General features: G+C 63.2%; 54 protein-coding genes (2 of these 54 only partly in view). 26 read left to right on the forward strand and 28 right to left on the reverse strand.

The genetic code is table 11. The annotated features are described in order from the left end of the window. Positions 1–1,367: the 5' portion of a dihydroxy-acid dehydratase gene (gene ilvD / locus ACLEJU_RS05990; protein ID WP_054885517.1), read on the reverse strand. The gene continues 475 nt to the left of window position 1, outside the view; only the first 1,367 of its 1,842 coding nucleotides appear in the window; the start codon lies at positions 1,365–1,367; its stop codon lies off the left edge, out of view. Between the two features lie 479 nt (positions 1,368–1,846). On the opposite strand from ilvD, the gene ACLEJU_RS05995 reads away from it, so the two are divergent. Further along, complete coding sequence (locus ACLEJU_RS05995) at positions 1,847–2,521, forward strand: magnesium transporter (protein ID WP_435422333.1); 675 nt, start codon at positions 1,847–1,849, stop codon at positions 2,519–2,521. 38 nt (positions 2,522–2,559) lie between these two features. On the opposite strand, the gene ACLEJU_RS06000 is transcribed toward ACLEJU_RS05995, so the two are convergent. Continuing rightward, the gene (locus ACLEJU_RS06000) at positions 2,560–3,756 is read right to left on the reverse strand and encodes a class I SAM-dependent rRNA methyltransferase (RefSeq protein ID WP_435422334.1); all 1,197 of its coding nucleotides are present in this window, start codon (positions 3,754–3,756) and stop codon (positions 2,560–2,562) included. A 241-nt stretch (positions 3,757–3,997) separates the two neighbouring features. Here ACLEJU_RS06000 and ACLEJU_RS06005 point away from each other — a divergent pair, with 241 nt between their 5' ends. Both ACLEJU_RS06005 and mutM read left to right on the forward strand, forming a co-directional pair. Continuing rightward, the gene (locus ACLEJU_RS06005) at positions 3,998–4,816 is read left to right on the forward strand and encodes an HDOD domain-containing protein (protein WP_435422393.1); all 819 of its coding nucleotides are present in this window, start codon (positions 3,998–4,000) and stop codon (positions 4,814–4,816) included. A 3-nt stretch (positions 4,817–4,819) separates the two neighbouring features. After that, positions 4,820–5,632, forward strand: a complete 813-nt coding sequence (mutM, locus tag ACLEJU_RS06010; RefSeq protein ID WP_435422335.1) for a bifunctional DNA-formamidopyrimidine glycosylase/DNA-(apurinic or apyrimidinic site) lyase — start codon at positions 4,820–4,822, stop codon at positions 5,630–5,632. Between the two features lie 10 nt (positions 5,633–5,642). On the opposite strand, the gene ACLEJU_RS06015 is transcribed toward mutM, so the two are convergent. The 5 genes from ACLEJU_RS06015 to ACLEJU_RS06035 all read right to left on the reverse strand — a co-directional run bounded on the left by ACLEJU_RS06015 (position 5,643) and on the right by ACLEJU_RS06035 (position 10,123). Continuing rightward, positions 5,643–5,894, reverse strand: a complete 252-nt coding sequence (locus tag ACLEJU_RS06015; RefSeq protein WP_008095804.1) for a YfhL family 4Fe-4S dicluster ferredoxin — start codon at positions 5,892–5,894, stop codon at positions 5,643–5,645. A gap of 106 nt (positions 5,895–6,000) precedes the next feature. Continuing rightward, positions 6,001–6,480 (reverse strand): pantetheine-phosphate adenylyltransferase, encoded by a 480-nt coding sequence (coaD, locus tag ACLEJU_RS06020; protein ID WP_435422336.1) that lies wholly within the window; start codon positions 6,478–6,480, stop codon positions 6,001–6,003. Positions 6,481–6,591: 111 nt separating this feature from the next. Continuing rightward, positions 6,592–8,190 carry a GMC family oxidoreductase N-terminal domain-containing protein gene (locus ACLEJU_RS06025; protein WP_435422337.1) on the reverse strand — a complete coding sequence of 533 codons (1,599 nt, stop codon included), beginning with the start codon at positions 8,188–8,190 and terminating at the stop codon, positions 6,592–6,594. 17 nt (positions 8,191–8,207) lie between these two features. Continuing rightward, positions 8,208–8,693: a twin-arginine translocation pathway signal protein gene (locus ACLEJU_RS06030; RefSeq protein WP_435422338.1), complete on the reverse strand. Its 486-nt coding sequence runs from the start codon at positions 8,691–8,693 to the stop codon at positions 8,208–8,210. Next, on the reverse strand, positions 8,693–10,123 hold the full coding sequence (locus ACLEJU_RS06035; protein WP_435422339.1) for a coniferyl aldehyde dehydrogenase: 1,431 nt from the start codon (positions 10,121–10,123) through the stop codon (positions 8,693–8,695). Before ACLEJU_RS06035 ends, ACLEJU_RS06030 begins: the two co-directional genes overlap by 1 nt. Before the next feature lie 151 nt (positions 10,124–10,274). On the opposite strand from ACLEJU_RS06035, the gene ACLEJU_RS06040 reads away from it, so the two are divergent. Together ACLEJU_RS06040 and ACLEJU_RS06045 are read left to right on the forward strand one after the other, a co-directional pair. Next, positions 10,275–10,940, forward strand: coding sequence for a TetR/AcrR family transcriptional regulator (locus tag ACLEJU_RS06040; RefSeq protein ID WP_435422340.1), 666 nt, complete (start codon positions 10,275–10,277; stop codon positions 10,938–10,940). 34 nt (positions 10,941–10,974) lie between these two features. Next, complete coding sequence (locus ACLEJU_RS06045) at positions 10,975–11,829, forward strand: sulfurtransferase (protein WP_435422341.1); 855 nt, start codon at positions 10,975–10,977, stop codon at positions 11,827–11,829. Here ACLEJU_RS06045 and ACLEJU_RS06050 read toward each other — a convergent pair whose 3' ends face one another. The 6 genes from ACLEJU_RS06050 to ACLEJU_RS06075 all read right to left on the reverse strand — a co-directional run bounded on the left by ACLEJU_RS06050 (position 11,830) and on the right by ACLEJU_RS06075 (position 19,054). Then, on the reverse strand, positions 11,830–12,822 hold the full coding sequence (locus ACLEJU_RS06050; protein ID WP_435422342.1) for a hydrolase: 993 nt from the start codon (positions 12,820–12,822) through the stop codon (positions 11,830–11,832). Positions 12,823–12,882: 60 nt separating this feature from the next. Then, positions 12,883–14,238: a M16 family metallopeptidase gene (locus ACLEJU_RS06055; protein WP_435422343.1), complete on the reverse strand. Its 1,356-nt coding sequence runs from the start codon at positions 14,236–14,238 to the stop codon at positions 12,883–12,885. After that, positions 14,231–15,532, reverse strand: coding sequence for a M16 family metallopeptidase (locus tag ACLEJU_RS06060; RefSeq protein WP_435422344.1), 1,302 nt, complete (start codon positions 15,530–15,532; stop codon positions 14,231–14,233). Before ACLEJU_RS06060 ends, ACLEJU_RS06055 begins: the two co-directional genes overlap by 8 nt. 87 nt (positions 15,533–15,619) lie before the next feature. Beyond that, positions 15,620–16,222, reverse strand: coding sequence for a 16S rRNA (guanine(966)-N(2))-methyltransferase RsmD (gene rsmD / locus ACLEJU_RS06065; protein WP_435422345.1), 603 nt, complete (start codon positions 16,220–16,222; stop codon positions 15,620–15,622). Continuing rightward, positions 16,222–17,706, reverse strand: a complete 1,485-nt coding sequence (locus ACLEJU_RS06070) for a M16 family metallopeptidase (RefSeq protein ID WP_435422346.1) — start codon at positions 17,704–17,706, stop codon at positions 16,222–16,224. The genes rsmD and ACLEJU_RS06070 overlap by 1 nt, the downstream gene beginning before the upstream one ends. Then, positions 17,699–19,054 (reverse strand): M16 family metallopeptidase, encoded by a 1,356-nt coding sequence (locus ACLEJU_RS06075; RefSeq protein WP_435422347.1) that lies wholly within the window; start codon positions 19,052–19,054, stop codon positions 17,699–17,701. The genes ACLEJU_RS06070 and ACLEJU_RS06075 overlap by 8 nt, the downstream gene beginning before the upstream one ends. A gap of 232 nt (positions 19,055–19,286) precedes the next feature. Between ACLEJU_RS06075 and ftsY the strand changes: the two genes are divergently transcribed. The 4 genes from ftsY (at position 19,287) to rpoH (ending at position 23,469) form a co-directional block, all read left to right on the forward strand. Next, the gene (gene ftsY / locus ACLEJU_RS06080; RefSeq protein WP_435422348.1) at positions 19,287–20,804 is read left to right on the forward strand and encodes a signal recognition particle-docking protein FtsY; all 1,518 of its coding nucleotides are present in this window, start codon (positions 19,287–19,289) and stop codon (positions 20,802–20,804) included. Between the two features lie 2 nt (positions 20,805–20,806). Beyond that, the gene (gene ftsE, locus ACLEJU_RS06085) at positions 20,807–21,478 is read left to right on the forward strand and encodes a cell division ATP-binding protein FtsE (RefSeq protein WP_012274659.1); all 672 of its coding nucleotides are present in this window, start codon (positions 20,807–20,809) and stop codon (positions 21,476–21,478) included. After that, positions 21,475–22,503, forward strand: a complete 1,029-nt coding sequence (ftsX, locus tag ACLEJU_RS06090; RefSeq protein WP_079230063.1) for a permease-like cell division protein FtsX — start codon at positions 21,475–21,477, stop codon at positions 22,501–22,503. Before ftsE ends, ftsX begins: the two co-directional genes overlap by 4 nt. A gap of 111 nt (positions 22,504–22,614) precedes the next feature. Further along, complete coding sequence (gene rpoH / locus ACLEJU_RS06095; RefSeq protein WP_079230062.1) at positions 22,615–23,469, forward strand: RNA polymerase sigma factor RpoH; 855 nt, start codon at positions 22,615–22,617, stop codon at positions 23,467–23,469. Between the two features lie 62 nt (positions 23,470–23,531). On the opposite strand, the gene mtgA is transcribed toward rpoH, so the two are convergent. Next, positions 23,532–24,242 carry a monofunctional biosynthetic peptidoglycan transglycosylase gene (gene mtgA, locus ACLEJU_RS06100; protein WP_435422394.1) on the reverse strand — a complete coding sequence of 237 codons (711 nt, stop codon included), beginning with the start codon at positions 24,240–24,242 and terminating at the stop codon, positions 23,532–23,534. 64 nt (positions 24,243–24,306) lie between these two features. Here mtgA and ACLEJU_RS06105 point away from each other — a divergent pair, with 64 nt between their 5' ends. The 4 genes from ACLEJU_RS06105 (at position 24,307) to trmB (ending at position 26,580) form a co-directional block, all read left to right on the forward strand. Beyond that, the gene (locus tag ACLEJU_RS06105) at positions 24,307–24,678 is read left to right on the forward strand and encodes a DUF423 domain-containing protein (protein ID WP_060498067.1); all 372 of its coding nucleotides are present in this window, start codon (positions 24,307–24,309) and stop codon (positions 24,676–24,678) included. 102 nt (positions 24,679–24,780) lie between these two features. After that, positions 24,781–24,981, forward strand: a complete 201-nt coding sequence (gene thiS / locus ACLEJU_RS06110; protein WP_033696634.1) for a sulfur carrier protein ThiS — start codon at positions 24,781–24,783, stop codon at positions 24,979–24,981. Positions 24,982–25,035: 54 nt separating this feature from the next. Then, entirely contained in the window at positions 25,036–25,848 is an 813-nt protein-coding gene (locus ACLEJU_RS06115; protein ID WP_027920973.1) for a thiazole synthase, read from the forward strand. Between the two features lie 9 nt (positions 25,849–25,857). Beyond that, a complete protein-coding gene (gene trmB / locus ACLEJU_RS06120; protein WP_435422349.1) occupies positions 25,858–26,580 on the forward strand; it encodes a tRNA (guanosine(46)-N7)-methyltransferase TrmB in 723 nt (240 codons plus the stop codon). Positions 26,581–27,204: 624 nt separating this feature from the next. Here the strand turns inward: trmB and ACLEJU_RS06125 are convergent. The 9 genes from ACLEJU_RS06125 to ACLEJU_RS06165 all read right to left on the reverse strand — a co-directional run bounded on the left by ACLEJU_RS06125 (position 27,205) and on the right by ACLEJU_RS06165 (position 33,763). Continuing rightward, positions 27,205–27,531, reverse strand: a complete 327-nt coding sequence (locus tag ACLEJU_RS06125) for a DUF3392 family protein (protein WP_435422350.1) — start codon at positions 27,529–27,531, stop codon at positions 27,205–27,207. A gap of 9 nt (positions 27,532–27,540) precedes the next feature. After that, on the reverse strand, positions 27,541–28,716 hold the full coding sequence (gene hemW, locus ACLEJU_RS06130) for a radical SAM family heme chaperone HemW (RefSeq protein ID WP_435422351.1): 1,176 nt from the start codon (positions 28,714–28,716) through the stop codon (positions 27,541–27,543). Next, positions 28,713–29,309: an RdgB/HAM1 family non-canonical purine NTP pyrophosphatase gene (gene rdgB / locus ACLEJU_RS06135; RefSeq protein WP_294333795.1), complete on the reverse strand. Its 597-nt coding sequence runs from the start codon at positions 29,307–29,309 to the stop codon at positions 28,713–28,715. The genes hemW and rdgB overlap by 4 nt, the downstream gene beginning before the upstream one ends. Further along, a complete protein-coding gene (locus ACLEJU_RS06140) occupies positions 29,306–29,740 on the reverse strand; it encodes a DUF4426 domain-containing protein (RefSeq protein WP_435422352.1) in 435 nt (144 codons plus the stop codon). Before ACLEJU_RS06140 ends, rdgB begins: the two co-directional genes overlap by 4 nt. Positions 29,741–29,762: 22 nt before the next feature. Continuing rightward, entirely contained in the window at positions 29,763–30,383 is a 621-nt protein-coding gene (gene metW / locus ACLEJU_RS06145; RefSeq protein WP_435422353.1) for a methionine biosynthesis protein MetW, read from the reverse strand. A gap of 7 nt (positions 30,384–30,390) precedes the next feature. Then, the gene (gene metX / locus ACLEJU_RS06150; protein WP_435422354.1) at positions 30,391–31,530 is read right to left on the reverse strand and encodes a homoserine O-succinyltransferase MetX; all 1,140 of its coding nucleotides are present in this window, start codon (positions 31,528–31,530) and stop codon (positions 30,391–30,393) included. Positions 31,531–31,618: 88 nt separating this feature from the next. Then, on the reverse strand, positions 31,619–32,209 hold the full coding sequence (locus ACLEJU_RS06155; RefSeq protein WP_027920981.1) for a YggT family protein: 591 nt from the start codon (positions 32,207–32,209) through the stop codon (positions 31,619–31,621). A gap of 10 nt (positions 32,210–32,219) precedes the next feature. Next, complete coding sequence (proC, locus tag ACLEJU_RS06160) at positions 32,220–33,038, reverse strand: pyrroline-5-carboxylate reductase (protein WP_435422355.1); 819 nt, start codon at positions 33,036–33,038, stop codon at positions 32,220–32,222. A 38-nt stretch (positions 33,039–33,076) separates the two neighbouring features. Then, positions 33,077–33,763 carry a YggS family pyridoxal phosphate-dependent enzyme gene (locus ACLEJU_RS06165; protein ID WP_435422356.1) on the reverse strand — a complete coding sequence of 229 codons (687 nt, stop codon included), beginning with the start codon at positions 33,761–33,763 and terminating at the stop codon, positions 33,077–33,079. 66 nt (positions 33,764–33,829) lie between these two features. Between ACLEJU_RS06165 and ACLEJU_RS06170 the strand changes: the two genes are divergently transcribed. Further along, positions 33,830–34,828, forward strand: coding sequence for a type IV pilus twitching motility protein PilT (locus ACLEJU_RS06170; RefSeq protein WP_435422357.1), 999 nt, complete (start codon positions 33,830–33,832; stop codon positions 34,826–34,828). A gap of 69 nt (positions 34,829–34,897) precedes the next feature. On the opposite strand, the gene ACLEJU_RS06175 is transcribed toward ACLEJU_RS06170, so the two are convergent. Next, positions 34,898–35,527 (reverse strand): C40 family peptidase, encoded by a 630-nt coding sequence (locus ACLEJU_RS06175; RefSeq protein ID WP_435422358.1) that lies wholly within the window; start codon positions 35,525–35,527, stop codon positions 34,898–34,900. 168 nt (positions 35,528–35,695) lie between these two features. Here ACLEJU_RS06175 and ACLEJU_RS06180 point away from each other — a divergent pair, with 168 nt between their 5' ends. After that, complete coding sequence (locus ACLEJU_RS06180; RefSeq protein ID WP_435422359.1) at positions 35,696–36,115, forward strand: NINE protein; 420 nt, start codon at positions 35,696–35,698, stop codon at positions 36,113–36,115. A 56-nt stretch (positions 36,116–36,171) separates the two neighbouring features. On the opposite strand, the gene ACLEJU_RS06185 is transcribed toward ACLEJU_RS06180, so the two are convergent. The 3 genes from ACLEJU_RS06185 to ACLEJU_RS06195 form a co-directional block, all read right to left on the reverse strand. Beyond that, positions 36,172–36,873 (reverse strand): SPOR domain-containing protein, encoded by a 702-nt coding sequence (locus ACLEJU_RS06185; protein WP_313711764.1) that lies wholly within the window; start codon positions 36,871–36,873, stop codon positions 36,172–36,174. Position 36,874: 1 nt separating this feature from the next. After that, positions 36,875–38,611, reverse strand: a complete 1,737-nt coding sequence (gene argS, locus ACLEJU_RS06190) for an arginine--tRNA ligase (protein WP_435422360.1) — start codon at positions 38,609–38,611, stop codon at positions 36,875–36,877. A gap of 108 nt (positions 38,612–38,719) precedes the next feature. Next, positions 38,720–40,939: a primosomal protein N' gene (locus ACLEJU_RS06195; protein ID WP_435422361.1), complete on the reverse strand. Its 2,220-nt coding sequence runs from the start codon at positions 40,937–40,939 to the stop codon at positions 38,720–38,722. A 167-nt stretch (positions 40,940–41,106) separates the two neighbouring features. On the opposite strand from ACLEJU_RS06195, the gene rpmE reads away from it, so the two are divergent. The 3 genes from rpmE to ACLEJU_RS06210 all read left to right on the forward strand — a co-directional run bounded on the left by rpmE (position 41,107) and on the right by ACLEJU_RS06210 (position 43,594). Continuing rightward, positions 41,107–41,322: a 50S ribosomal protein L31 gene (gene rpmE / locus ACLEJU_RS06200; RefSeq protein ID WP_027920990.1), complete on the forward strand. Its 216-nt coding sequence runs from the start codon at positions 41,107–41,109 to the stop codon at positions 41,320–41,322. A 2-nt stretch (positions 41,323–41,324) separates the two neighbouring features. Then, the gene (locus tag ACLEJU_RS06205) at positions 41,325–42,146 is read left to right on the forward strand and encodes a thermonuclease family protein (protein ID WP_435422362.1); all 822 of its coding nucleotides are present in this window, start codon (positions 41,325–41,327) and stop codon (positions 42,144–42,146) included. Between the two features lie 179 nt (positions 42,147–42,325). Continuing rightward, complete coding sequence (locus tag ACLEJU_RS06210; protein ID WP_085677944.1) at positions 42,326–43,594, forward strand: malic enzyme-like NAD(P)-binding protein; 1,269 nt, start codon at positions 42,326–42,328, stop codon at positions 43,592–43,594. Positions 43,595–43,765: 171 nt separating this feature from the next. On the opposite strand, the gene ACLEJU_RS06215 is transcribed toward ACLEJU_RS06210, so the two are convergent. After that, complete coding sequence (locus ACLEJU_RS06215; RefSeq protein WP_435422363.1) at positions 43,766–46,219, reverse strand: penicillin-binding protein 1A; 2,454 nt, start codon at positions 46,217–46,219, stop codon at positions 43,766–43,768. A gap of 176 nt (positions 46,220–46,395) precedes the next feature. Here ACLEJU_RS06215 and pilM point away from each other — a divergent pair, with 176 nt between their 5' ends. The 8 genes from pilM to gltB form a co-directional block, all read left to right on the forward strand. Next, positions 46,396–47,247: a type IV pilus biogenesis protein PilM gene (pilM, locus tag ACLEJU_RS06220; protein WP_435422395.1), complete on the forward strand. Its 852-nt coding sequence runs from the start codon at positions 46,396–46,398 to the stop codon at positions 47,245–47,247. Beyond that, a complete protein-coding gene (locus tag ACLEJU_RS06225) occupies positions 47,247–47,783 on the forward strand; it encodes a PilN domain-containing protein (protein WP_435422364.1) in 537 nt (178 codons plus the stop codon). Before pilM ends, ACLEJU_RS06225 begins: the two co-directional genes overlap by 1 nt. Then, positions 47,780–48,796 (forward strand): pilus assembly protein PilP, encoded by a 1,017-nt coding sequence (locus tag ACLEJU_RS06230; protein ID WP_435422365.1) that lies wholly within the window; start codon positions 47,780–47,782, stop codon positions 48,794–48,796. The genes ACLEJU_RS06225 and ACLEJU_RS06230 overlap by 4 nt, the downstream gene beginning before the upstream one ends. Next, on the forward strand, positions 48,720–49,988 hold the full coding sequence (locus ACLEJU_RS06235) for a type IV pilus secretin PilQ (RefSeq protein WP_435422366.1): 1,269 nt from the start codon (positions 48,720–48,722) through the stop codon (positions 49,986–49,988). The genes ACLEJU_RS06230 and ACLEJU_RS06235 overlap by 77 nt, the downstream gene beginning before the upstream one ends. Positions 49,989–49,992: 4 nt before the next feature. Then, on the forward strand, positions 49,993–50,511 hold the full coding sequence (gene aroK / locus ACLEJU_RS06240; protein ID WP_060509908.1) for a shikimate kinase AroK: 519 nt from the start codon (positions 49,993–49,995) through the stop codon (positions 50,509–50,511). Positions 50,512–50,605: 94 nt separating this feature from the next. Further along, complete coding sequence (aroB, locus tag ACLEJU_RS06245; protein WP_435422367.1) at positions 50,606–51,703, forward strand: 3-dehydroquinate synthase; 1,098 nt, start codon at positions 50,606–50,608, stop codon at positions 51,701–51,703. Positions 51,704–51,718: 15 nt separating this feature from the next. Next, positions 51,719–53,338: an AAA family ATPase gene (locus ACLEJU_RS06250; protein WP_435422368.1), complete on the forward strand. Its 1,620-nt coding sequence runs from the start codon at positions 51,719–51,721 to the stop codon at positions 53,336–53,338. A 375-nt stretch (positions 53,339–53,713) separates the two neighbouring features. Beyond that, positions 53,714–55,954, forward strand: the 5' portion of a protein-coding gene (gene gltB / locus ACLEJU_RS06255; protein WP_435422369.1) for a glutamate synthase large subunit. 2,205 nt of this gene lie beyond the right edge of the window; 2,241 of the gene's 4,446 nt are visible here — the first part of the coding sequence; its start codon is at positions 53,714–53,716; the stop codon falls past the right edge of the window.

Genomic DNA, 55,954 nt, shown 5'->3' on the forward strand with positions numbered 1-55,954 from the left:
TGGCTTTCGAAGATTTTTGCGGTGCCTTCGAACACGTGGATCGACTCGTCGACGCCAGCGGTTTTCACCACGCAGCCGTCCAGGGCGATGTTGCCGTACAGCACAGCCAGGCCGCCTTCTTGCGAATAAGCGTGTTCAAAGCTGCGGATGCAGCCGTTTTCACGGTCGTCGTCGAGGGTTTCCCAACGGGTCGACTGGCTGAACGCGGTCTGGGTCGGGATGCCGGCCGGGCCTGCCTTGAAGAAGGTGTGCACGGCTTCGTCATCGGTCTGGGTGATGTCCCACTTGGCGATGGCTTCTTCCATGCTGCGGCTGTGCACGGTCGGCAGGTCGGTGTGCAGCAGGCCGCCACGGGCCAGCGAGCCGAGGATGCTGAAAATGCCGCCAGCGCGGTGAACGTCTTCCATGTGGTACTTCTGGATGTTCGGCGCCACCTTGCACAGCTGCGGCACCTTGCGCGACAGGCGATCGATGTCGCGCAGGTCGAACTCGACTTCACCTTCCTGGGCTGCAGCGAGCAGGTGCAGGATGGTGTTGGTCGAACCGCCCATGGCGATGTCGAGCATCATGGCGTTCTCGAACGCCTTGAAGTTGGCGATGCTGCGCGGCAGCACCGACTCGTCGTTTTCCTGGTAGTAGCGCTTGCACAGCTCGACGATGGTGCGGCCAGCGGTGAGGAACAGCTGCTCGCGGTCGGCGTGGGTGGCCAGGGTCGAACCGTTGCCCGGCAGGGCCAGGCCCAGGGCTTCGGTCAGGCAGTTCATCGAGTTGGCGGTGAACATGCCGGAACAAGAACCGCAGGTCGGGCAGGCGCTGCGCTCGTACTCGGCGACTTTCTCGTCACTGGCGGTGGAGTCGGCGGCGATGACCATGGCGTCGACCAGGTCCAGGCCGTGGCTGGCCAGCTTGGTCTTGCCGGCTTCCATCGGGCCGCCGGAGACGAAGATCACCGGGATGTTCAGGCGCAGGGCGGCCATCAGCATGCCGGGGGTGATCTTGTCGCAGTTGGAGATGCACACGATGGCGTCGGCGCAGTGGGCGTTGACCATGTACTCGACGGCGTCGGCGATGATCTCGCGGCTCGGCAGCGAGTACAGCATGCCGTCGTGGCCCATGGCGATGCCGTCATCGACGGCGATGGTGTTGAATTCCTTGGCCACGCCACCGGCGCGTTCGATCTCGCGGGCGACCAGCTGGCCCAGGTCCTTCAGGTGCACGTGGCCCGGGACGAACTGGGTGAACGAGTTGGCGATGGCGATGATCGGTTTCTTGAAGTCTTCGTCCTTCATCCCGGTGGCACGCCACAGGGCGCGGGCGCCGGCCATGTTGCGGCCTTGGGTGGAAGTCTTGGAACGGTAATCAGGCATGAAACACTCCTGGCGGCTTAATCAGGTCACAAAAAGGGGAGTGAGCTTCTCTTGTCCTTTGTGCCGCAGGCCGGTTGCCACTGGCACGGATGGGGCCGAAGACCGCGCGGGATCGCCGCGTGCTTGGCCAGAGCTCATAAACCCGCCGGGGATGACTGGCGATGAATAGACCGATTCTACACCGCTGGCGCGGCGAGGGAATGAAGATGTGCCTGGACGGTGGTTTCTGAGAGATTCCAGGTATTTTGTAGGACGCGTCTGAAATGCTGCCAGCGGGGCAGACCTTCTCAACCGTACTGGCTATCATCCGCCGCGCCGCATGTGCGGCTTCACGAGAAATTACCTCAATGGACCTTCCCAGTTTCAGTTCACCGCGAACTTGTAAATTGGCACTGAGCGCGCTGCCGCCAGGGCTTGCCATGGCTTGAACTCCTGGGTTCGAGGCTCGCAGGTGCCTGCGTCGGCGCCTGGAGACTCACATGTATTCTGTCTGCACAAACTGCATCCGCTGTGATCAACCACTCAAGCACGACCAGACCCGCGAAGCCCTGGACAAGCTTCGCCTGGAAGCGACCGAAGACTTCCACAAAGGCGCATCGATCACCAATCACGTCGGTAACCTGCGCAATGCTACTGTCGGCCTGCTGTACCGCAAGCGAGTGCTGTGGCTGGTGCTGCTGGTGTTCGGCAATCTGTTTTCCGGCGCCGGCATCGCCGCCTTCGAAGAAACCATCGCCGCGCATATCGTGCTGGTGTTCTTTCTGCCTCTGTTGGTGGACAGCGGGGGCAACGCCGGGGCGCAGTCGGCCACTTTGATGGTGCGGGCGTTGGCGACGGGAGAGGTAGTCATGCGCGACTGGATGCGCATGCTGGGTCGCGAATGTGGGGTGGCACTGGCGCTCGGCGGTACCATGGCCCTGGCAGTCGCATCGCTGGGAGCATTGCGCGGTGGGACGGACGTCGCCGTGATCGTGGCCAGCAGCATGCTGGTGATCGTGTTGATCGGTAGCCTGATCGGCATGAGCTTGCCGTTCCTGTTCACGCGCCTGAAGCTCGACCCGGCAACCGCCAGTGGTCCGCTGGTGACCTCCATCGCCGATGCGGCGGGGGTGCTGGTGTATTTCGGCATCGCCTCGCAGGTGCTGGAGATCTGATGCCAGCCCGGGGCGCAATGCGCCCCGGGCCGTGCGGGTCAGCTGTTCGGCAGCAAGCGGCAGGTGATGCTCTTGATGTAGCGGGTTTCGGCGATGGCTGGGTGCACCGGGTGGTCCGGGCCCTGGCCGCCGCGTTCGAGCAGCTGCAGGTTGCGATCAAGGTGGCGGGCGCTGGTCAGCAGGATGTTGTGCAGGTCGTCCTCGGGCAGATGCATCGAGCACGAGGCGCTGACCAGGATGCCGTCCTTGCTCAGCATGCGCATGGCCTGTTCGTTGAGGCGGCGGTAGGCCGCTTCACCGTTTTTCAGGTCTTTCTTGCGCTTGATGAAGGCGGGTGGGTCGGCAATGATCACATCGAAGCGCTCTTCGGCAGCCTTCAGCTCGCGCAGGGCCTCGAACACGTCGCCTTCGATGCAGGTCAGCTTCTCGCTGATGCCGTTCAGTGCAGCGTTACGCTCGACACCATCCAGCGCAAAGCCCGAGGCATCCACGCAGAACACTTCGCTGGCACCGAACGCACCGGCCTGCACACCCCAGCCACCGATGTAGCTGAACAGGTCGAGCACGCGCTTGCCTTTGACATAGGGGGCCAGGCGCGCGCGGTTCATGCGGTGGTCGTAGAACCAGCCGGTCTTCTGGCCGTCGCGTACCGGGGCTTCGAACTTGACGCCGTTCTCTTCCAGCGGAACCCAGTCCGGCACTTCGCCGTAGACGGTTTCGACGTAGCGCTGAAGGCCTTCGGCGTCGCGGGCGGCGGAGTCGTTCTTGAACAGGATGCCGCTGGGCTTGAGCACCTGGATCAGGGCCGCGATCACGTCATCCTTGTGCGCTTCCATGGTGGCCGAGGCCAGCTGCACCACGACGATATCGTAGAAGCGATCAACCACCAGGCCCGGCAGCAGGTCTGAATCACCGTACACCAGGCGGTAGCACGGCTGGTCGAACAGGCGCTCGCGCAGGGACAGGGCGACGTTGAGACGGTGCACCAACAACGACTTGTCCAGCGGCAGCTTGATGTCGCGCGACAGCAGGCGGGCGCATATCAGGTTGTTCGGGCTCAGCGCGACGATGCCCAGTGGCTTGCCGTTGGCAGCTTCGAGCACAGCCTGCTGGCCGGCCTGGAAGCCTTGCAGCGGGGTCGCGGAAACGTCGACTTCGTTGCTGTAGACCCACAGGTGGCCGGCGCGCAGGCGGCGGTCGGCATTGGCTTTGAGGCGAAGGCTGGGCAGGGACATGACGTCGCTCCGGGAAAAAAGAGCGGGATTATAGCCTGTTGGCCCTTTGCCTGCTGAAGTGCAGGGCCGCCAAGAGCGCGGAACAGACACCAATTGTCTGAATATTTACCGCGTGGCCCACCTTTGGCGATTGGTGTGGTGCCGGACTACGGGGTTAGAATCCTTCGTCCTTCACGAGTGTGCACGCATGTCCCAAGAACTCAGCGCCGAACAGATCCAGCAAGCCTTGCAAGGCATCACCATTCCGCCGCAGCCGCAGATCATGGTTGACCTGCAGTTCGAGCAGTACATGCCTGATCCGGATCTGGAAACCATCGCCAAGCTGATTTCCCAGGACCCTGGCCTCGCGGGAGCCTTACTCAAGCTGGTCAACTCGCCGCACTTCGGCCTGTCGAACAAGATCGGCTCGATCCAGCGTGCGGTGAACCTGCTGGGCAGCCGTTCGATCATCAATCTGATCAACGCGCAGTCGATCAAGGGCGAGATGAGCGACGAGACCATCGTCACCCTCAACCGCTTCTGGGATACCGCCCAGGACGTGGCCATGACCTGCCTGACCCTGGCCAAGCGTACCGGCATCCAGACGGCCGACGAGGCTTATACTCTCGGCCTGTTCCACGATTGCGGCGTACCGCTGATGCTCAAGCGCTTCCCCGAGTACATGCAGGTGCTCGAAGACGCCTACGCCAAGGCTGATGAGGAAACGCGCGTGGTCGATACCGAGAACCGCGCCTTCAACACCAACCATTCCGTGGTCGGCTACTTCACGGCCAAGTCCTGGCGCCTGCCGGAGCACATCAGCGCGGCCATCGCCAACCACCACAACGCCCTGGCGATCTTCCGCGAAGATTCGTCGCGCAATGCCCAGAGCCAGTTGAAGAACCTGCTGGCCGTGCTGAAGATGGCCGAGCACATCTGCGCCTCGTACCGTGTGCTTGGCAACCAGAACGTCGACCATGAGTGGAATGCGGTCGGCCCGTTGGTGCTGGACTATATCGGCTTGTCGGAGTACGACTTCGAGACCCTGAAACAGAACATTCGCGAGTTGGGCGGGCACTGATCCATGCCGGAATTACCTGAAGTCGAAACCACCCGGCGCGGGATTGCGCCGCATCTGGAAGGCCAGCGCGTCAGCCGCGTGGTGGTGCGGGACCGGCGGCTACGCTGGCCGATCCCTGAGGACCTCGACGTGCGGCTGTCCGGGCAGCGCATCGTCAGCGTCGAGCGACGGGCCAAATACCTGCTGATCAACGCCGAGGTCGGAACCTTGATCAGCCACCTGGGCATGTCGGGCAACCTGCGCCTGGTGGAACTGGGCTTGCCAGCGGCCAAGCATGAACATGTCGATATCGAGCTGGAATCGGGGCTGATGCTGCGTTACACCGACCCGCGACGGTTCGGCGCCATGCTCTGGAGCCTGGACCCGCTCAACCACGAACTGTTGCTGCGCCTGGGGCCGGAGCCGCTGACCGACCTGTTCGACGGTGAACGGCTGTTCCAGCTGTCGCGCGGGCGGTCGATGGCGGTCAAGCCCTTCATCATGGACAACGCGGTGGTGGTCGGCGTGGGCAACATCTACGCGACCGAGGCGCTGTTCGCTGCCGGCATCGACCCGCGGCGTGAGGCGGGCGGGATTTCCCGGGCGCGCTACCTGAAACTGGCAATCGAGATCAAACGGGTGCTGGCGGCGGCCATCGAGCAGGGTGGCACGACCTTGCGCGATTTCATCGGCGGCGACGGGCAGCCGGGGTACTTCCAGCAGGAATTGTTCGTCTACGGGCGGGGCGGGATGCCGTGCAAGCTGTGCGGCACGGCCTTGCGCGAGGTGAAGCTGGGGCAGCGGGCGAGCGTGTTCTGCCCGCGCTGCCAGCGCTAGCCGTCTGCGATCAGGCCTTGCCGGTGATCCGGCGGTACTTGGCCATCAGCTCGTCTTCGGTTTCCGGGTGCGCTTCATCCAGCGGGATGCAGTCGACCGGGCAGACCTGCTGGCACTGAGGCTCGTCGTAGTGACCCACGCACTGGGTGCACAGGTTTGGGTCGATCACGTAGATCTCTTCGCCTTGGGAGATGGCCTCGTTCGGGCACTCGGGTTCGCAGACGTCGCAGTTGATGCAATCGTCGGTGATGATCAGGGACATGGGGACTCCGGCCGGGGCGCTTCGCCCGGGCATGTTCAACGCTTTGGGCACAATTGTGCCGCATTCGCGCCCGCAGTGCACGCGGGCGCGATGATCAGGCGCTCAATTACTTCTTGAAGCGTTCGGTCAGCGCCTCGGCCACCACAGGGTGGACGAACTTGCTGATATCTCCGCCCAACGCGGCTATTTCTCGCACCAGCGTCGAGGAAATGAACGAATAGCGCTCTGAAGGCGTGAGGAACAGGCTTTCGACGTCGGGCGCCAGTTGCCGGTTCATGTTCGCCAGCTGGAATTCGTATTCGAAGTCCGATACCGCGCGCAAGCCGCGCAGGAACACGTTCGCGTTCTGTTCCTTGGCGAAGTGTGCCAGCAGCGACGAGAAGCCGATGACTTCGACATTGGGCAGGTGCTTGGTGACCTCACGGGCGAGCGCGACCCGTTGTTCCAGCGGGAACAGGGGGTTTTTCTTCGGGCTGGCCGCCACCGCGATGATCACGTGGTCGAACAGGCGCGAAGCGCGCTCGACCAGGTCGCCATGGCCTTTGGTAATGGGGTCGAAAGTACCCGGGTACAACACTCGGTTCATCGCGTCATCCTGGCTGGAGTGCGTTGGGGAGTCGGATGGTAGCGCAGCGATTGCGCCCGGCCAAGTCATGCGGCCGGCTGATGGCACTATAGACAGGGCGTGTATTTGTTGTCATGCACTCTGTGCCAGGCGGGTAGCCAAGGCCTCGGTCAGCCGGGCGCTGATGGCGTACACCGACAACTGTGGGTTGGCGCCGATGCTGGTCGGGAACAGTGAACCGTCGTGGATCGACAGGTTTTCCAGCTGGTGATGGCGGCCCAGGCTGTCGCATACCGCCTGGCGCGGGTCTTCGCCCATTGCGCAGCCCCCCATGACATGGGCGCTGCCCAGCCGGGTGCGGAACGGTTCCAGGCGCAAAGCATCGATCATCCGCTGAGCTTCGCCCAGGCTGGCAGCGGCGCCGGCGTCGCTGTGGACCGGCGTGACCTGCTGGGCGCCTGCAGCGAACTGGATTTGCGCCATGCTGTGATAGGCGCGGCGCAGGCCGTCGCGCAGGTAATCGGTGAGCGGGTAATCCAGTACCGGTGAGCCGTCACCGCGCAATTCCACTGCCCCGCCTGTACTTTCGGGGTGAAAACCGTCGCGTAGCAGGGCCAGCATCACGTGAGTGTGCGGTAACTCCGCCATGCGCCGGGCATTGTCGCTGCCGTATCCACCGAGCAATGTGCTGGCCAAGGCCGGGTGCAAGGGTGGCACTTCCAGTTTGTAGCCCACTGGCCCATCGACGCCGTCCTGCCACTGAAAATGGTCGCTGTAGATTGATTGCGGAGCGCCGTAGTAAGGGTCGATGCGAGTGTCGAAACGCGCAGCGCTGAAGTTGACCAGGTGCAGGAAGGTTCGTTTGCCCAGGCGGCCGTGTGGGTCGGGAGCCTTGGAGCGCAGCAGCAGGGCCGGGCTGTTGATACCGCCCCCGGCCACGATGTAGTGGCGGGCTCGCACGCTGATCTGCCGGCCAGTGGGGTGTACGCCTTGAGCATCCAGCGCCTGGCACTGCAGCCGGGCGACACGTCCGCCATTGTGTTCCAAGCGTTCGGCGCGGGCGAGGTAGAGCAGTTCGCCGCCATTTTCGAGAGTCGCCGGGATGCGCGTGACCAGCATCGATTGCTTGGCATTCACCGGGCAGCCCATGCCGCAATAGCCGAGGTTCCAGCAGCCACGCACGTTGCGCGGGATCACCGCCCAGCGATAGCCAAGCTGTTCACAGCCGCGTCGCAGTACCTCGTTGTTGGCGTTCGCCGGCATCGCCCAGGGCGTGATACCCAGGTCGTGCTCGATACGCTCGAACCAGGGCTGCATGTCTTTCTCCCTCAGGCCCGTGACGCCATGCGCTGCGGCCCAGTGCGCCAATGTCTGCGGTGGCGTGCGAAAGCTCGAGGTCCAGTTGATCAGCGTGGTCCCGCCGACTGCGCGGCCTTGCAGGATGGTAATGGCGCCATCCTTGCTCATCCGCCCCAGGCCTTCCTGGTAGAGGCTGGCGTAGGCCTCGTTTTCCAGCAGGTGGAAGTCGCTGCTGGTCTTCAATGGGCCTTCTTCAATCAGCAGCACCTTGTAACCGGCTGCGCTGAGCATCTGCGCACTGGTGGCACCGCCGGCTCCGCTGCCGATCACGGCGATATCGACCTCCAGCGTCAGGTCCTGCTCCAGGCGTGAGCCGTCATGGGTGATCCAGCCGCGTTCGAGGCCTTGGCGAAACGGGTCGGTTACTGGCATTGAGGATGCTCTTGTTGTCAGATCTTGGGTGGACCGGGGTAGCCGCATGCGGCCCAGGCTTCCGGGCGCTCGTACCAGGCCATTTGCAGCAGCTGCAGCAGGGAGGCATGGCCCATGCGCAGCAGGTTCAGCGAGCTGTCCTGCCAGCGCTGTAGAAAGGCCGCTACCTGCGCGCTGCTGGCCTGCTCCCAGGCCCCCCAGACCCCGGTCAAAGGGCCGCGGGTCAGCGGCAGGTTGAGCACATCGAACAGTTGCCGGGTGAGCTTGAGCATTTCCGGCGACAGCGCTGCCAGTTTGTGATCAAGGCTGGGCAGCACCAGCTCGTCGTTGGCCGAGGTGCCGGCGAGTACCACCGGAATCAGCGCAAGCAGGGCTGGCAGGTCATCATCACGCAGCACCAGGTAGCCGGCTGCGGGCGTTTGCGCGCTGCAGCCGACCAGGCTGGTGGTGCTCAGGAAAAGGCTGGCGCCCAGGCTCAAGCGCAGCAGGTCACGGCGCTGCATCAGCGGATGAACAGCTTGTAGACCAGGCGCTGCAAGGCCTTGCCATAGGGCGGGTAGATCAGCCGAGCGGCATTCAGGCGCTGCTTGGCCAGCACTGCCTTGGCCTTGCTGAAGGTCAGGAATCCTTCATGGCCATGATAATGGCCCATGCCGGAGGGGCCGATGCCGCCGAAAGGCAAGTCGTCCTGGGCCACGTGCAGCAGGGTGTCGTTCAAGCATACGCCGCCGGAATGGCTGTGCTGCAGCACGTGCTGCTGCTCGCTGCGGTCGTAGCCGAAGTAGTACAGCGCCAGGGGGCGAGGGCGTTGATTGATGTAGGCCAGGGCTTCGTCGAGGTGGTCGTAAGGCAGCAGCGGCAGCAAAGGACCGAAGATCTCGTCCTGCATCACCTGCATGCTGTCGTTGACCCTGGTCAGCAGGTGCGGCGGCAGGCGCCGGCCTTGGCGCGTCTCGTCGGGATACAGGTCAAGCACCTGGGCACCCTTGCCGCGGGCATCATCCAGCAGATGCTGCAGGCGCTGCAGCTGCCGTGGGTTGATGATGGCGCTGTAGTCGGGGTTGTCGGCGATGCGCGGGTACATGCGTTGCACGACCTTGCGGTAGGCATCGGCGAAGTCGTTCAGGCGCTCACGCGGCACCAGCACGTAGTCGGGAGCGACGCAGGTCTGGCCGGCGTTGAGGGTCTTACCAAAAGCGATGCGTTCGGCGGCCGTGTCCAGGGGCACGCTGGCCGAGACGATGGCGGGCGATTTGCCGCCCAGCTCCAGGGTCACCGGGGTCAGATTTTGCGCGGCTGCCAACATGACCTGGCGGCCGATGCTGGTGGCGCCGGTGAACAACAGGTGGTCGAAGGGGAGGCGGGCGAACGCCTGGCCGATTTCGACTTCGCCCAGCACCACGCTGACCAGGTCTTCCGGAAACACCCGATGCAGCAAGGTTTTCAGTGCCAGCGCGCTGGCCGGGGTGGACTCGCTGAGCTTGAGCATGACCCGGTTGCCGGCCGCCAGGGCACCGGTAAGCGGACCAATGGCGAGAAACAGCGGGTAGTTCCACGGCACGATGATGCCTACCACACCCAGTGGCTGGTACAGCACGCGAGCGCTGGCTGGCTGGAAGGCCAGACCCACGACGCGCCGGGCCGGACGCATCCAGCGCTGCAGGTGGCGTTCGGCGTGGCGAATGCCCTGCACCGATGGCAGTAGTTCGGCCAGCAGGGTCTCGTCGGCGCTGCGCCCGCCGAAGTCAGCATCGATAGCCGCGACCAACTGCTGCTGGTCTGCAAGCAGCGCCTCGCGCAGGCTTTTCAGCCACTGCCGCCGCTGTGCCGCAGGCGGCAAGGGGTTGCCGGCAAAGGCCTGGCGCTGAGCGGCGAACGTCGCTTCAAGGTCGGTGTCGGAATGCACAGGAGGCAAAGCGATGGGCGAGGTCACGGCGGTCTCTCGTCTGGGCTTGAAGTTCCTAGAGCCTATACTCTAATTCGTACCGTGGTGCGACTATTTTCGCTGGCGCAAACGGTGCATCAGCGGTGTGATTCACCGTAAGATGACCCATTATCGAAAGCCCGCAGAATGGGAGCTGAGCATGGCCCCGCGCATTAAGACCCGAGAGCGCATCGTGCAGAACAGCCTGGAGCTGTTCAACCAGCAGGGCGAACGCAGCGTCAGTACCAATCACATTGCCGCGCACATGGAAATCTCGCCTGGCAACCTGTACTACCACTTCCCCAACAAGCAGGCGATCATCGCCCTGCTGTTCAGCCAGTACGAAGAGCTGGTGGACAGCTTCCTGCGCCCGCCGCAGGGCCGCGTGGCCACGGTCGAGGACAAGCGCTTCTACCTCAAGGCGCTGCTCGCGGCGATGTGGAACTACCGCTTCCTGCACCGTGATCTGGAGCATCTGCTGGAAAGCGACCCCGAACTGGCTGCCCGCTACCGGCGCTTTTCCGAGCGCTGCCTGCGCCAGGGCCAGGCGATCTACCGCGGCTTCGTCGATGCCGGGATCCTGACCATGGAGCCTGCGCAGATCGAGTCGCTGACCATCAATGCTTGGATCGTGCTGACCTCGTGGGTTCGTTTTCTCAGCACCACGCGCGAACATTCCGCGCATTTGGGTGAAGAAGCTTTCAAGCGCGGCGTCTATCAGGTGCTGGTGCTGGAGCTGGGTTTCGTCACCAGTAACGCCCGCAGCGCCGTGGACGCTCTGTGCCAGGAATTCCATGTTCCGTTCAATCAGGCCCTGGACCAATGACCAGGGCCTTCGAGCCATCGATCAGGAGATTGTCATGCCCCTTGCGCAATTGATCACCCCGCAACAGCTGGCCGAGCGTCTGGACTCGCCCAAGCTGGTGATCCTTGATTGTCGTTTTGCCCTGGAGGATGTGGATTACGGCCAACGCAGCTATGCCGAGGGGCATATCGCCGGGGCGCATTTTGCCGACCTGGAGCGTGACCTGAGCGGGCCGGTCAGCAAGGGCCGCACCGGCCGCCACCCATTGCCGGACCCGCACCGGCTGGTCGAGCGCCTGCGCGAGTGGGGCCTGGACGATGACAGCGAGGTGGTGCTGTACGACGACGGCCCTGGCGCCTTTGCCGCCCGCGCCTGGTGGTTGCTGGTCTGGCTGGGCAAGCGCAGTGGCGTGGCGATCCTCGACGGTGGCCTCAAGGCCTGGCATGCGGCGCACCTGCCGCTGAGCCTGGATGCGCCGGCCAAATGCGAGGGGACGTTCAATGGCGAGGCGGACGCCAAGCTGTTGATCGATGCCGAGCACCTGGCCAAGCGCTTGGGTAACCCTGACCTGACCCTGATCGATGCCCGTGCGTTGCCGCGCTTCCGGGGTGAAGTCGAGCCGATCGACCCTGTGGCAGGGCATATTCCTGGCGCCCAGTGCGCGGCCTTCAACGAGAACCTCGGTGCCGATGGGCGTTTCCTGGCACCGGAACAGCTAAAGCAACGTTTCGCCGAAAAGCTGTCAGGGCGCTCGCCAGAGCAACTGGTAGCCTACTGCGGGTCAGGCGTGACGGCTTGCCATAACCTGTTTGCCCTGGCGCTGGCGGGGTATCCGTTGGGCAGGCTGTATGCCGGGTCGTGGAGTGAGTGGATCAATGATCCCAAGCACGGTGTGGCGACTGGCGAATAATCACTGACCGTCGACCAGCCACTGCGGAATCCGCCGCTCCAGGTAATAGCCCGGATTCCGCAGGCTGCCGTCGACAAACCCCACATGCCCACCTCGCTCATGCAGCTCGAACTGTGTCTGCGGTGCCAGTTCGCTGGCGGTGGGCAGGCTGTGGCCGAACACGAACGGATCGTCGGTGGCATGAATGATCAGTGTCGGCGTGCGGTTTTCCCCCAGATAAAACCGGCTCGATGAGCGGCGATAGTAATCGTGGGCATCGCTGAAGCCGTTGAGCGGCGCGGTGACCTTGCCGTCAAAGTCCCAGAAGGTCTTCAACCTGCCCAAGGGCCCAAGCCGGTCGAGCGCGGCCAGCCCCTCGTGATGCCCGCGGTCCCGGAAGTGTCGTTCTTTCAACTGCACATAAGCCATCATTTCGCGCATGAAATGCGCCTGATAGACCTTGGAAAAGCCCTGGCCGATCCGGTCGGCGCACTGGTCCAGCCGGAATGGCACCGAGACGGCTACCGCTGCTTCCAGTCGGCTGTCAGAACCACTTTCGCCCAGGTATTTGAGTAGCACATTGCCGCCCAGTGAGTAGCCGACGGCATATAGCGGTGCCAAGGGCCTCTGGGCACGCAGGTGGGTGATCACTTCGGCGAGGTCTTCGCTGGCGCCGGAATGGTAGCTGCGCGGTAACAGGTTGGGCTCACCCGAACAGCCGCGCCAGTTGACCGCCACACTTGCCCAGCCGCAGGCCTGCAGTGATTGCTGCAAGCCTTTGACGTAGGGAGAACGGGACGATCCGGTCAACCCGTGCAGCACCAGTACCAGTGGCACATCCGGGCTATGGGGCCCATGCCAGTCGAGGTCGAGAAAATCGCCATCGGCCAGCCACAGGCGTTCGCGGTTTCGTTCCAGCTCCGGCAACTTGCGCCACAGTGGCCCCCACAGGGTTTGCAGGTGGGGGTTGGACAGGCCGATGGCCGGGCGGAATGTGGCGGTGAGACTGGGCATGCTGGGCGACTCGTGATGTGCCTGCGTAGAGTGCCATGAAACGCCGCCACTGTACCTGCGCTATTGGTCGGGGGCTGGCAGAGGTTGTTGCTCGACGCTTGGGCCGACACTGACCTGTACGATGTAGCTTAGGTCGAAATGGTGCTGCACGGCGGCCCGGACATTTGCTGGAGTCAATCGGTTGATGCGCTCGACGTAGGTGTTGAGATGATCGTCAGGTTGACCTTGATGGCTCAGGTCCGCGAGCAATGCGGCCAGATGCTTGTTCTGCGCAACAGCGCGCAGCAGTTGCCCTTCCAGGCGTTTGCGTGCCAATTGCAGTTCGGCTTGGGTAGGTCCTTGCTCGATAAAATCGCGCAGCAGGGTCACCACCAGTTCCTGAGTACCCTGCACATGCGCCGGTGCGACTTCCCATTCGACGGTGAAGAGCCCGCCTTCCCGTAATGACGTTACGTGGGAGTGCACGGCGTAAGTCAGGCCGCGGCGTTGACGCAGTTCTGCCATCAAGCGCGATTCAAACCCGCCTCCCAATACCTCGCTGGCCAGTACCAGGGCCGGGAGTTCCGGATCATTGGCGGGCACGATAAAGGGGAGTGCCAACAGGACAGCATTGCTTGCGCCAGGCTGATCGACGCGTATGTTCCCGCCGGTGGCGGCCGTGACAGGTGGCAGATCCGTTGCCCGCCAACCCTGCGGCAGGGCCTGGCTGATATGGCGCGAGAGCACTTGAGCTTCAGCGAGGGAAAGATCGCCGACCACGACCATCTCAAGATTGCTGGCGGAATAGGCGCGTTGGTGGAAGGCACGCAAGTCGTCTGTGGTAACCGCCGTTATACCTTCCTCGCTGCTACCCAGTGGGCAGCCATAAGGATGGCCCCTGAACAAATGGCGCAAGGCGTCGTTACGGGCCCTCGATACCGGGTGCCGCTCGCGTGAGGCACTGCTCTGAAGCAACTGCTGTTTGACCTTGTCCAAAGCGGAGGGAAGGAATGCCGGCTGTGCCACGAGATTAGTGAACAGCGCCAGGGACGGCTCCAGCACGGCCGGGCTACTCAGGCTACGCAGGCTCAGCGTCGCATGCTCCAGACGTATCAGCTTTGCGGTGATTGCACCCAGGCGTTCTAGATGTTCGGCCTGTTGGGTGGCCGTGTACTGCTGGCTGCCTTCATCGAGCATGTACAGGGTCAGGGCTGCCAGGCCGGGGTGCGCAGTGTCCTGGACCGTACCGGCCCTGAACCTCAGTACCACATCGACGATAGGCAATCCGCGGGCTTCGACGAATTTCACGTTTGTGCCTGCTTCTGTCGTCCAGGCCTGCACCCGAGTGAGGATGGACTCGAACTGATCCAGATCGATTCCCTGGGCAGAGACCAGGCCGCCGTAGATGCTGTCTTGGGTTGCAGTCGAGTCATGCATGAGCGCTCTCCTTGTTGTGCATGAACGTAATGGCAGTGCGGGAATCGGTCAGAAACTCAAGGGCTGCCAGCCCGACTTGTTCGGCTGTCACGGCTTCGATGGCCTTTCGCTCATTGTCCAGTGCTACGGGGTCCAGGCCACAGGCGGCCTGTAAACCGATGGCCTGGGCTTGCTTGCCGATGTCGTCCCTTTCGAAGACCTGCCTGGCCAACAGGCGAGCCTTGGCACGTTGAAGGTCTTCTCTGGAAGGCGCCGACTGGCGAAACGCTTCGATTTCCCGCATCAGCCTTTCGGCTGCGATTTCCGGTGTTATCTGTCGGCTGCAATATGCGTAGAGAATCAGCAGGCTGTCACCGCGCTGCCAGGGGTCGTAGGATGAGCGCATGCCCCTCAAAATCGGATCATCCAGAACCAGTCGTCGCTGCAGGATACTGCTGTGTCCGTCAGCAAGCAGATCGGGCAGTAGCCGCAATGCGTAGGCTTGCTCGGCGGACTGCGCGGTACATTGGCTGGGGAGGTTGAAACTGAGAATGGTGCCGGTGTAGAGGCCCGGCAGACGCAGTGTCTGATGGCGTCGAGCTTGCGCTGGCGGCGCGGAAGGGGTCTGGCGTGCGGGCAGGCGATTGGCGGAAATTGTCGCAAAGTGCCGAGTAACCAAGGCTTGCAGTTGTACCAGGGTGATGTCGCCGGCGACTGCCAGCGTGGCATTGTTTGGGTGGTACCAGCTCTGGTACCAGGTTCGGGCAGCAGCCGGGGTCAGGCGCTCAAGGTCAGCCTTGTGCCCAATGATTGGCGTGCCATAGCCCTCGGTGCCGTAGGCCAGTGAATGGTGATGTTCCAGTGCCAGTGACAAGGGGGCGTTGTCGATGTCCTCACGGCGTTCGGCCATGACCACGTCCAGCTCGCGAGCGAAAGGTGCATCACTGATGATGGCGCTGGTCATGACGTCGGCCATGGCCTCCAGAGCGATCTCGAGCCTACTGCCTGGCAGTGTCAGAGGAAAGACCGTGGCGTCGGTGAGGGTGTAGGCATTCGGTTCGCCGCCGAGGCGAGTGATGATGGCTGAATACTGGCCATTTGTCAGTTTGCTACTGCCTTCGAACAGCAGATGTTCAAGTGCATGGGAGAGACCAGTATGGCCAGCTGGCTCGTAGCTCGAACCGACGTGATACCAGAGCTGCGCACTGACCAGCGGTGCACGATGGTCTTCGCGCAGGTAGACACGCAGGCCGTTGGCAAGGGTGAACGATTGTACAGTGCTGGCCTGGGTGGGCGGAGAAGGGCGCTCGATCATGGTTGAAGTGCTCCTGCGAAAACGAGGGAGCAGCTTCAACCATGCCGACGGCGGGGTTGCGGTAACTAAATACGATCCAAGACGGGATCAGCCCCGTTGCCACAGCGCGTAATGCACCTGGCCGGTCTTTTTCTCGCGGTGCAGGCGCCAGTTGCCGGGCATCGGCAATGTCGACGGGACCGCCTCGCTTTCGGTGTAGACCCACGCCTGCTCGCGCAGCCACTGGTTCTGTTCCAGCAGGTTGCAGGTATTGGCCAGCAGGTCCTGGTGGAACGGCGGATCGAGGAACACCACGTCGAACTGCTGCTTGGCCGGGTTCTGCAGGTAACGCAGGGCGTCGGTCTGCAGGATCTGCCCGCGTGGGCAGCGCAGGATCTCGAGATTGTTCTTCAGGTTGCTGATGGCTGCCGGGTTGCTGTCCAGCGCCACGGCATTCTCGGCGCCGCGGGACAGCGCCTCGAGCACCAGCGCGCCACTGCCGGTGAAGGCATCCAGCACCTGGGCGCCCTCGATGTAGGGCGCCAGCCAGTTGAACACGGTTTCGCGCACGCGGTCAGGCGTGGGGCGCAGGCCTTCGCCTTCCGGTACCGCCAGGCGGCGGCTGCGCCACTCGCCGGCGATGATGCGCAGATGACCTTGGCCCTTGCTTTGGCCCTGCTGCGTGCGGGCGGGAGGGGTGGATCTAGGCATTAGTGCTCCGGTACGCCGAGCGGTTGCTCGGACGGTTTGTCAGTAGGGGCAGGCAGTGGCTTCTGTGGCACTGTCGGGCCGACGGTGACGATCACCAGTTTATCGGCTGCCAGGTGCTTGTTCATCGCCGCTTTGACTTGCTCGACGGTCAGCGCCTGGGATTGCTGCATGAAGTCTTCCAGCCAGGTCAGCGGCAGGTTGTAGAAGCCGATCGCGCCCAGTTGGCCAACGATGCTGGCGTTGCTGGCATTGGACAGCGGGAAGCTGCCGGCCAGTTCGCGTTTGGCATCGTCCAGTTCCTGCTGGGTCGGGCCGCTCTTGAGGTAATCGGCGAGGATGTCCTGAACCAGCTTGAGCGTACCTTCGCTGAGTTCGGCACGGGTCTGCAGGTTAATCATGAACGGGCCGCGCACCTGCATCGGGCTGAATACCGAGTACACACCATAGGTCAGGCCGCGTTTTTCGCGCACTTCGCTCATCAGGCGGGTGCCGAACGCGCCGCCGCCGAGGATCTGATTGCCCAGCGACAGGGCCGGCCAATCCGGGTCCTGACGGTCGATACCGAGCTCGGCGAGCATCAGGTGAGTCTGCTTGCTCGGGAAGTCGATATGGGTGGCGCCGGCCTCGGGTTCAACCGGTTGGGCCGGTTTGGCCAGTGCCGGGCCTTTGGGCAGGGCGGCGGACACCTGGGCGGCGACGGCCTCGGCTTCCTCGCGGCTGAGGTCGCCGACCAGGGCGATCACTGCGTTGCCAGCGGCATAGGCCTTGGCGTGGAAGCCGCGCAATTGCTCGAGGGTGATGCCTGGCACGCTCTCGGCACTGCCATCGCTTGGCTGGGCGTAAGGGTGGTCGCCATACAGCTTGCCGAACAGGGCCTTGCCGGCGATCTTGCCGGGGTTCTGCTTCTCATATTCAAAGCCGGCCAGCAGCTGGTTCTTGATGCGTTTCAGTGCATCTTCCGGAAAGGTTGGCTTGCCGGTCACTTCGGCGAATAGCTTGAGGGCCGGCTCGCGCTTGTCCTTGGCGCTCAGGCTGCGCAGCGAGGCTACGGCCATGTCGCGGTAGGAACCATTGCCAAAGTCGGCACCCAGGCCCTCGAAGCCTTCGGCGATGGCGGTCACATCCTTGCCGGCCACGCCCTCGTTGAGCATGGCATTGGTCAGGGTGGCCAGGCCCGGAGTGTTGCCGTCCTGGCTACTGCCAGCGGCAAAGGTCACGCGCAGGTCGAACATCGGCAGCTCGCGAGCCTCGACGAACAGCACCCGGGCGCCCTCGGCGGTGGTCCAGTTCTGGATGTTCAGCTGGCGCCGGCTGGGCGCCTTGCCATCCAGCTCGGCCAGCGATTGCAGGGTGTTGGCCGGGCGCGCGGCGCTGCTTTCGGCTTCGGAGTGGGCCGGGCGGGCGAGCACGGCGGCCACGGCCACCACCAGCGCGATGATGCCCGTGCCGATCAGGGTGTAGCGTGGTGCGCTGCGATCACTCATGAGCGGACTCCTCGGGCAGTACATGGGCAACGCTCAGGCGTTCGCGGGTGAAATAGGTGCGTGCTGCGTTTTGCACGTCTTCCGGGGTGACACGCTTGAGTTCGTCCAGCTCGCTGTCGATCAGCTTCCAGGACAGGCCGACGGTTTCCAGCTGGCCGATGGTGGTGGCCTGGCTGCTGATGGAGTCGCGCTCGTAGACCAGGCCAGCGATGACCTGGGCACGCACGCGCTCCAGCTCTTCGGCGCTCGGCGGGGTAGTCTTGAGCTCGTCGAGCAATTGCCAGACGCCTTTTTCGACGTCGGCCAGGGTCTTCTGCTTCTGCACGTTCGGCGTGGCCGAGATCAGGAACAGGCTGTCGCCACGAGTGAAGGCGTTGTAGCTGGACGAGGCACCGGCCACCAGCTCCTGGCCACGCTCCAGGCGTGCCGGCATGCGCGCGCTGTAGCCGCCATCGAGCAGGGCCGAGATCAGCCGCAGGGCATGCACGGTGCGTGGGTCCTTGGCGGTGGCCAGGCTCGGGACGTTGAAGCCATAGATCAGGCTCGGCAACTGGGTGCGCACGTGCAGGGTCAGCAGGCGCTGGCCCGGTTCTGCCAGTTCCAGCGGCAGTTTGGCTGGGGGGATGGCGCGCTTGGGAATGCTGCCGAAGTATTTCTGTGCCAGGCCTTTGACTTCATCGACGCTGACATCGCCGACCACCACCAGGGTGGCGTTGTTCGGTGCGTACCAGGATTCGTACCAATGGCGCAGCTCCTCGACCTTCATGCGTTCGAGGTCGGCCATCCAGCCGATGGTCGGGGTGTGGTAGCCGCTGGCCGGGAAGGCCATGGCGCGGAACAGCTCGAAGGCCTTGGAGCTTGGCTGATCGTCGGTACGCAGGCGGCGCTCCTCTTTGATCACCTCGATTTCTCGGGCGAACTCGTCGGCAGGCAGGCGCAGGCTGGCCAGGCGATCGGCCTCCAGCTCCAGGGCCACCGGCAGGCGGTCGCGGGCCAGCACCTGGTAGTAGGCTGTGTAGTCGTCGCTGGTGAAGGCGTTTTCTTCCGCACCGAGGTCACGCAGGATGCGCGAGGCCTCGCCCGGGCCGATCTTGGCGCTGCCCTTGAACATCATGTGCTCCAGGGCATGGGACAAGCCAGTCTGGCCCGGGGTCTCGTAGCTGGAACCGACCTTGTACCAGATCTGCGAGACGACCACCGGGGCGCGGTGGTCTTCGCGCACGACCACCTTGAGGCCGTTGTCGAGGATGAATTCGTGGGTCGGTTGCACGTCGGCGGCAAAGGCCGCAAGCGGCAGGCAGAGCGTGCTGAGCAACAGGCCAGCGGCGCGGCGGGCTAGAGCATTCATACGGTGATTAACCTGTTCGGCGGCCCGCTGGTTTAGCGTCGGCGGGCCAGGAGGTGCTAGGATACTGATCCGGTTGCCTGGCGACCATGCCTGTCGCCGTTCTGGCCCGCAGGCCCATTAAGACAAAACATTGCGCATGAACCAGTCGGATTCAAAATAGTCTGTTCTGCGTTTAGAGAATTCCCGATGCGCCAGCTGCTGGCCCATCGCTACCCTGAGATAGCCGTCTTCCATGTTTGGTTCCAACGACGACAAAAAAGCGCCGGCCGAGGCTGGCGAGAAAAAAGGCCTGTTCAGCTGGTTTCGCAAGAAGCCGCAGCAACCTGTCGCCGAACAGCCTCAAACGGCCGAGCCACAAGCGCCCGAGGTGCAGCCGGCGGAGCCGGTAGCGCCGCAGCCTGCAGCCGAGCAGCCGCTTGTCGAGGCGCAGCAGCCCGCACCGGTCGAGCCTGTGCCTGCGGTGGTCGAAGCGCCTGTGCCAGAGCCAGTCGCTTCCCAGCCACTGCAGGCGCCCGAGCCAGAGCCGATTGCTTCTGCGCCCCTGGTCGCACCGGCGCCTGAACCTGTCGCCTCCGTGCCTCTGCAAGCGGCACCAATCGAGGTTGCCCCTGTAGTCGAGCATGCCGCCCCTGTCAGCAACCTGGTGCTTCCGGTTGCTGAAGAGCCCGTCGCGCTGGTGCCAGACCTGGAGCCGAAGGCGCCGCCGGTGATACCGGAGCGTCCGGCACCGGAGCCGGTGGTCGTGGCCCCTGTCGCGGTCCCTGCACCCGCCGAACCGGAACCAGTCCCCGTGGTGGCTGCCCCGGTTGCCACCGAGCAGTCCAAGCCCGGTTTCTTCGCCCGCCTCAAGCAGGGCCTGTCGAAGACCAGCGCCAGCATCGGCGAAGGCATGGCCAGCCTGTTCCTGGGCAAGAAGGTCATCGATGACGACCTGCTCGACGAGATCGAAACCCGCCTGTTGACCGCCGACGTCGGCGTCGAGGCGACCTCGGCCATCGTCCAGAACCTGACCCAGAAGGTTGCCCGCAAGCAGCTGGCTGACGCCGACGCGCTGTACAAGTCGCTGCAGGAAGAGCTGGCCGCATTGCTGCGCCCGGTCGAGCAGCCGCTGAAGGTCCAGGCGCAGAACAAGCCCTATGTGATCCTTGTGGTCGGCGTGAACGGTGCCGGCAAGACCACCACCATCGGCAAGCTGGCCAAGAAGCTGCAACTGGAAGGCAAGAAGGTCATGCTGGCTGCCGGTGACACCTTCCGTGCCGCTGCCGTGGAGCAGCTGCAGGTCTGGGGCGAGCGTAACCAGATCCCGGTGATCGCCCAGCATACCGGCGCCGATTCCGCCTCGGTGATCTTCGACGCTGTGCAGGCCGCCAAGGCCCGTGGTGTCGATGTGCTGATCGCCGACACCGCCGGCCGCCTGCACACCAAAGACAACCTGATGGAAGAGCTGAAGAAGGTCCGCCGGGTCATCGGCAAGCTCGACACCGAGGCACCGCACGAAGTGCTGCTGGTGCTCGACGCCGGTACGGGGCAGAACGCCATCAGCCAGGCCAAGTACTTCAACCAGAGCGTCGAGCTGACTGGCCTGGCCCTGACCAAGCTGGACGGCACTGCCAAAGGTGGGGTGATCTTTGCCCTGGCCAAGCAGTTCAGCATCCCGATCCGCTTCATCGGCGTCGGTGAAGGTATCGACGACCTGCGTACTTTCGAAGCCGAGCCGTTCGTCAAGGCTCTGTTCGCCGAGCGAGACTGACCATGATCCGATTCGAACAGGTTGCCAAGCGCTACCCTAACGGCCATGTCGGCTTGCATGAGCTGAGTTTCCGGGCGCGCCGGGGCGAATTCCTGTTCGTCACCGGGCACTCGGGCGCGGGCAAGAGCACCTTGCTGCGCCTGCTGCTGGCCATGGAACGCCCGACCAGCGGCAAGCTCATGCTGGCCGGGCAGGACCTGGGCCAGATCAGCAATGCGCAGATCCCGTTCCTGCGCCGGCAGATCGGCGTGGTGTTCCAGAACCACCAGCTGCTGTTCGACCGCACGGTGTTCAACAACATCGCTCTGCCGCTGCAGATTCTCGGCTTGTCCAAGGCCGAGATCGCCAAGCGCGTGGACTCGGCGCTGGAGCGCGTTTCGCTGTCCGACAAGGGCGAGCTGTTCCCGGCCGACCTGTCCACCGGCCAGCAGCAGCGGGTCGGTATCGCCCGCGCCATCGTCCACCAACCGGCCTTGCTGCTGGCGGATGAGCCTACCGGTAACCTCGACCCGCGCCTGGCTGCGGAGATCATGGGCGTGTTCGAGGACATCAACCGCCTGGGCACCACGGTTCTGATCGCCAGTCACGACCTGGCACTGATTGCGCGCATGCGCCACCGCATGCTGACCCTGCAGCGCGGTCGTCTGATCGGCGATGGGGAGGCCGGGCAATGAGCACTACACGTACACCAAAGGTTTCCGAGCGCGTTGCGCCCAAGGCTGCCGACCCGCAACCGGCCAAGAAGAAGGGCGGCGATCACGACGACGACGGCCCGGACTTCCGCACCCTGCTGCACGCCTGGCTGGAAAGCCACCGCGCCAGCCTGGCCGACAGCCTGCGGCGCCTGGGCAAGCAGCCGATCGGTAGCTTCTTCACCTGCCTGGTGATGGCCGTGGCCCTGAGCATGCCCATGGGCCTGTCGTTGCTGTTAAAGAACATCGAGGTGCTGGGAGGCTCCTGGCAGCGCGCTGCGCAGATTTCGCTGTACCTCAAGCTCGATGCGGGAAGCCAGCAGGGTGAAGCCCTGCGCGACGACATCAGGCGCATGCCGGGTGTCGCCGACGCCCAGTACGTAAGCCCCGGGCAGGCCCTGGAAGAGTTCCAGCAGCAGTCCGGGCTGGGCGAAGCCCTGCGCGAGCTGCCTGACAACCCGTTGCCTGGTGTGGTGGTGGTGACCCCGACCGAGGTCGACAAGCCGGCCTTGGAAGCTCTGCGTCAGCGCCTGTCGGAGCTGCCAAGGGTGGAGAACGCGCAGCTGGACCTGGTATGGGTGGAGCGCCTGGCGGCAATCCTCAAGCTGGGCGACCGCTTTGTCTTCGGATTGGCAGTGATGCTGATTTCCGCGCTGCTGTTAGTAATCGGTAACACAATTCGTCTACATATCGAAAACCGCCGTATCGAGATCGAAGTGATCAAGCTGGTAGGCGGCACCGACAGCTACGTACGCCGGCCTTTCCTGTACATGGGCGCCTTGTACGGCCTGGGTGCGGGCGTGCTGGCCTGGGCCATCCTGGCCTTCGGCCTGAACTGGCTGAACGAGGCCGTGGTAGGGCTGTCCGGGCTGTATGGCAGTGACTTCGCCCTGGGCGGGGTGCCAGCGTCCGATGGTCTGTCGCTCTTGATCGGAGCGGTGCTGTTGGGGTATATCGGTGCATGGATCGCAGTCGCCCGCCACTTGAACGAGCTGGCACCGCGATAGTTTTTACGTGCCAGCATTGACATTTTCTTCACGATGGAACTTGTACGGTCGTTCCGGGTCAATGTTGGCAGCGCTCACAAGGCGCGAGTTTTGTAAGTCGGAGGTTCTTGAATGACCACATCGTTGCAACCTGCCTATGCCCTGGTACCCGGTGCGAACCTGGAAGCCTACGTGCACACGGTCAACAGCATCCCGCTGCTGTCTGTCGAGCAGGAGCGTGATCTGGCCGAGCGTCTCTACTACGAGCAGGATCTCGAGGCCGCTCGGCAAATGGTGATGGCCCACCTGCGTTTCGTTGTACATATTGCGCGTAGCTATGCAGGCTACGGGCTGGCCCAGGCCGACCTGATCCAGGAAGGCAACGTCGGCCTGATGAAGGCGGTCAAGCGCTTCAACCCGGAAATGGGTGTGCGCCTGGTGTCCTTCGCCGTGCACTGGATCAAGGCAGAGATCCACGAATTCATCCTGCGCAACTGGCGCATCGTCAAGGTGGCCACCACCAAGGCCCAGCGCAAGCTGTTCTTCAATCTGCGCAGCCAGAAGAAGCGTCTGGCCTGGCTGAACAATGACGAAGTGCATCGCGTGGCGGAAAGCCTCGGCGTCGAGCCCCGTGAAGTGCGCGAGATGGAAAGCCGCCTGAGTGGCCAGGACATGGCCTTCGACCCGGCAGCCGAAGCGGATGACGACAGCGCCTTCCAGTCGCCAGCGCATTATCTGGAAGACCACCGCTACGACCCGGCTGTGCAGCTGGAGGACGCCGACTGGAGCGACAACTCCACCAGCAACCTGCACGAAGCACTGCAAGGCCTGGATGATCGTAGCCGCGATATTCTCTACCAGCGCTGGTTGGCGGAAGAAAAGGCCACGTTGCATGAGCTGGCTGACAAGTACAGCGTGTCGGCTGAGCGTATTCGCCAGCTGGAGAAGAATGCGATGAACAAGGTCAAGGCGCTGATCACCATCTGATCAAGCCTGGCTGCATTGAAAAGCCGCTGACCCGAGAGGGTGAGCGGCTTTTTTATTGAGGCTCATGGCCTGCGCGAGCTGTCCAGTTGCATCAGGTAGCTGGGGCCGCCCAGTTGGCTCATCTGCCGGCGAATCCAGCCTGCCCGGCTGGCCACATAGGCGCTGGGCCGGCTGGCACTCCATTTGATCGGGCTCGGCAGCACGGCGGCCAGCTGAGCGGCCTGCTGGCGGGTCAGTCGGCTGGCATCCACGCCAAAGTGATAACGCGCCGCAGCCTGGGCACCGAACACGCCTTTGCCCCATTCGGCGCTGTTCAGGTAGACCTCGAGAATCCGCTCCTTCGACCAGAACAGTTCGATCAGCGCGGTGAACCAGGCCTCCAGACCCTTGCGGAAATAGCTGCGACCCGACCACAGGAAGAGGTTCTTGGCCACCTGCTGAGTCAGGGTACTGGCACCACGAATGCTGCCGCCACGCTCGTTGTACGCCAGCGCCGCCTGAATGGCCGGAATGTCGAAGCCCCAATGGCTGGCGAACTTCTGGTCTTCCCCGGCGATGACCGCCACCTTGAGCTCGTCGGAGATGTTTTCCCACGGTTCCCAGTCGCGTTGCATGTCGATCGGTTCGCCACTCACCCATGATTGCACCTTGCGCTCGAGCATCAAGGCCGTGCCAGGCGGTGGTACCCAGCGAAACACCAGCACCAGCACGATGCTGCCAGCAGCGAACCAGAGCAGGGCGCGGGCGAGGCGGCGGAGAATGGATGACAGCATGGCAATGGCTTGGCCGGACCGGTGGAACGGGCCATTATACAGACCCGATACCAGGAGTCGTCCCATGCTTCGCAGCTTCCTCATGCTCGCCGCCTTCTTCGGCTTTACCGGCGTCGCCTTGGGCGCGTTCGCCGCACATGGGCTGAAGAACCGCCTGACGGCCGATTACCTGGCCATATTCCACACGGGAGTGACCTATCAGCTGGTGCATGCCTTGGCGATCTTCGGTGTCGCCGTGCTGTCGGCGCACCTGCCTGGGCGCCTGGTCGGCTGGGCCGGCGGTCTGTTCGCCCTGGGGATCGTGCTGTTCTCCGGTAGCCTGTACCTGCTGACTCTCAGCGGCCTGGGCAAATTGGGCATCATCACTCCCATCGGCGGCCTGTGCTTCCTCGCCGGTTGGCTGTGCCTGGGCCTGGCTGCCTGGCGCCTGGGCTGACCAATCGGTCCAGAATCGCGACTAATGGCGTGCAGTGCCCTTGGGTTCATGCGTGGATCGGCGCTAGAATGCGGGCCCCAAAGAACAATGGTGACCGTGCGCATGCGCATTCAACTGAACGGTGAACCTTACGAATTGCCCGCTGGCGAAAGCGTCGCGGCCCTGCTGACCCGCCTGGAACTGACCGGGCGCCGGGTAGCGGTGGAACTCAACCTGGATATCGTGCCGCGTAGCCAGCACGACAGCACGCAGCTGAACGAAGGCGACCAGGTCGAAGTGGTCCACGCCATCGGTGGCGGCTGAGCCCGGCCCGGCGATTCACCTGCAAGCCCAGCAATCTTTTCCCGAGGAACAACGATGAGCAACGTTCGTAGCGACAAGCCTTTCATCCTGGCCGGGCGCACTTTCCAGTCGCGCCTGCTGGTCGGCACCGGCAAGTACCGTGACATGGAAGAAACCCGTCTGGCCACCGAGGCCTCGGGTGCCGAGATCGTCACCGTGGCCGTGCGCCGGACCAACCTTGGCCAGAATGCGGGCGAGCCGAACCTGCTCGACGTGCTATCGCCCGACAAGTACACCATCCTGCCAAACACCGCAGGTTGCTTTGACGCTGTCGAGGCGGTGCGTACCTGCCGCCTGGCCCGCGAGCTGCTCGATGGCCACAAGTCCCACGAGTCGCGCACCCTGGTGAAGCTGGAAGTGCTGGCCGACCAGAAAACCCTGTTCCCCAACGTGATCGAAACCCTCAAGGCCGCCGAAGTGCTGGTCAAAGACGGCTTCGACGTGATGGTTTACACCAGTGACGACCCGATCATCGCCCGCCAGCTGGCCGAAGCCGGCTGCATCGCGGTGATGCCGCTGGCCGGCCTGATCGGCACTGGCCTGGGCATCTGCAACCCGTACAACCTGCAGATCATCCTGGAAGAGTCCAAGGTGCCGGTGCTGGTTGACGCGGGTGTCGGTACCGCCTCCGATGCCACCATCGCCATGGAAATGGGTTGTGAAGCCGTGCTAATGAACTCGGCCATCGCCCACGCCCAGCAGCCGGTGCTGATGGCCGAGGCCATGAAGCACGCCATTCTCGCTGGCCGCATGGCCTACCTGGCCGGCCGTATGCCGAAAAAACTTTATGCCAGCGCCTCTTCGCCGCTGGATGGTCTGATCAAGTAAGAGCCCCTGATGACTGACTCGCAAGATACGCCGATCTCCGCCGACGGCGACCAGCGCCCACACCGCCGCATCAAGAGCTTCGTGATGCGCGCCGGGCGCATGACCGAAGGCCAGCAACGCGGCCTCGACCAGGGCGGCCCTCAGTTCATCCTGCCGCTGGCCGACAGCCCGGTGGACTACGACCAGGTGTTCGGCCGTTTGGCGCCGCGTACCCTGGAGATCGGCTTCGGCATGGGCCATTCCCTACTGGAAATGGCCGCTGCCGCGCCTGAACAGGACTTCATCGGTGTCGAAGTGCACCGTCCGGGTGTTGGCGCGCTGCTCAACGGCGTGCTGACCCAGGGCCTGAAGAACCTGCGGGTGTACGACTGCGATGCGATTGAAGTGCTCAACCGCTGCGTGGCCGACAACAGCCTCGACCGCCTGATGCTGTTCTTCCCCGACCCGTGGCACAAGGCGCGTCACCACAAGCGCCGTATCGTCCAGCTGGAGTTCGCCGAACTGGTACGTCGCAAGCTCAAGCCCGGTGGTGTGTTCCACATGGCCACCGACTGGGAGCCGTATGCCGAGTACATGCTGGAAGTGATGAGCGCCGCCCCGGGCTATCGCAACCGTGCTGAAGACGGTACCTACGTGCCACGCCCGGAAGAGCGCCCGATCACCAAGTTCGAACGCCGCGGCGAGCGGCTGGGGCATGGGGTGTGGGATTTGAAGTTCGAGAAGGTGGATTGATTGGCGGATTGAGCCTTTCGATACGCTGAGGCTTGTAGAAATGCAGGCGAAAAAAACCGCTCTGAGAAGAGCGGTTTTTTTATGGGAGCGACAGGACTGAGTATCCTTCGCTCTGGGTTTCACTGAAAACCCACACCGTTGAATCGATCTTAAGCAGCCATGGATGCCGCGTCAATGATCAGAAATATTCGGCATCACGTGTGTCAGAGCAATTAACAGCCTCGGTCCGGTGTTCCAAGTATGATTGCGCTGCTCCAGTGTGAATCAATTCAGTGATGGGCCGGGTAAGAAAGAATTCTGCATTCGGCCCCTTTGACACGACCTGAGAACCGTGCCGGTGATTTGATTCGAAGGGCCATCCACCTGGCCACTTCACTGAAAATTCACACCGTTTTCGAAGGCATCGAAGCGCCGGTTAGATGCTGGAAGATTGGCCCGCCAACACGGAGGCCAAGGCATATGAAGCGTTTGCTTGATGCGCTGAGCCGCGTCTGGAAGCTCATCCGGATCTTGACTGTGCTCAAGACCGTTCGAGACTTCATGCGTGATCACTTCGATGACGCCCAGTAAGGGCTAGTCAGGTGGTAGGGCTGCCCCGGTTCCCCGGGGCAGCTTTTAGCAGGCTCACCCGCGGCGGTCAGCCACCACACCAATCAACACCAGCACCACCAACAACACCGGCGCCAGCGCGTAGTTGTTGAACTGCCCCAACCCCTTCACCACCCACGGCGTGGCATAGATCAGCGCCGCTCCACTGCCGATCATCACCAGGGCAGCCATCACCGGCACCCGTAGCGCGCCCGCCAGGGCACCCAGACGCTGGTCCACCCAGCCTTTGATAGCGGTGCCGAACAGCACCAGCAGGCAGCCTACCAGGGCCAGGGAAATCTCAGACAGATTGCTGCGGCTCCAGCGCGAAACCGTGGCGAGCAGATCAAGTACCAGATCCATGGGTCATCCTTAGGTCAAGAAATACTGCAGCAAGTCATTGAGGAACAGCTGGCCGCGCGGCGTGGCCACCAGTCGATCCGGTTCGACCTGCAAAAGGCCCTTTTGTTCGGCTGCGCGGCGGGCTTCGGCCAGCTGCGCCAGGGGCAGCCCGGTGCGCTGGGTGAACAGCTCGGCTTCAACGCCATCGGTGAGGCGCAGGGCGTTCATCAGGAACTCGAACGGCAGCTCGTCCACCGGCAACAGCTTTTCGCCGGCCTTGAACGGTTTGGCCAGGTTCAGGTAGTCCTTCGGCAGGCGGGTCTTCCAGGTACGCAGGATTCGGCCATCGACAAAGGTCAGCTTGCCGTGGGCGCCGGCACCGATGCCGATGAAGTCACCGAAGCGCCAGTAGTTGAGGTTGTGTCTGGCGGCACGGTCAGCCTGGGCATAAGCCGAAACTTCATACTGCTTGAAACCGTTGGCCGCCATCAGCGCCTGGCCGGCTTCCTGGATGTCCCAGAGGATATCGTCTTCTGGCAGCTCCGGCGGCTGGTTCCAGAACACCGTGTTCGGCTCGACGGTCAGCTGGTACCACGATAGATGAGTCGGCCCGAGGTCGATGGCCTGGCGCAGATCACCCAGAGCGTCGTCCAGCGACTGGTCGGGCAGGCCGTGCATCAGGTCCATGTTGAAGTTGTCGAAGCCGGCCGCACGCGCCATGCCCGCGGCGCGGATCGCTTCATCGCCATTGTGGATACGCCCCAGCGCTTCCAGTTTGGCAGGCTGAAAGCTCTGCACGCCGATGGACAGGCGGTTGATGCCGGTCTGCCGGTAGGCCTTGAACTTCTCCTGCTCGAAGGTGCCTGGGTTGGCCTCTAGCGTGATCTCGATGTCTGCCGCGAACGGGATGCGATGCTCCACGCCACGCAGCAGACGCCCCAGGGCATTGGCACTGAACAGGCTTGGCGTACCGCCGCCGAAGAAGATCGACGACAAGGGCCGGCCCTGCACAGCGGCCAGTTCCAGGTCGAGGTCGGTCAACAGGGCGTCGACGTAGGCCTCTTCCGGCAGCTCAGGCCCGGCGGCGTGGGAGTTGAAGTCGCAGTAAGGGCATTTGCGTACACACCACGGGATGTGGATGTACAGCGCCAGCGGCGGCAGGCTGGTGAGCGCCACCGCGCCAGCTTGGGACAGCGTTGCGATCATGCCAGGCCCAGACGTTGACGCAGCAAGGCCATGGCGCGAGCGCGGTGGCTGAGCTGATTCTTATCCACAGGGGCGAGGTCAGCGCTGGAACACTTACGCTCGGGTACCCAGAACAGCGGGTCGTAGCCGAAACCGTGCTCGCCGCTGGCTTCGAACAGGATGCTGCCGTGCCACAGGCCTTCGCAAAGGATCGGCAGCGGGTCATCGGCGTGGCGCACCAGGGCCAACACGCAGACGAACTGGGCGCCGCGCTGCTCAGGCGGCACGTCCTTCAGGGCTTCGAGCAGTTTGGCGTTGTTCGCCGCGTCACCCTTGCCATCGGCATAGCGCGCCGAATAGATGCCTGGCGCGCCACCGAGGAAGTCCACGGCCAGGCCGGAATCGTCGGCCAAGGCTGGCAGGCCGGAGATGCGTGCAGCGTTGCGGGCCTTGAGGATGGCATTCTCGACGAACGACAGGCCGGTCTCTTCGGGCTCTACCTGGCTGAACTCACCGATCGAGCGCAGCTGTACGGACTGGCCGAGCATGGCCTGGAGTTCCTTGAGTTTGCCGGCGTTGTGGCTGGCCAATACGAGTTGCTGGAAATTCATCATTCGCCTGGGAACACTTCCTGGTTGAAACTGAGTTGATGGCTGACCCCGCCGGTTTCGACGTTGAGTTCGAAGGTCAGGGTCTCGGCCTGCTCGATCTTGAACTGGGCGATGTAGTACACCGCACCCTGGTCGGTTATCTGCTTGAACGACAGCGGGCTGGTACGCCCGGTCAGGTCCTTCACCGTGCCGCTGACCACCGCCATGGCGGGCTTGTCGGCCTTGAGCACGGCGATGTTGAGCACGCCTTGGTTCTTGCTGCGGTTGAGCCCGGTGGCAGCGGCGATGTCAGGTTGCAGCATGCTCGAGGTGAAGGCGCTGTAGTGCACCGTCACGTCGCCGAAAACTTCCTTGCGCTCGGGTCGGGCGGCATCGGCCGCCATCACTGGCAGGGCCAGGCACAGGCAGATCAGGAACAGGGCTAGGCGACGCATGGTGCGAGTCCTCCGGTGGGCGTCAGACCGCCAGTTGATGCTCCTGCAGGCCCGGGCTGCTGACGCGATAGATGCCGATTTCACCTAGAAGATTAGGCCAAAGCCGCCCACCCCACCCGTTACGGTGCAAGTGGTCGACGGCCAGGCGGTCGAGGACCTTGGCGCGGCGCTCATGGCACAGCTCTTCGAAGTCGGCAAAGGTGCAGAAGTGGATGTTCGGCGTGTTGTACCAGGTGTACGGCATGAAGTCCGAAACCGGCATGCGACCCTTGGTGGCCAGGTACCAGCGGCAGCGCCAGTGGCCGAAGTTGGGGAAGGTGATGATGCACTGACGGCCCACCCGCAGCATCTCGTCGAGGATGCGATCAGGGTACTCCACGGCCTGCAGGGCCTGGGTCATGATCACCACGTCGAAGCTGTTGCTGGCAAAGTTGCCCAGGCCCTTGTCGAGATCCTGCTCGATGACGTTGACGCCCTTGGCCACGCAGGCGGCGATGTTGTCGGGGTCGATCTCCAGGCCATAGCCGGTGACGTGCTTGCGGTCACGCAGCGAAGCCAGCAGCTCGCCACTGCCGCAGCCCAGGTCGAGTACCCGGCTGCCGGCGGGAATCCAGTCGTGGATGATTTCCAGATCGGCTCTCATGCTGTCCTCAGATGGCGATGCGGTTCATGTAGTTCGCGAAACCCTGCATGTAGCGAGGTGTTGGGATCAGGAAAGCATCGTGGCCATAAGGCGAGTCGATCTCCAGATAACAGACGTTCTTGCGTGCCGCCATGAGGGCGTCGACGATCTCCCGCGAGCGGGCAGGGGAGAAGCGCCAGTCGGTGGTGAACGACATGATGCAGTAATCCGCCTTGACGTGGGCCAGGGTCGCGGCCAGGTCGCCGCCATTGGCTGCGGCCGGGTCGAAGTAGTCCAGGGCCTTGGTCATCAGCAGGTAGGTGTTGGCGTCGAAACGGCCGGAGAATTCTTCACCCTGATAGCGCAGGTAGCTCTCGACCTGGAATTCGACACTGTGGAAGTCGTAGTTGAGCTTGTCGCTCTTCAGCTCACGGCCGAATTTTTCGCCCATCGAGTCGTCGGACAGGTAAGTGATGTGGCCGACCATGCGCGCCAGCATCAGGCCGCGCTTGGGGATCACGCCCTGGTCCTGGAACGAGCCGCCGTGGAACTCGGGGTCGGTGAGGATGGCCTGACGCGCCACTTCGTTGAAGGCGATGTTCTGCGCCGACAGCTTGGGTGCCGAGGCGATGTCCACACAGTGGCGCACGCGATCGGGGTAGGTCATGGTCCACTGCAGGGCCTGCATGCCGCCTAGGCTGCCACCGACGATAGCCGCCCACTGCTGGATGCCCAGGCGATCGGCCAGGCGCGCCTGGCTGTGCACCCAGTCTTCCACCGTCAGTACAGGGAACTCGGCGCCATAGGGCTTGCCGGTGGCCGGGTTGATGCTGCTCGGGCCCGTGCTGCCATTGCAGCCACCCAGGTTGTTCAGGCTGACCACGAAGAAGCGGTTGGTATCGATTGGCTTGCCGGGGCCGATGCAGCTGTCCCACCAGCCCGGCTTGCGGTCGGTGGCGGCATGGTAGCCAGCGGCATGGTGATGGCCGGACAGGGCATGGCAGATCAGCACGGCATTGCTCGCGCTGGCGTTCAGGGCGCCATAGGTCTCATAGACCAGCTCGTAGCTGTTCAGCGAACGGCCGCAAGCCAGGGCCAGCGGTTCATCGAACCGGGCAATTTGCGGTGTAACCAGACCGACGGAATCTTCGGGAAGGACAGTGGACATCGACCCTGCTCACGCTTGACGGAGGCGTAAGTCTAAAGAGCGCTACCCCCAGCGGCAAGCAAAGGCTTGCCGCTGGGTGCGCATAGGGTCAGATCATTCGCCACAGTTCCTGTGGCATGCCGGCATAGGCGGCCAGCGGCGGCATGACGAACGACTGGATCACCTGGATCGCCAGGAAGGCGAAGATCGGCGAGATGTCCATGCCGCCCAGGTTGGGCACAATGCGGCGGAATGGTGCCAGCACCGGTTCGCTGATCTGCCAGGCCAGCTCGGCAGCCGGGTTGTGACTGTTCGGTGCGACCCAGGAAACGATCACCATGACGATCATCGCCACCCAGAAGATCTTCAGAAACAGCGAGGTGATGCCGATGATGGCCCACATCAGCAAGTGCAGGACGTCGCCGAAGGTGCCGTAGGTAACCATCAGCACGAAGCCCATCAGCAGTGCCTGGATGACGATCGCCAACAGCAGCGACGAGGTGTCAAGGCCACCGATGCTGGGGATTACCCGGCGGATCGGCTTGAGCAGTGGCTGGGTCGCGCGCACGGCGAACTGGCTCAGCGGGTTGTAGAAGTTGGCCTTGACCAGTTGCAGCACGAAGCGCAGCAGGACGATCACCAGGTACAGGCTGACCAGGGTTTGCACCACGAAGATCGCGGCGCCGGACAGTGCATTCATCAACAGCTCCTTATTTGCCCAGTTGTTCGGCCAGTTCGGCGGAACGCTTCGACGCCGCTGCCAGCGCCTGCTCGACGATGGCTTCGAAGCCATTGCCCTGGAACGACTTGATCGCCGCTTCGGTGGTGCCGGCTGGCGAGGTGACGCGGCGGCGCAGCTCTGCCGCATCGACATCGCTGGCCACAGCCATGTGCGCGGCTCCCAGGGCGGTTTGCAGGGTCAGTTGCGAGGCGGTTTCGCGTGGCAGGCCCAGTTTTTCGCCGGCAGCGGTCATCGCTTCGATCAACAGGAAGAAGTAGGCCGGGCCGCTGCCAGACACTGCGGTGACGGCGTCCAGTTGTTGTTCCTGCTCCAGCCACAGGGCAGTGCCGACGGCCGACAGTAGCTGTTCGGCCTGCTGGCGTTGCTCGGCGGACACTTCAGCGGTGGCGTACAGGCCGCTGACGCCCTGGCGCAGCAGCGCTGGCGTGTTGGGCATGCAGCGCACTACCGGGCGGGCGCCGAGCCAGGTCTGCAGGCTGGCGCAGGTGATGCCTGCGGCGATTGAGACGATCAGCTGGCCAGCTTGCAGGTTCGGCTTCAGCGCCTCGCACACGGGCTTCATGACCTGCGGTTTAACCGCCAGCACGATCACGTCGGCACCGGCAATGGCCTGGGCGTTGTCTTCGAAGGCCTCGATGCCGTGTTCGGCCTGGACGCGGGTGCGGGTCTCGGCGCCGGGGTCGCTGGCACGGATCTGCGCCGCGTCCATGCCCTGGGCACGCAGGCCGCCGATCAGGCTGGCGGCCATGTTGCCGGCGCCGATAAAGGCAATACGTGTCTTGCTCATGTCAGGTCCTTGAGGGAAAGAGTGAGTAAAGCATGGAATCAGACGGGGCCGTAATTGCGAGCGCCGAACAGGGCGGTGCCGATACGTACCCAGGTCGCGCCTTGAGCGATGGCCGCTTCCAGGTCGTGGCTCATGCCCATCGACAGGGTATCCAGGCCAAGGGCAAGGCTTTCCTGACACTGGCGCAGGCTGGCGAAGGCGGCCTCCTGGGCGCTTCGGTCTTCGGTCGGCTCGGGAATCGCCATCAGCCCGCGCAGGCGCAGGTTGGGCAGTGCCGCCACGGCCTTGGCCAGTGCTGGCAGGTCGGCCGGGGCGCAACCGGACTTGCTGTCTTCGCCGCTGACGTTCACCTGCAGGCAGATGTTCAGCGGTGGCAGGCCCGCAGGGCGCTGTTCGGACAGGCGTTGGGCGATCTTCAGGCGGTCCACGGAGTGTACCCAGTCGAAATGTTCGGCAATGGCTTTGGTCTTGTTCGACTGAATGGGGCCGATGAAGTGCCAGATCAAGGGCAGGTCGCGCAGTTCTTCTTGCTTGGCCAGGGCTTCCTGCAGGTAGTTTTCACCGACATCACGCACGCCAGCGGCGTGGATTTCGCGAATGGCGCTGGCCGGTTTGGTCTTGCTCACCGCCAGCAGCTGGACGCTGCCCGGGTCGCGTCCGGCAGCCTGGGCGGCGCTGTGGATGCGGGCGGCGAGGGCGGAGAGGTTGTCTGCTATGGTGGACATGGATCGATGCCGTCGGCTCTGGAGGTCTTCGGCATTCTACCTGCTTGATGGCTATTGGGGAGTCTCATGGACGTGACCGACCTGTTGGCCCGGGCCGTGGAGGCAGGGGCAAGCGACCTGCACCTGGCTGTGGGCGAGATACCGATGCTACGCGTGGATGGCGAGCTGCGGCGCATGACGCTGCCGAGCGTGACGCCAGCAGCCTTGAGCGACGCACTGGCGCCGCTGCTCGACGAGAACCAGTGCCAGCAATGGTTGCAGGGCGATGAGCTGGATCTGGTATTGGAACTGGCATCGCTGGGGCGTTTTCGTCTCAACCTGTTTCGGCAGCTGAACGGCCTGGCAGCAACGCTTCGCCTGATTCCGAAACGTATTGCCAGTGTCGATGAGCTCGAGCTCGCAGAAGTGTTTCAAGCCGTTGCGCAGCATACGGATGGGCTGGTGCTGGTGGGCGGTCCGACCGGTAGCGGCAAGTCGAGCACCCTGGCGGCACTGATCGACCGGCTCAACCGTGAGCGGGCGCTGCATGTCATCACCCTCGAAGACCCTGTTGAAGTTATCCACAGCAGCCAGCGCAGCCTGGTCAATCAGCGAGAGATCGGCCGGCATTGTCGTGACTTCGCCCAAGGGCTGCGCAGCGCCCTGCGTCAGGACCCGGATGTGATCATGATTGGTGAACTGCGCGACCTGGAGACCATCCGCCTGGCGTTGCGCGCCGCGGAGACCGGGCATCTGGTGCTGGCCACGGTGCATACGCGGTCGGCGGCCAGCAGCATTGACCGGCTGGTTGAGGTGTTTGCGGCAGAGGAGAAACCGCTGGTGCGGGCGATGCTGGCGGAGTCGTTGCGCCTGGTGGTGGCGCAGGTGCTGGTCAAGCGTGTGGGCGGCGGCCGGGTGGCGGCGCGAGAAGTACTGGTGGCGACGCCTGCGGTACGCAACCTGGTGCGTGAGGGGCGGATGGCACAGTTGTGTTCGGTGATGCAGGCCGGGGCGGCGGAGGGGATGCGGACGATGGAGGGGGCGATGCGGGGGCTGAGGGAGAAGGGGCTGATCAGCAATCTGTAGTGCTTGTTACGACCTCTTCGCGGGGTTTTTTGTCCGCGAAGAGGCTGGAACAGGAAAGCGCCGATGGGATCAGCGCTTGGCCAGGCTCAGCTGTGGCTGCTCTTTCGGCAGCACCCGCTTGGCAACCACATAGTGCTGCTGCCAGTAAGGCTTGCTCAGGTTGTCGATACTCACCCGCTTGCCGGTGCGCGGCGCATGGATGAAGCGGTCGTTACCCAGGTAGATGGCAACGTGATTGACCCGACGGCTCTTGATGTTGAAGAAAATCAGATCGCCTGGCTTGAGGTCACTCTTGGCCACTTTCACGCCGTGGCCCTGGGCCATGGCATTGGACGTACGCGGCAAGTCGACGTCTGCCACGTCGTTGAACGCATACTTGACCAGCCCGCTGCAGTCGAACCCTTTTTTCGGGTTGCTGCCGCCCCAAACATAAGGGGTACCGAGCACGTTGACCGCACGGCTGAGCACATCGCTGCTCTGCTTCGGCGACATCGCCGCAACGGCAGGCAAGTTGTGGCCTTTGCCCGTATGGTTCGAGCGTGCCTGCAGCGTGGTCTGCTTGACCGGTGCGTGTTTCACCGAGGCGTTGCTGGTGTAACCGGTGAAACCATTGGGAAGACGTTGCTCACGATTGGTGGCGTGGGCGGCCAGGGGCAATAATAGGCAGAGGGTCAGCCATGTCTTGAATAAAGGCGGCATAGATGAAGCTCTTATGAATGTTATGTGTGTGTTGGCGCGCAACTTTATAACAGCTTTTTGCTCAATTTCAGGGCCGTTGGTCGATTGTCATGCTGCCGTACGTCGGGCTGCGATGAAAAAGTCACATTTTCCTTTAGAAAATTTTCGGATAACCCACGAGGGCTATGAATGAACAGTTATCAGCAAGGGGCGCCGTATCACGACACCCACAGCAAGGTCATCGGCTACCTGTTGTGGATATTCGGCTTTACCGGCTCGCACCGTTTCTACTACGGCAAGCCGATCACCGGGACCATCTGGTTCTTCACCTTGGGCCTGCTCGGCATCGGCTGGCTGATCGACCTGTTCCTGATTCCGTCGATGGACCGTGAGGCGGACATGCGTTTCCAGTCTGGCCGTATCGACTACAACATCGCCTGGATCCTGCTGACCTTCCTGGGCATTTTTGGTGTGCACCGCCTGTACCAGGGCAAGTGGATCTCGGCGATCATCTACTTCTTCACCGGCGGCCTGTTCCTGATTGGTGTGCTGTACGACTTCTGGACCTTGAACGGCCAGATTTCCGAAGCCAACGCCCGCAGCCGATAGGGCGGCAGTCGCCCACAAAAAAGGCCTTGTCGCGCTGTGCGGCAAGGCCTTTTTCGTTACTGACGGGTCTGTCGCTGCTGCAGCAGCAGGTTGCTGAACCCGGCCCCCGCCAGCTGTTTCTGCGCCACGGTCAGTTGCTCGCGGTTGCTGAACGGCCCGACCAGTACACGGTACCAGGTCTCTTCCTTGACGGTACCCGACTCGACCTTGACCACCTGGCCAAGCAGGATGATCTGCGCGCGGACCTTGTCGGCGTCGGCCTGCTTGCGGAACGAGCCAGCCTGCAGGAAGTACTGCGTGGTCGCTGCCGGCTTGATCACCGGTGGTGCGGGTGGCGGTGTCTGACCCAGCAGTGCGGCCTGGGCGCGGGCGGTGTCGATTTTCGCCGCTTCAGCCGGCGTCACCGGGGTTACCGGCTGCGCAGGTACTGGCGGGGTCTTCTCCGGCACGGCCTCAGGCGGCACGATCACCTCGGATTCCGGCAGCAGGGTGTAGAAGTCGTACTTCGGCTTCACCGGTGGCTGTGGCGTTGCAGCGGTGGTCGACTTGCTGGCCTCGGCCACCTTCTCCGGCTTCTGCTGCTCGGGTTTGGTGCGCTTGATGTCACCACCACCGGGTTCGAGCTTCATCAGGAAAACGATGAACGCACCGACCGTCAGGCCGACCGCCAGCCATACCCAGCCGGGAATTGGCTGTTTGGCTGGGGCCGTCTGACGGCTGGCGCCGCGTTTGGGAGCTGGTTTTTTCTTGGCAGCCAACTTACATGCGCTCCAGGGTTTCCAGGCCGAGCAGCTCCAGACCTTGCTTTAGGGTGCGGCCGGTCAGGGCAGCCAGGCGCAGGCGGCTCTGCTGCTGTTCCGGCGTTTCGGCGGCGAGGATCGGGCAGTTCTCGTAGAAGCTCGAGAACAGGCCGGCGAGGTCATACAGGTAGCTGCACAGTACGTGCGGGGTACCCTTGTCGGCGACGCTGTTGAGGATTTCGCCAAACTGGGCCAGGCGCGCGGCCAGGTCCTGTTCGTGAGCGGCCTGCAGCACGATGTTGCCGTCGACTTCGTCGAAGCCCTTGCCCAGCTTGCGGAACACACCTGCCACGCGTGTGTAGGCATACAGCAGGTAAGGCGCGGTGTTGCCTTCGAAGTTGAGCATCAGTTCGAAGTTGAAGCTGTAGTCGCTGGTGCGGTGCTTGGACAGGTCGGCGTATTTCACCGCGCCAATACCCACCACTTCAGCGATGTGGCGCAGTTCGTCTTCGGCCAGGCTCGGGTTCTTTTCCTTGACCAGTGCGTAGGCTCGCTCCTTGGCCTCGGTGAGCAGGTCGATCAGCTTCACGGTGCCGCCGTCGCGGGTCTTGAACGGGCGGCCGTCGGCGCCGTTCATGGTGCCGAAGCCCATGTGCTCCATCTGCATCGGGTGGCCGACGAAGCCAGCGCGGCGGGCGACTTCGAATACCTGGTTGAAGTGCAGGGCCTGGCGCTGGTCGACGAAGTACAGGGCGCGGTCGGCCTTGAGCACGTTGCTGCGGTAGCGCACGGCGGCCAGGTCGGTGGTGGCGTACAGGTAGCCGCCGTCAGCCTTTTGCACGATCACTGGCAGCGGGTCGCCGTCGCTGTTCTTGAATTCGTCGAGGAACACGCATTGAGCGCCTTGGCTTTCGACCAGCAGGCCCTTGGCCTTGAGGTCGGCCACCACGTTGGCCAGGTCGTCGTTGTAGGCGCTTTCGCCCATCACGTCGGCCATGGTCAGTTTGACGTTGAGCAGTTCGTAGGTCTTCTGGCAGTGCGACAGCGAAATGTCCTTGAAGCGCGTCCACAGGGCCATGCACTCCGGGTCGCCGGCCTGCAGCTTGACTACAAGGCCGCGGGCGCGGGTGGCGAACTCTTCGGACTCGTCAAAGCGCTTCTTGGCGGCGCGGTAGAAGTTTTCCAGGTCCGACAGCTCGTCGCTGGTGATCGGGTTTTCTTCCAGGTAGGCCAGCAGCATGCCGAACTGGGTGCCCCAATCGCCTACGTGGTTCTGGCGGATCACCTCGTCACCGAGGAACTCCAGCACGCGGGCGACGCTGTCGCCGATGATGGTCGAACGCAGGTGGCCGACGTGCATCTCCTTGGCCAGGTTCGGTGCCGACATGTCGATCACCACCTTCTGCGCAGGGCCGGCCTTGCGTGCGCCCAGGTGGGCGTCGGCCAGGGCAGCGTCCAGGCGGTTGGCCAGGGCGTCGGTGTTCTGGAAGAAGTTCAGGAAACCTGGGCCGGCGATCTCGACCTTGCTGATGTCGGCGGTGGCCGGCAGGGCGTTGATCAGTTTTTCGGCCAGGTCGCGCGGCTTCATGCCGGCCGGCTTGGCCAGCATCATGGCGATGTTGCTGGCGAAGTCGCCGTGGGTCTTGTCCCGGGCGTTTTCCACCTGGATCGCCGGCGAGAGCCCTTCAGGCAGCACACCGTCGGTGACGAGTTGGGTGAGGGCTTGCTGGATCAGCTGGCGAATGGTGTCTTTCATGGGGATCTCTTTTCGACCGCAAGCGCGGTGGAGCGCCTGGATGCGCAGGTGGAAAAACTGGGCATTATCCGTTGCCGGGGGCGGGTTGCCAACCTTTGGGGCAGAAGCTTAATAAAGGTCGACCGGGTCGACATCCAGCGACCAGCGTACCTGGCGCCCGCTCGGCAGTTGCTCCAACACTAGCAACCAGGCGCTGATCAGTCGATGCAAGGGTGCCCGGCTGTTGGCCTGAATCAATAGTTGCGCCCTGAAACGCCCGGCGCGGCGCTCCATTGGCGCAGGCACCGGCCCCAGCAGTTCGATGCCGGGCAGGCGCTGTTCGGCGACCAGGCGTTCGGCAGCGGCGCAGGCTTCGTCGAGGAAGCTTTCGGCCTGGCCGGGCTTGTGAGCTTCGGCGCGCAGCAGGGCAAGGTGAGAGAACGGTGGCAGCCCGGCATTGCGGCGTTCGTCCAGGGCCTGTTCGGCAAAGGCGAAGTAACCTTGTTCGGTCAGTTGCACCAGCAGCGGGTGATCGGCCAGGTGCGTCTGGATGATCACCTTGCCGGGCTCTTCGGCACGCCCGGCCCGGCCGGCCACCTGGACGATCAGCTGGGCCATGCGCTCGCTGGCGCGGAAATCGCCGGAGAAGAGCCCGCCGTCGGCATCGAGAATGGCGACCAGGGTCACCCGTGGGAAGTGGTGACCTTTGGCCAGCATCTGGGTGCCCACCAGAATGCTTGGCTGGCCGCGCTGGATGGTGGTGAACAAGGTGTGCATGGCGTCCTTGCGCGCCGTGCTGTCGCGGTCCACGCGCAGGATCGGGTAATCCGGGAAGATCACTTTCAAACGTTCTTCGGCGCGTTCGGTACCGGCGCCAACGGGCCGCAAATCGACGTGGTTGCACTGCGGACACTGGTGCGGCAGGCGCTCGTCGTAGCCACAGTGGTGGCAACGCAGCACGCCAGAGCGCTGGTGCACGGTCATGCGGGCATCGCAACGGGGGCATTCTGACAGCCAGCCGCAGTCATGGCACAGCAAGGTCGGGGCAAAGCCACGGCGGTTGAGGAACACCAGGACTTGCTGGCCGGCCTCCAGGGTTTGGCGGATGGCCTGCTGCAACGGGCCACTGATACCGCTGTCCAGCGGCAGGCTTTTCACATCCAGGCGCAACATGCGTGGTGGGCGGGCGCCACCTGCGCGCTGGTTCATGCGCAGCAGCCGATAGCGGCCGGTGAGTGCGTTGTGCAGGGTTTCCAGCGAGGGTGTGGCGGAACCGAGCAGGATCGGGATGTTTTCCTGGTGGGCACGTACCAGCGCGAGGTCGCGGGCGTGGTAGCGCAGGCCCTCCTGTTGCTTGTAGGAACCGTCGTGCTCTTCGTCGATGATGATCAGGCCGGGGTTTTTCATTGGCGTGAACAGCGCCGAACGCGTGCCGATGATGATATCGGCCTCGCCGTCGCGGGCGGCCAGCCAGGCATCGAGGCGCTCGCGGTCGTTCACGGCCGAATGCAGCAGGGCGATGCGGGCGTTGAAACGCTGTTCGAAGCGCGCCAGGGTCTGTGGGCCGAGGTTGATCTCGGGGATCAGCACCAGCGCCTGCTTGCCGGCCTCCAGGGTTTCACGAATCAGTTGCAGGTACACCTCTGTCTTGCCGCTGCCGGTAACACCGGCCAGCAGGAAGGCGCCAAAACCGCCAAAGCCCTCGCGCACGGCGTCGAAGGCCTCGCGCTGTTCTTCATTGAGCGGTAGTTCCGGCTGTGCCAGCCAGTGTTCGTGGCGGTGCGTCGGCAGGTGGCGGCGCACTTCCAGCTGAACCAGCTCCTTGGCCAGCAGCAGGTCGAGGCTGTCCTTGTTCAGGTTGAGCTTGCTCAGCAGGCTGTGCGCCACGCCGTGCGGGTGCTGGGCCAGGGTCTTGAGGGCGTCGCGCTGGCGCGGGGCGCGGGCGATACGCGGGTCTTCCAGGCGTGCGCCAGGCGCCACGTGCCAGAAGCGCTCCTGGCGCATTTCGGCAGGTTCGCCCTGGCGCAGCAGCGTGGGCAACGCCCAGCTCAAGGTGTCGCCGAGGCTGTGCTGGTAGTACTGGGCAGTCCACAGGCACAGCTTGAACAGCGCTGCCGGGATCGGTGAAACCGGGTCGAGCAAGGCGCTGGCGGGCTTGAGCTTGTCGGCCGGCACTTCGCTCTGCTCGCATACCTCCACCAGCACACCGATCATTTCGCGGCGGCCGAAAGGGACGCGGATGCGCATGCCGGGGGTCAGCACCTGGCGCGCCATGCTTGCAGGCGCCTTGTAGTCGAAAAGGCGGCGCAACGGGGAGGGCAGGGCAAGGCGCAGGATGACGTCGGACACGCGGCAGGTCTCAGAGGGTGTTTCAAAGACTGGCGAGCCTAGCAGACGACGGTCGGTGCAAGCGACAACTTGCGTTGGCGCGGTGCTCTGGTATTATTCGCCGCCTAATTACGTGCGGTATTCAACAATAGGTGTTGGGTGGCGGCACGCAGCTCGAGGAAGTGACCATGAAAGAAGGTATCCACCCGAACTACGAAGTAGTTGCAGTCACCTGCAGCTGCGGTAACAAGTTCGAAACTCGTTCGACCCTGGGCAATACCCTGGCGATCGACGTTTGCAACCTGTGCCACCCGTTCTACACCGGTAAGCAGAAAGTCCTGGACACCGGTGGTCGCGTACAGAAGTTCGCCGATCGCTTCGGTATGTTCGGTACCAAGAAGTAATCATGCGCATGGCGAATCCTTCGGGCTTCGCGTTGTTGCTGAAAAAGGCGCCCCTTGTGGGCGCCTTTTTTGTGGGCGCTATCTGGCAGATCCCGGCCCAGGCGTTCTGCCCGCTGCCCGACAAGCCACAACAGGTGGCGGTGCGCCAAGTGGTGGATGGCGACACGCTGCGCCTGACCGACGGTCGCAGTGTGCGCATGATCGGCATCAATGCCCCAGAGATCGGGCGCAAGGGGCGCACCAGTGAATCTTATGCCGAGGCTGCCAGGCAGCGCCTGCAGGCATTAGTCAAGGCCAGTGACGGGCGCGTCGGGCTAGTGCGGGGTGTCGAGGGCAAGGACAAGTACGGCCGCACCCTGGCGCACATCTATGGGCGTAATGGCGACAATCTGGAAGCACGGCTGCTCAGCGAAGGGCTTGGCTATCGCGTAGCGGTTGCGCCCAATGTGCGCCTGGCGGGTTGCCAGCTAGCAGCCGAGCGGGTGGCGCGCGAGGCGCGGGCCGGGCTGTGGCGCAACTCGCCAGTGCGCAGGGCTGCGGATGTCCGGCAATCCGGGTTCGCCATTGTCGCCGGCACCATCCGTGGCATCGAGCGCAATCGTGGCGGTATCTGGCTCGAACTGGATGACGCCGTGGTGTTGCAGATTCCCGCTCGTCTGCAACGCACCTTCCCCAACAGCTTCTTCGCTAACCTCAAGGGACGCCAGGTCGAGGCGCGCGGCTGGGTGCTGGATCGTTCCCGCAAGGGTGGGCTCAAGCCAGGGCAGCGACGCTGGGTGTTGCCGCTGACTGATCCCGGGATGCTGGAGCGTTCTTCAGGCTGAAAAGATGTAGACAGTTCGCTATCAGATTGTACACACTGTGAGTCGAATGCCCCCGTGCGTGATAGCTTAAAGTCGTAGGCCAAAGGCCTTGACACAAGTGACTGACCAGTCTTGTGGCTCCCCGGCTCTTTGCGTATCCTCGGCGGTCCGTCAGAACAGTAAATAGCGGAATGCCCACCATGTCAGACCTGAAAACCGCCGCTCTCGAATACCACGCTCAACCTCGTCCGGGGAAACTGAGCGTCGAGCTCTCCAAGCCCACCGCCACCGCCCGTGATCTCGCCCTGGCCTACAGCCCAGGCGTAGCAGAGCCCGTGCGCGAAATCGGCCGTGATCCTGAGCTGGCCTACAAATACACCGGCAAGGGCAACCTGGTCGCGGTTATTTCCGATGGCACTGCCATCCTCGGTCTGGGTGACCTCGGCCCACTGGCCTCCAAGCCAGTGATGGAAGGCAAGGGCGTTCTGTTCAAGCGTTTCGCCGGTATCGACGTATTCGACATCGAAGTCGACTCGGAAAGCCCGCAGGCTTTCATCGACACCGTCAAGCGCATCTCGATCACCTTCGGTGGCATCAACCTCGAAGACATCAAGGCACCAGAGTGCTTCGAAATCGAACGCACCCTGATCGAGCAGTGCGACATTCCAGTATTCCACGATGACCAGCACGGCACCGCGATCGTCACTGCGGCCGGCATGATCAACGCCCTGGAAATCGCCGGCAAGAAGCTGGAAGACGCCAAGATCGTATGCCTGGGTGCCGGCGCTGCCGCCATCTCCTGCATGAAGCTGCTGGTCAGCATGGGCGCCAAGGTCGAAAACATCTTCATGATCGACCGTAGCGGCGTGATCCACGCTGGCCGCGACGACCTGAACCAGTACAAGGCCCAGTTCGCCCACGCGACCGACAAGCGTACCCTGGCTGACGCCCTGGACGGTGCTGACGTGTTCGTAGGCCTGTCCGGCCCGAACCTGCTGAGCCCGGAAGGCCTGAAGTCGATGGCGGCCAACCCGATCGTGTTCGCCTGCTCGAACCCGGATCCGGAAATCTCCCCAGAGCTGGCGCACGCCACTCGTAGCGACGTGATCATGGCTACCGGTCGTTCCGACTACCCGAACCAGGTCAACAACGTACTGGGCTTCCCGTTCATCTTCCGTGGTGCCCTGGACGTTCGCGCCAAACGCATCAACGAAGAAATGAAGATCGCCGCCGCCATCGCCCTGAAAGACCTGGCCAAGCTGCCAGTGCCGAAGGAAGTCTGCGAGGCCTACGGTGTTGAAGGCCTGGAGTTCGGTCGCGAGTACATCATTCCGAAGCCACTGGACGCTCGCCTGATCACCGTCGTTTCCGACGCTGTGGCCAAGGCTGCCATCGAATCCGGCGTGGCTACCCTGCCGTATCCGAAGCACTACCCGCTGAACAGCGTGGATGAAGTGTTCAACGGCTGAACCCAGCCGTAGTGACACAAAAAAGCCCCGGCTCGCGAGAGCCGGGGCTTTTCTTTGTCTTTTGATTCTTGTGCCGGCCTCTTCGCGGGGCAAGCCCCGCTCCTAAAGGTTAGGCGTGGATCTTGTAGGAGCGGGCTTGACCCGCGAAGAGGGCAGCTCAGGAGTGCGCCGTCAGAACAGGTCCATCGGCGCTGCTTCGTCCGCTGGCAGCGGGCTGCCCGGCGCAGTGCCGTTGCCCAGTTCATCCACCGACGGTGGAGAGTCCTCGGCCTTGAACAGCTCGAAGTAGGCATCTGGCGTACTTGGCGAAGCGGCACGGCCGCTGACCGGGTCCACCCGCAGGCTGAGGATGCCTTCCGGCTCCGCCGGTGCATGGCTTGGCTTGTCCTTCAGTGCCGCACCCATGAAGCTCATCCAGATCGGCAGCGCCGCCGTGCCGCCGTACTCGCGGCGACCGAGGGTCTCCGGCTGGTCGAAGCCGACCCACACGGTGGTCACGTAATCGGCGTTGTAGCCGGAGAACCAGGCGTCCTTGGATTCGTTGGTGGTACCTGTCTTGCCGGCCAGGTCAGTACGGCCCAGGGCCAATGCCCGGCGGCCAGTACCGCGCTTGATTACATCCTGCAGCATGCTGGTGAGGATATAGGTGGTGCGGCCATCGATGATCTGTTCGGCGATAGCAGGCGTTTGCGGTGGTGGGGCGATCTGGCCGAGGGCGGACGGCGCCTCGCCAGGCAGGGACGCGGTGCTGATTGGCTGCTCGGGTGCTGCGAGGCCGGCATGGTCTTCGGCGCCTTGCGGCACGCGCGCCGGGTTGGCGGTGAACAGGGTCTCGCCGCTGCGGCTCTCGATGCGATCGATCAGGTACGGGTTGATCTTGTAGCCGCCGTTGGCAAAGGTGCTCCAGCCCGTGGCGATCTCCATCGGCGTCAGGGTCGCAGTGCCCAGCGCCAGCGAAAGGTTGCGCGGCAGGTCCTGCTTGTTGAAACCGAACTTGGCGATGTAGTCGATGGTACGGTCCACGCCCATGGCCTGCAGCAGGCGGATCGACACCAGGTTGCGCGACTTGTACAGCGCTTCGCGCAGCCGGATCGGGCCGAGGAAGGTGTTGGTGTCGTTCTTGGGTCGCCACTCATTGTTCTGGTACTGGTCGTAGAACACGATCGGCGCATCGTTGACCAGGCTGGAGGCGGTGTAGCCGCTGTCCAGTGCCGCGCTGTAGATGAACGGCTTGAAGCTCGAACCTGGCTGACGCTTGGCCTGCATGGCACGGTTGTAGTTGCTCTGCTCGAACGAGAAGCCGCCGACCAGGGCGCGAATGGCGCCGTTGTACGGGTCGAGGGTGACCAACGCGCTCTGCGCGCCTGGTACCTGGCTGAACTTGAGCTTGCCTTCGTCAAGGCGCTGCAGGCGGATCAGGTCACCGACCTTGGCAACGTCGGCAGGCGACTGCGGCGCACGGCCTTGAGAGTTGGTGTTGATGAACGGGCGTGCCCACTTCATGGTGTCCCAGGCAACGATTTCTTCCTTGCCGTCACGGGTCAGCACCTTGAGGCCGTTTTTCTCGACCTGGGTGACGATGGCCGGCTCCAGCGAACCGAGGTTGCGCTGCTTGCTCAGCTCCTGCAGCCAGGCGGCGTGCGTCTTGCCCGGGAAGCGTGCTTCCGGGCCGCGATAACCGTGACGCTCGTCGTATTCGGTAAGGCCGTTGAGGATGGCTTTGTTGGCCATTTCCTGCATGTCGCTCGGTACGGTGGTGGTGACGCGGAAACCTTCGGTGTAGGCGTCGCTGCCATAGCGACCAACCATTTCAGCGCGGGCCATTTCGGCAACGTAGGGCGCATTCACTTCAGGGGTTGGCACGTGGTAGCTGGCATTCAGCGGCTCGGCCAGGGCGGCCTGATAGCTCGCCTCGTCGATCTTGCCGAGCTTGTACATGCGACCGAGGATCCAGTCACGACGCTCTTTGGCGCGTACCGGGTTGGCCAGCGGGTTGAAGCGTGAAGGTGCCTTGGGCAGGCCGGCGATCATCGCCATCTGCGCCAGGCTCACGTCACGGATCGACTTGCCGTAATACACCTGCGCGGCCGCATCGATACCGTAGGCACGGTTGCCCAGGTAGATCTTGTTGACGTACAGCTCGAGGATCTCGTCCTTGGTCAGCTCACGTTCGATCTGCAAGGCCAGGAGAATCTCGTTGGTCTTGCGCGAGAAGCTGCGCTCGCTGCTGAGGAAGAAATTCTTCGCCACCTGCATGGTGATGGTGCTACCGCCAGTCTGGATATGACCGGTTTTCACCAGTTGGGTCGCGGCACGCATCAGGCTGCTCGGATCGACCCCGTAGTGATTGAGGAAATTGTCGTCCTCGGCTGACAGAAGCGCCTGAATGAACTGTGGTGGAATTTCCGCGAAACGGATCGGCGAGCGGCGCATTTCGCCGAATTCGGCGATCAGCTTGCCATCGCTGCTGTATACCCTCAGGGGAATCTGCAACTGAACGCTTCTGAGCGAATCGACCGACGGCAGGTTGGGACTAAGATACAGAAACGCACCGCTCACACCGAGTACGAGCGCGCAGATGACTGCGACAAAAGACCACCAGAAGAACTTCAGCAGGCGTATCAAGGCTTTTCGGTGTCCAGATTGAGGGGTGAATTGCGCACGGGGCCGGCGGACGAAAAAACGCTGGGCATTATAAGCATTTTTCGCCTCGCCGGGTGACCGGCCAGGCGGCCCGCTGCACCGTCTGGCTGGTCAGGCCCGGCAACGCGGCGGTTCATGGTTGTAACAAGGAAGTCGCTATGCTTGGACGTTTTGGCAAGGATGCCAGTTCACTGTTGGGGGTGGAAATCGCTTCCGACTCCATACGTATTGCACAGTTGCGGCGCCACAGGGGGCGCTACCAGCAGCTGGTCTGGGCTGTCGAGCCCTTTGCGCCTGGCAGTGGCTGGCAGGATCCAGACCGAATCGTCGCGGCCCTGCGCAGCGCTTGTCGGCAGTCTGGCAGTCGCCAGCGCCGGGCTGCCGTGGCACTGCCTGCCTCGCAAGTGATCTGCAAGCTGTGCCAGCTCCCAGTCGGTCAGGCTCCGAGTCAAATGGAGGCACAGCTGCTGGCGGAAGCGGACCGGCTGTTTCCTTTTCCCCTTGAAGACCTGGTGCTGGACTTTCAGGTGCTGGGCGCCTCTTTGCTTCAACCCGATAGCCTGGATGTCCTGGTCGCGGCCAGTCGTCAGAGTGCATTGCAGCCTGTGCAAGCAGCATTCGAAGCGGCAGGTCTGGAGCTGGAGGTTGCGGAAGTGGACAGCATTGCCTTGCGCCGCCTGATGCCAAAGCAAGCCAAAGGCCCGGCAGCACTGCTGCGTATCGAGCCGGGCAGTTCGACGCTGCATGGCTGGCTTGGCGATACGCTGCCTTTGAGGCGGGAATTGCTCCCGGATGTGCTGGCTGACTTGCCCAGTGATGTATTCGCTGAAGGAGCGGGGCCGGAAGAAGTGCTGGTCGTCGGTGCTCCTACGATCGGACGAGGCTTGCACAATCAACTGAGTGAACGTCTCGGCTTGCCGTGCCGGCCATTGCCGCCTGTGGCTGGTGTGGATTGCAGTGAGGACTGCATGGCCTTGGCTTTTGCACTGGCAATGGGGAGTGTGTGCTGATGTTGCGCCTGAATCTGATGCCGTGGCGAGAGCGGCAGCGCCTGGCAGCGCTCCGGCGTTTGCGCCTGATGTTGGTGGGGGCAGCCGTCGTGGCGTTATCTGCGGTGCTGCTGATGGACCAACTGGCTCGGCAGCGAGCTCGACAGCAAGCTGATGCCAATAATGGCCAGCAAGCCGCAATCGACATGCTCGAGGTGCAGATGACCGAGCACGATGGTATCAGGCAGTCCCATGACGCGGTGCGTGCGCAGGCTGCGGCGTTGGCTGAATTGCGCGCTGAGCAGGGGCTGGTGACAGCGGTGTTTGCGGATCTGGAGCGGGCGCTGCCGGAGGGCGTTCAACTACTCAGGCTCGAACTGCAAGGCTCACGGGTGAGCATGGTCGGTGTGGCCGCCTCAGGAGCAGTCGTGGCGCAGCTGATGCGTGAGCTGGAGCGCTCTGCCGTGATGCGTGAACTGGAGCTGAAAAGCCTGAAGAGTCAGCCGGGTGGCGACGAGTTTTTGTTGTTGGCCCGCCTATCGGCGTTCTGGTCGTGAATCTGCTGGAGCCAGGTGCATGGCTTGCCCTCGTCGAGCGCTCGCGTTTTTTTCGCTACGCGCTGCCCTTTGCCATGGGCCTCATCCTGTTTGGGCTCGGCTGTCTGTTTCGCTTGCCGCAATGGCTGCAGCTTCAGGAGGAAGAACTCGCAAGGCAAGTTCGCCTGCTTCAGGCGCATGAAACCAAAGCTGCCGAGGTGCTGGCGCTGACGCAAATGCGCAAGGCCCTCGATGATGAACGGCAACTTTTGCAGGATGCTCGCTGGCGTCTTGCCGGCGGGGCCGACATGAGTGATTTGCTCGACCAGCTGGCGGCCTCGGGGCATGCGCATGGCCTGCACTTCGAGCGACTCGATGTACTTGATGAAATCAAGCAGCCTGGTTACTGGCAGACACCGTTGGACGTGCAGGTAGTTGGACGCTATTCAGGGCTGCGGATGTGGCTGGACGACTGGCTTGGCCAAGATCGTCTGTTGCGTGCCGAGGGGTTGCAGTTGGCAGCTGCCGATGACAGGCCCGGTCTGTTGCGCCTTGGCATTCGCGTGCATGCCTATCAGGCTGACGGAGCAGTGCCCGAGCCATTGTCACTGGCTGATTCACCCGCTCGAGGTGAGGTTCTGCCGGTGGTTCTCGATCCGTTTTCCGCCTGGGCGAAGCGCATTGCGCAGGCAGGGCTTGCCAGCGTCCCGCTGGCGCAGCTGCAGATGGTCGGCAGTCTGCAGCGGGGACAGCAGCGCGAAGCGTTGCTGTTGGCGGCAGGTCGCTTGTATCGCGTGCGTCCCGGTGATCAGCTGGGGCGTGATGGCGGTGTTGTGGTGGAGGTCGGCGAACGGCAGCTGGATGTGCGTGAGCGACTTTTCGTAGGGGGCGTGTGGCGTGAACGCACGGTAATGCTGGCGCTCAGGAAGAGCGTGACAACGGAGGCCACGGAAGGTGATGAAATGGCTGTTGAAGTGGGTAGTGGTGGCGTTGATACCCAGTCAGTGGTGTATCGCGGCGCCTTATCGGGGTGAGCCCATCTCGCTGAACTTTCAGGATGTCGAGGTGCGCTCGGTGCTGCAGGTGCTGGCTGACTACGCCGGGATCAACCTGGTGGCCAGTGATACGGTGCAAGGCAATGTCACCCTGCGGTTGCAGGAGGTCCCCTGGGATCAGGCGCTGGAGCTGGTCCTTCGTAGCAAAGGACTGGCTCGGCGCGAGGAAGGGAATGTGTTGCTGGTGGCGCCAGCTGGCGAGTTGGCCGAGCAATCCCGCGGCACCCGGATCGGGCAAGAGCTGGATGCGCAGTTGCAACCCTTGCGACGTGAGTTGTTGCCGATCCATCACGCCAAGGCTTCCGACCTTGCGGAGCTGCTGCTGGCAACCTTGGCGGATGACGGCATTCTGACCGGTCGTGGCAGCCTGAGCGTCGACGCTCGCACCAACACCCTGGTCGCGCACCAGCCTGTTGACCGCCTTGCCGAGTTGCGGCAGTTGGTCGCTCAGCTTGATGTGCCGGTACAGCAGGTAGAGATCGAGGCGCGCATCGTCGAGGCCAATGTCGACTATGAGAAAGGCCTGGGCGTGCGCTGGGGGCGACAGCTGTACGGGGAAGCGCCGCAATTGGGCAAGGACCTGTTTGTCGACCTGGGCATGGAGCGGGGCGGCGCCAGCATCGGAGTTGGCCTGTTGCGTGGCGGCGTGCTGCTGGATCTGGAGCTCAGCGCCATGGAAAAGAGCGGCAACGGCGAAATCATCTCCCAGCCCAAGGTGGTCACGGCCGACAAGGAAACCGCCAGGATTCTCAAGGGCACCGAGGTGCCTTATCAGGAAACCAGCAAGAGTGGCGCCACCTCGGTGGCCTTTCGCGAGGCCTCGCTGTCGCTGGAGGTCACGCCACAGATCACTCCGGACGGCAAGGTGATCATGACGGTCAAGGTGACCAAGGACGAGCCTGACTTCGTCAATGCCCTGAACGACGTGCCGCCGATTCGCAAGAACGAGGTCAATGCCAAGGTCCGCGTGGCGGACGGTGAAACCATCGTCATCGGTGGCGTCTACTCGACCACGCAAAACAATGTGGTCGACAAGGTGCCATTTTTCGGCGATCTGCCGTATGTTGGGCGGCTGTTTCGACGCGATGCATTACAAGAGAAAAAATCCGAGCTGCTGGTCTTCCTGACTCCGCGTATCATGAGTGACCAGGCGATTGCTGTGAGTCGTTGATTCTGTGCGAAATTTGATACTTGTAGGGCCCATGGGTGCTGGCAAAAGCACCATCGGGCGCCTGTTGGCCAAAGAGCTGCGCCTGCTGTTCAAAGATTCCGACAAGGAAATCGAACTGCGAACCGGCGCCAACATCCCGTGGATCTTCGATAAGGAAGGCGAACCGGGCTTCCGTGACCGTGAGCAGGCGATGATCGCCGAGCTCTGCGCACTCGATGGCGTGGTCGTGGCAACCGGTGGCGGCGCAGTCATGCGCGCGGAAAACCGCCAGGCGCTGCACGAGGGCGGCCGGGTGATCTACCTGCACGCCTCGGTGGAGCAACAGGTCGGGCGTACGGCGCGCGATCGCAACCGCCCGTTGCTGCGCACCGCCAACCCGGAGGCGACCCTGCGTGCCTTGCTCGAAGCGCGCGACCCGCTTTATCGCGAAATCGCCGACCTAGTGGTGGAAACCGACGAACGACCACCGCGTATGGTGGTGCTCGATATTCTCGAGCGCCTGCAGCAGTTGCCGCCCCGCTAAGCCGGGACTATTCTCGGCCAGCGCCGAGGCGAGGTTCAACGTTACCGCGCGGCTCGAACAGCCGGCGCCGCGCCCAAGTACATTGTGGGGATACATGCAGACACTTAAGGTCGACCTCGGCGAGCGTAGCTACCCGATCTACATTGGCGAAGGCCTGCTGGACCAGGCCGAACTGCTGGCACCGCATATTCGCGGGCGGCAGGTTGCCATCGTTTCCAACGAAACCGTCGCGCCTCTGTATCTCGAACGCCTGAGCAAGACCCTCGGTGCCTATGCGGTGGTGTCGGTGATCCTGCCGGACGGCGAAGCCCACAAGAACTGGGAAACCCTGCAACTGATCTTCGATGGTCTGCTGACTGCGCGTCATGACCGCCGTACCACCGTGGTCGCGCTCGGCGGCGGCGTGATCGGCGACATGGCCGGCTTTGCCGCAGCCTGCTACCAGCGCGGCGTCGACTTCATCCAGGTGCCGACCACCCTGTTGTCCCAGGTCGATTCCTCGGTGGGCGGCAAGACCGGCATCAACCACCCGCTGGGCAAGAACATGGTCGGTGCCTTCTACCAGCCCAACGCGGTGCTGATCGATACTACCAGCCTCAAGACCTTGCCCGAGCGCGAGCTGTCGGCGGGCCTGGCCGAAGTGATCAAGTACGGCCTGATCTGCGACAAGCCGTTCCTGAGCTGGCTCGAAGACAATATGCAAGCCCTGCGCGCCCTCGAGCCCGCAGCCCTGACCGAAGCGATCAGCCGCTCCTGCGCTGCCAAGGCTGCGGTGGTTGGCGCCGACGAACGTGAGTCCGGCGTGCGTGCCACCCTGAACCTGGGCCATACCTTCGGCCACGCCATCGAAACGCACATGGGCTACGGCGTGTGGTTGCACGGTGAAGCCGTGGCCGCAGGCACGGTGATGGCCCTGGAAATGTCCATGCGCCTGGGCTGGATCGACCAGGCCGAGCGTGATCGCGGTATCCGCCTGCTGCAGGACGCAGGTTTGCCGGTGGTGCCACCACAGGAAATGACCCCGGCGCATTTCATGGAGCATATGGCGGTCGACAAGAAGGTGCTCGATGGCCGCCTGCGGCTGGTGCTGCTGCGCCAGTTGGGCGAAGCCGTGATCACCGACGACTATCCGAAAGAGATTCTTCAGGCCACGCTGTCGGCGGATTACCGCACGATCGTGGCCCAGCTTTGAGGTTGTGACAGCGTAATGACCAGTTTGCATGCCGATGAGGCGTTCCTCGAACATTACCAGTTGAGCCACGATCCGTTCGCGCCGCGTGTGCCCGGCTTCAAGTTCTTCCCTGCCCAGCGCAAGCCGGTGCTGGGTCAGTTGCATCACCTGGCCCGCTACAGCCAGCTGATGCTGGTGGTCACCGGCCCTGTGGGCAGCGGCAAGACCCTGCTGCGCCAGGCCTTGGTGGCCAGTACCAACAAGCAGACGGTGCTGAGCGTAGTGGTGTCTGCCCGCGGCGCCATTGACGCCGCCAGTGTGCTCGGCCAGGTAGCGCAAACGCTGGAAGTGGCCCAGCCTGAAGTGCAGGCGATCCTGAACAAGGTGGTGCAGCTGGCACTGACCGGGCAGGAAGTCTATTTGCTGGTGGACGATGCGGAACAACTCGACGAGTCGGCACTCCAAGCGTTGCTGGAGCTGGCTGCAGGGCTGCCGGAAGGGCGCCCGCACGTGTTCCTGTTCGGCGAGCCTTCGCTGATTGCCGGGTTGGACGAGATCCAGGTCGAGGAAGAGCGCTTCCACGTCATTGAACTTGCCCCCTACAGCGAGGAAGAAACCCGCGAGTACCTGGAGCAACGCCTGGAAGGCGCTGGACGGGGCATCGAGGTGTTCACCCGTGAACAACTAGTCGATATTCATGAAAACTCCGACGGATGGCCTGGCAACATCAACCAGGTCGCCCGTGATACTTTGATCGAAGCCATGATCGCCAGCCGTACCACGGTCAAGCGACCATCCATGGGGTTCAAAATGCCTAAGAAACACGTACTCGCGCTGTCCGCTGTCGTCGTGGTCGCCGTAGGTGCTGCAGTTCTGATGCCCAAGAAAGGCGACAAGGCCCCTGCCGAGGCGCCTGTGGCCCAGGCCCAGTTGCCGTTGGGCGAGGGCCAACCAGGTGGCCCCCAGTCGAACAACGGCAATCCGGCCATCGAATTCTCCGGCCAGTCGCAGCCGATGCCGCTGCCGCTGGTGGGTCAGTCCCAGCCAGTCATGCGCGAGCCGCTGGCGCAAGCTGCCGGCATGGGTGATGGCGAAGAGGGTGGCCCGGCCGGCAACACCGCCTTGCAGCCTGGTAATCCGCCGACCGTGACCACGATCGCGCCGCCGCAGGGCGTGCCCGCAGGCCCCGCTCCGAGCATGGCCCAAGCTACCGCTCCGGCACAGCCGGTTGCGCCTGTACCGAAACCTGCCGCTACCCAGCCGGTCAAGCCGGTTGCGCCTGCCAAGCCGGTACCGGCACCGACTCAGGTCGCTGTTGCCAAGCCCGCCGCAAAGCCGGCAGAAAAAACGGTCGCCAGCGCCAGTGGCAGCAGCGGCTGGTACTCGGGCCAGAAACCAGGCAACTATGTGGTGCAGATCCTCGGCACCAGCTCCGAGGCGTCGGCCCAGGCCTTCGTCAAGGCGCAGGGTGGCGACTATCGCTACTTCAAGAAAAACCTGCAGGGCAAACCCCTGTACGTGGTCACCTACGGCAACTTCGCAAACCGCGACGCAGCGGTTGCGGCAATCAAGAACTTGCCAGCGAAGGTCCAGGCTGGTAAACCTTGGCCACGTACCGTTGCCAGCGTCCAACAAGAGCTGGCCTCGGCCCGCTGATACCTGCCGGGCGGCATCACCCCCGCCGCCCAGTTGCTGAGCGATTAACGACATTCGAATAGCCTGCTGCGCCTGAGTGCGGCAGGCTTTTCTGTCCCAGACTGCCGGCCACAAGCCTCTGTTGCAGTCATGGCTGAAACGCTTCAGACTCGAGCCAAGCCGCTATCACGGCGCATGGCGCAAAAACATTCAAAATTGCGACATAAATTTTCAATGGTGAGACATGAAAATTTGTGGGTATGACTGTCGCTGTGCAACAATGGTTTTCCATGGCCACCGCAAAAAAGCTGGCGTTTGATCGGCGTGGATGGTAAGTGGTTGTACATAAAAGAGATTTACCTCCGGTTGAGAGGTGAACCTGGTGAGAAAGTGTCTATGAAAACAGGTCTGTACCATCCCGAAGAATTCAAGGACAACTGTGGTTTTGGCCTGATCGCCCATATGACGGGCGAGCCGAGCCACCACCTTCTGCAAACCGCCATGCAGGCACTGACCTGCATGACCCACCGCGGCGGTATCAACGCCGACGGCAAGACCGGCGACGGTTGCGGTCTGCTCATGCAGAAGCCCGATCAATTCCTGCGGGCCGTTGCCCAGGAACACTTCGCCGTCGAGCTGCCCAAGCAGTACGCCGTCGGCATGGTGTTCTTCAACCAGGACCCGGTCAAAGCCGAAGCCGCCCGCGCCAACATGGACCGCGAAATCGTCGCTGCCGGCCTGAAACTGGTCGGCTGGCGCAAGGTCCCGATCGACACCAGCGTGCTCGGCCGCCTGGCCCTGGAGCGCCTGCCACAGATCGAACAGGTGTTCATCGGCGGTGAAGGCCTGAGCGATCAGGAATTCGCCATCAAGCTGTTCAGTGCCCGTCGCCGTTCGTCCGTGGCCAACGCCCACGACGCCGACCACTACATCTGCAGCTTCTCGCACAAAACCATCATCTACAAAGGCCTGATGATGCCGCGCGATCTCGCGGCGTTCTACCCAGACCTCGGTGACGAGCGCCTGCAGACCGCGATCTGCGTGTTCCACCAGCGCTTCTCCACCAACACCCTGCCGAAATGGCCGCTGGCGCAGCCGTTCCGTTTCCTCGCCCACAACGGCGAGATCAACACCATCACCGGCAACCGCAACTGGGCCATGGCCCGTCGCACCAAGTTCGCCAACGACCAGATCCCCGATCTCGAAGAGCTCGGCCCGCTGGTCAACCGCGTCGGTTCCGACTCCTCGAGCATGGACAACATGCTGGAGCTGATGGTCACTGGTGGCATCGACCTGTTCCGCGGCGTGCGCATGCTGGTACCGCCAGCCTGGCAGAACGTCGAGACCATGGACGCCGACCTGCGCGCCTTCTACGAATACAACTCCATGCACATGGAGCCGTGGGATGGCCCGGCCGGTATCGTCATGACCGAAGGCCGCCACGCGGTGTGCCTGCTCGACCGTAACGGCCTGCGCCCGGCGCGCTGGGTGACGACCACCAATGGCTACATCACCATTGCTTCGGAAATCGGCGTGTGGGGCTACCAGCCCGAGGAAGTCCTGGCCAAAGGCCGTGTCGGCCCGGGCCAGATCCTCGCCGTGGACACCGAGACCGGCCAGATCCTCGACACCGACGCCATCGACAACCGTCTGAAGTCGCGCCACCCGTACAAGCGCTGGCTGCGTCAGCACGCCCTGCGCATCCAGGCGACCCTGACCGACGACCAGGGCGTGGCCAGCTACGACGCTGACCAGCTCAAGCAGTACATGAAGATGTTCCAGGTCACCTTCGAGGAGCGTGACCAGGTGTTGCGCCCACTCGGCGAGCAGGGCCAGGAAGCGGTCGGCTCGATGGGTGACGACACGCCGATGGCCGTGCTGTCGCAGCGCGTGCGTTCGCCGTACGACTTCTTCCGCCAGCAGTTCGCCCAGGTGACCAACCCGCCGATCGACCCGCTGCGCGAAGCGATCGTAATGTCCCTGGAAATCTGCCTGGGCGCAGAGCGCAACATCTTCCAGGAATCCCCTGAGCACGCTTCGCGAGTGATCCTCAGCTCGCCGGTCATCTCGCCTGCCAAGTGGCGTTCGCTGATGAACCTGGAGCGCGAGGGCTTCGATCGTCAGGTGATCGACCTCAACTATGAAGAGAGCGTCGGCCTGGAAGCAGCCATCCGTAATATTGCCGACCAGGCTGAAGAAGCCGTACGCAGCGGCAAGACCCAGCTGGTGCTCAGCGACCGCTACATCGCCCCAGGCAAGCTGCCGGTGCACGCGTCGATGGCCGTGGGTGCCGTGCACCACCGCCTGACCGAACAGGGCCTGCGTTGCGACAGCAACATCCTGGTCGAAACCGCCACTGCCCGCGACCCGCACCACTTCGCCGTGCTGCTGGGCTTCGGTGCCTCGGCCGTTTACCCGTACCTGGCCTACGAAGTGCTGGCCGACCTGATCCGTACCGGCGAAGTGCTGGGCGATCTGGACGAAGTGTTCAAGTACTACCGCAAAGGCATCTCCAAGGGCCTGCTGAAGATCCTGTCAAAGATGGGCATCTCCACCATTGCCTCGTACCGTGGCGCCCAGCTGTTCGAGGCCGTGGGCCTGGCCGAAGAAGTGGTCGGCCTGAGCTTCAAGGGCGTG

The organism is Pseudomonas sp. SMN11 (genome assembly GCF_052041945.1).
Lineage (GTDB): Bacteria > Pseudomonadota > Gammaproteobacteria > Pseudomonadales > Pseudomonadaceae > Aquipseudomonas.

Coding starts and splice junctions, on each gene's coding strand:
- ACLEJU_RS05995 (WP_435422333.1), top strand. CDS start 1,847: ATGTATTCTGTCTGCACAAACTGCATCCGCTGTGATCAACCACTCAAG.
- ACLEJU_RS06000 (WP_435422334.1), bottom strand. CDS start 3,756: ATGTCCCTGCCCAGCCTTCGCCTCAAAGCCAATGCCGACCGCCGCCTG.
- mutM (WP_435422335.1), top strand. CDS start 4,820: ATGCCGGAATTACCTGAAGTCGAAACCACCCGGCGCGGGATTGCGCCG.
- ACLEJU_RS06015 (WP_008095804.1), bottom strand. CDS start 5,894: ATGTCCCTGATCATCACCGACGATTGCATCAACTGCGACGTCTGCGAA.
- coaD (WP_435422336.1), bottom strand. CDS start 6,480: ATGAACCGAGTGTTGTACCCGGGTACTTTCGACCCCATTACCAAAGGC.
- ACLEJU_RS06025 (WP_435422337.1), bottom strand. CDS start 8,190: ATGCCAGTAACCGACCCGTTTCGCCAAGGCCTCGAACGCGGCTGGATC.
- ACLEJU_RS06030 (WP_435422338.1), bottom strand. CDS start 8,693: ATGCAGCGCCGTGACCTGCTGCGCTTGAGCCTGGGCGCCAGCCTTTTC.
- ACLEJU_RS06040 (WP_435422340.1), top strand. CDS start 10,275: ATGGCCCCGCGCATTAAGACCCGAGAGCGCATCGTGCAGAACAGCCTG.
- ACLEJU_RS06045 (WP_435422341.1), top strand. CDS start 10,975: ATGCCCCTTGCGCAATTGATCACCCCGCAACAGCTGGCCGAGCGTCTG.
- ACLEJU_RS06050 (WP_435422342.1), bottom strand. CDS start 12,822: ATGCCCAGTCTCACCGCCACATTCCGCCCGGCCATCGGCCTGTCCAAC.
- ACLEJU_RS06055 (WP_435422343.1), bottom strand. CDS start 14,238: ATGCATGACTCGACTGCAACCCAAGACAGCATCTACGGCGGCCTGGTC.
- ACLEJU_RS06060 (WP_435422344.1), bottom strand. CDS start 15,532: ATGATCGAGCGCCCTTCTCCGCCCACCCAGGCCAGCACTGTACAATCG.
- rsmD (WP_435422345.1), bottom strand. CDS start 16,222: ATGCCTAGATCCACCCCTCCCGCCCGCACGCAGCAGGGCCAAAGCAAG.
- ACLEJU_RS06070 (WP_435422346.1), bottom strand. CDS start 17,706: ATGAGTGATCGCAGCGCACCACGCTACACCCTGATCGGCACGGGCATC.
- ACLEJU_RS06075 (WP_435422347.1), bottom strand. CDS start 19,054: ATGAATGCTCTAGCCCGCCGCGCCGCTGGCCTGTTGCTCAGCACGCTC.
- ftsY (WP_435422348.1), top strand. CDS start 19,287: ATGTTTGGTTCCAACGACGACAAAAAAGCGCCGGCCGAGGCTGGCGAG.
- ftsE (WP_012274659.1), top strand. CDS start 20,807: ATGATCCGATTCGAACAGGTTGCCAAGCGCTACCCTAACGGCCATGTC.
- ftsX (WP_079230063.1), top strand. CDS start 21,475: ATGAGCACTACACGTACACCAAAGGTTTCCGAGCGCGTTGCGCCCAAG.
- rpoH (WP_079230062.1), top strand. CDS start 22,615: ATGACCACATCGTTGCAACCTGCCTATGCCCTGGTACCCGGTGCGAAC.
- mtgA (WP_435422394.1), bottom strand. CDS start 24,242: ATGCTGTCATCCATTCTCCGCCGCCTCGCCCGCGCCCTGCTCTGGTTC.
- ACLEJU_RS06105 (WP_060498067.1), top strand. CDS start 24,307: ATGCTTCGCAGCTTCCTCATGCTCGCCGCCTTCTTCGGCTTTACCGGC.
- thiS (WP_033696634.1), top strand. CDS start 24,781: ATGCGCATTCAACTGAACGGTGAACCTTACGAATTGCCCGCTGGCGAA.
- ACLEJU_RS06115 (WP_027920973.1), top strand. CDS start 25,036: ATGAGCAACGTTCGTAGCGACAAGCCTTTCATCCTGGCCGGGCGCACT.
- trmB (WP_435422349.1), top strand. CDS start 25,858: ATGACTGACTCGCAAGATACGCCGATCTCCGCCGACGGCGACCAGCGC.
- ACLEJU_RS06125 (WP_435422350.1), bottom strand. CDS start 27,531: ATGGATCTGGTACTTGATCTGCTCGCCACGGTTTCGCGCTGGAGCCGC.
- hemW (WP_435422351.1), bottom strand. CDS start 28,716: ATGATCGCAACGCTGTCCCAAGCTGGCGCGGTGGCGCTCACCAGCCTG.
- rdgB (WP_294333795.1), bottom strand. CDS start 29,309: ATGATGAATTTCCAGCAACTCGTATTGGCCAGCCACAACGCCGGCAAA.
- ACLEJU_RS06140 (WP_435422352.1), bottom strand. CDS start 29,740: ATGCGTCGCCTAGCCCTGTTCCTGATCTGCCTGTGCCTGGCCCTGCCA.
- metW (WP_435422353.1), bottom strand. CDS start 30,383: ATGAGAGCCGATCTGGAAATCATCCACGACTGGATTCCCGCCGGCAGC.
- metX (WP_435422354.1), bottom strand. CDS start 31,530: ATGTCCACTGTCCTTCCCGAAGATTCCGTCGGTCTGGTTACACCGCAA.
- ACLEJU_RS06155 (WP_027920981.1), bottom strand. CDS start 32,209: ATGAATGCACTGTCCGGCGCCGCGATCTTCGTGGTGCAAACCCTGGTC.
- proC (WP_435422355.1), bottom strand. CDS start 33,038: ATGAGCAAGACACGTATTGCCTTTATCGGCGCCGGCAACATGGCCGCC.
- ACLEJU_RS06165 (WP_435422356.1), bottom strand. CDS start 33,763: ATGTCCACCATAGCAGACAACCTCTCCGCCCTCGCCGCCCGCATCCAC.
- ACLEJU_RS06170 (WP_435422357.1), top strand. CDS start 33,830: ATGGACGTGACCGACCTGTTGGCCCGGGCCGTGGAGGCAGGGGCAAGC.
- ACLEJU_RS06175 (WP_435422358.1), bottom strand. CDS start 35,527: ATGCCGCCTTTATTCAAGACATGGCTGACCCTCTGCCTATTATTGCCC.
- ACLEJU_RS06180 (WP_435422359.1), top strand. CDS start 35,696: ATGAACAGTTATCAGCAAGGGGCGCCGTATCACGACACCCACAGCAAG.
- argS (WP_435422360.1), bottom strand. CDS start 38,611: ATGAAAGACACCATTCGCCAGCTGATCCAGCAAGCCCTCACCCAACTC.
- rpmE (WP_027920990.1), top strand. CDS start 41,107: ATGAAAGAAGGTATCCACCCGAACTACGAAGTAGTTGCAGTCACCTGC.
- ACLEJU_RS06205 (WP_435422362.1), top strand. CDS start 41,325: ATGCGCATGGCGAATCCTTCGGGCTTCGCGTTGTTGCTGAAAAAGGCG.
- ACLEJU_RS06210 (WP_085677944.1), top strand. CDS start 42,326: ATGTCAGACCTGAAAACCGCCGCTCTCGAATACCACGCTCAACCTCGT.
- pilM (WP_435422395.1), top strand. CDS start 46,396: ATGCTTGGACGTTTTGGCAAGGATGCCAGTTCACTGTTGGGGGTGGAA.
- ACLEJU_RS06225 (WP_435422364.1), top strand. CDS start 47,247: ATGTTGCGCCTGAATCTGATGCCGTGGCGAGAGCGGCAGCGCCTGGCA.
- ACLEJU_RS06235 (WP_435422366.1), top strand. CDS start 48,720: ATGAAATGGCTGTTGAAGTGGGTAGTGGTGGCGTTGATACCCAGTCAG.
- aroB (WP_435422367.1), top strand. CDS start 50,606: ATGCAGACACTTAAGGTCGACCTCGGCGAGCGTAGCTACCCGATCTAC.
- ACLEJU_RS06250 (WP_435422368.1), top strand. CDS start 51,719: ATGACCAGTTTGCATGCCGATGAGGCGTTCCTCGAACATTACCAGTTG.